Genomic DNA, 55,864 nt, shown 5'->3' on the forward strand with positions numbered 1-55,864 from the left:
CAATCTTCTCCTAGCAAGCCGGTGGTGGCGCCCAGGATAAGCATCCAAACGGCTCCGCCCCTCACTAAGGAGTAGGCACCGTAGATGGCGGCACCCAAGGCTGGATCTGCAAAAAGGAAAGCCCCAAGCGGGATGATGTACCAGAGCCAGAAACCGATTCGGCTGGTTGTCCCGACTCCCAAAGACACCCCATTGAGCAATGCCCAGGTAAGAGCACCTTTGTTGAGCCAGCGTTGCGGTGTCTCGCGGTCGAGTTGCGGCAGGCGAACCCTTATACCCAGCATCTCAAGGCTGCCAATAAAAACAGCGGCTAGGGCGAGCAGGCTGGCCACGGCTACCCGGACTTCGAAGGGCAGCAGGATCCCCGCCGCACCGAGCGCCGCACCACTCAGCATGCCAGCAAAGGACGCAGACACCGAAAAGAGGAGTGCCTTGGCGATCCAGCTTCGTCCTGCCTGATTCCGCTCCACGGCGGAACTCGCGATCCCGTAGATCGCGTTGGGGCCTCAGGGCAAGGTTTGCTGAAGAATACCCACGCAGGCGGCGGAGAACAAGACTAGCCAGAATATCCACGCTCCCGGTTGCGAGCCTCGCGCAAGCAGACCTGCCGTCGCACCGACAAGCACTAATGCCCAAAACCACAGAGGAATCATAGACGTCAGTCGTACGTTTCTTAACCTTTCAAGAAGCAAAACCATCTCCTCTGCCATGACCTTGTATATTGACGTCTGCTTACTTTAATTGCGCGACCCCGACGGGCGTGTTCCTGCTGGCACCAAGCTTTCTCTTGCTTTGGCCCTGGCCGCGGGAGTTTGCGGACAATTCAGTCGCGTGGACATTATGCAAGGGTTCCCGTTCGGCAGGTTCCAGTCGCAGCACTTGTAAATGCATCCACCTGCGTATGTTTGCCAGCATTGATAGTAAGTGCCGCCATGGTAACAACTGTAGCGTTTGGTGCATCCGCCGCCACATCCGCAACACCTGGAGCATGATGGATACCCATAACACGGATAAGGTGCCGCCTGCGCAACCTCGGGCAGCATCAGCGAGGCAACGCTCGCGAACAGCGCACCACCTGCAAGGCGAAGGAAGCGGCTGCGGCCGAAACGTATGGCTTCCTGCTCTTCCTCGTCGCCTTCGATCAGTCGCTTGAGTTCCTCGGGCATGGGTTACCTCCTCGAGATAGAGGGAAAGATCCGGCTGACGTTGGGTTCTTGCTCCTGCACGTCTTTTGCCAGAGCTACGAGGTCCGCTTTGCTATACAGATACGATTTCCCGACTACCCTCCCTTCATTGACCGCGACGGCGAAAGGTGTGCTCTGGATCTTTAGCGTCTCTGCAAGCCGGGTCGCTTCAGGGGCGCGCAGAACTCTTGTACCTGAGGGGAGAAGATCGACGAGAGCGTCCACGAGCGCCGCCCTCGAACCGGGCACCAAAGCCACGATCGGCAGCTCCGGGCGGCTCCTGCCGAGTTCGGCTGCCAGCTCCCGGCACGGCGTGCAGGTGGCGGACATCAGTACCAGAAAACCCTTCTGGCGCCGCAGCTCTGGCAGGATCGAGGCTACCTCATCGGGAACATCGCTGCCTACTTCCGGTCCGTCGTCGGCGAGGGAGAAGCCGTCCTCCGCCTGCTGCGGGACTGCATGGCCGACCCTGGAGAGTCGCAGCGTCAGCAGTGAGATCTGGCGTATCACCAGCATCAGGACCAGCGTCAGCGCCCCCAGCCAGATACAGGCGGCGGCGAGCGCAGCGATCTCAAGTCCACTCATGTATCTCCTCCCGTTTCCGGCACGTTGGGCTCCAGCACCTCTCGGTTCCACTTCCATAGATCCGGCACACGGCCCAGGAGAACGACTGTTCCGAGGATAGCTGCCGCCACCACGAGCTCGAGAACCGGAGCCGCTTCCGGTCCGCGGTAGGCGTCCACGGGTGCTGCTGTGGCAGCCAGTGTCGAGGCGAGCAAGGCGAGCAGACCCGTGCGGAGCAGGGTCCAGCGGGATAGCATCGAGTCTGTATCCCCGAAGCAGAAGCAGGCGAAGCGCTCCCCAGACCACAGGCTGCGGGCTATCAGGAGAGCGAAGACCCACAGCAGCGCGGCGACGACCGCGAGGGTGAAATGCGACGCGGGTCCACCCAGCGCCAGGGCCAACGCCAGGACCAGTTCCCCTGCGCCGAGGGCGAACCCCAGAGAAGGGCGGACCCGTCGGGCCACCTTGAAGTCCACCATGGCCATCGCGGCCAGGGCCGGTCGCCGGAGCTTCACCAGGCCGCTCCACACGAAGATGAGGGAGAGGAAAAGCGTTGCAATACTGTAACCGGGCTCTTCGCCCAGCGCACGTACGCCCTCCCCGATCAGCGAAACAGCTGCACCGAACCCACCCATGAGAAGAAGCCTAAGGTGAACCTGCGGTCACCACCAGACCCCAAAGTACCCAAAATCGAGTACGAAGGTACCCTATTCCGGGAGTGCGGCCGACGAGCTATTCGAGAGGCTGCATGATACCCCAGTAGTAGAGGGCAGCCTGGGTGTGGTTGCATAGGCCGAGCTTGCGGTACACGCTCCGGAGGCGGTTCTTGTCCGTCTGCTCCGAGAGACAGAGCTTGCGGCTTATGCGCCGGTTGCTCCACCCGTAAGCCGCGTAGCGCAGCACCGCCCGCTCAGACCGGGTGAGCGCCGTGCAAAGCCGTCCACTTAATGGGGAGGTTCGATCCATGAACCAGCGACCGGCCGTCGCCCGCCTGCTGCCGATTTTCTGTGAAAGCGAATATGCGGCTAAGCTGTCGTTCTCAGTAACTCGGGGGACGCCAATTCGCTGCATCTATCGTGCAGTAAGATTCCAAACGGTTGCCCAAACTTTCCAGAAGAGGTATCCCTCGGAAGGGATTTGAGAATACTGTATGTGACCAATTGTTCACCGGTTCTCCCTTGTGATGACCGACTTTCCAAACCCATTGGCCCCGGGAAGAGGTGCCTTCTTCCTGTTCGCTTAGGTTCTCGTTGGTTCGTGCGGAAGGATCTAAACACTCTGCAACACCGCGAAGATTCCAAATAGTTCCCAGTGCGTCTTGGTAACCATGGGCATATCCTAGGGCATACCCACCTACGACTACCAGGGCCACTGGCAATGCGATTTTGCTGCTTATGGCCAACTTTCCGTCCATTGCCAACCTCCTGAAATCCGTGACCTACGGAACCTTTCCCACCTGGGAGCTAACATCGACATTGTCTTCGCGGTCTAGGACAAACCTCCTCATCAAATAAAAAGGGCTTTGTGTATCTCACTAAAGATCTACCCTCCGCAACTGCCAGGCTCCAATCGCGAGTACAAGAGCCAAGGTTGCAGCAATTACTACGAATGAGACAGACCAGGGAGTGGCAGAAACCCCCCGGTAGTTACCAAAGTGGATTACATAGGTGAGCTGATACTCGGGGTCTAACGTTCCGACACCTCTGCGAAAGACGAGGGGCGCTACCAACGGCGTTCCCGCAAATGCCCATGCCAGTCCTGCTGCCAAAGGTGTGATCAGGTGTGGGTAGAGCGTGGAAACAACAACCACCACAGCCCCTATTGCCCAGAGCACAACCGCTGTGTATAGCACGACGAGCAGTAAGAACAGTGGCGCAGGCAGAGTTCCAAATCCAGGATGAATGGCACCCTCATTTCCCCAAGGAATCCGCGATGCTGGACTCCATTGCAAGGAGAGGGGCAGCCTGAAGGCACCCGCCAGAAGCGCTGAAAAAAAGGCTAGAACGGAGAAGAGAAGTGCGAGCGGTCCCAGGGCGCACACCTTTGCTACCCACCAGCCTGCTCGCGAGCGGGAGCGCAGTAACGTCATCGCAGCAGCCCCCGACGAACGATCACGCACGTAGAGATCACCGTTAACGAGCACGAAGCCCAGTACAAAGGCGAAGGCGATTGCGGAAGGATCGGTCATCATAGTCAAGGGTGCGTCCCAGAAGTTGGCGTGGCGAAGTGTCTGGGTGGTGTAGTCGTACGATGCATCTTCCGCTCCGAGCCAACCAGCTACGAAGAACACCGGCGGCACTACCAACCATCGCCAGCTTCCCACAGCTTGTAAGGCATTGAAGGCTACAAGTCGCAGTACTCCGGTTGTCATCACTTCCCTTCCACCAACTCCATGAACTCCTGTTCTAACGAGCGGCGGACCTTCCTGACCTCCTCGATATTCACCCCGGCTTCGACAAGCTCGCGCACCACCTGAGGAGTAGACTTCTCCGTAGCGAACTCTACCGAAAGCGGCGAATCCTCCACAGACTCGATGTGTACGGCCATCTCTCGAGCCCACTCTCGGAGTGGATCGAGATCTGTCTCCGAAGAGATGGTGAGCCTGAGCGCCAACTTCGTCACGCGTTTCTGATCCAGATGTTTTCTCACCTGGCCCTCCCGCACCAGGAGTACCCGGTCGCAGACCTGCTCGACCTCGGTAAGGAGGTGGCTGGCCAGAAAGATCGCCACCCCACTCCCGGCGAGACGCCGGATCAGAGAGCGCAGCTCGATAATCCCCTGCGGGTCGAGCCCGTTCGTGGGCTCGTCGAGGAGCAGAAGCTTTGGTTTTTCCATCAAAGCTTGCGCGAGCCCGAGCCGCTGGCGCATTCCTAGAGAGTATGCTCTTACCGGGCCGGTGGTCTGAGGGATCGAGTCCCACGACCCTGAGCGTCTCTTCTATGTCTGCTTCCGTGGCTACCTTGCGAATGTCCGCCAGGAGCTTGAGGTTCTTTTTGCCAGAGAGATAGGGGATGAAGTTCAGCGCTTCGGTAACAAGGCCCACTCCCTCCGGGCTCAGAGCCTCTTTCGCAAGGTTCTTGCCGAGCACTTCGATCTCACCCTCCGTTGGACGGCTGAGGCCCGAAAGGAGTTTGATCAGGGTCGTCTTTCCCGCCCCGTTGGGTCCGATAAAGCCCACTACCTCTCCCGGATATAACTCGAGATCCACACCAGAAAGTGCTCGGTGCCTACCGTACTTCTTCCCAACCCCGCGCAGCCTGACAGTGGGTGTTTCCGGGTGGTTTTCATCCTGTCTTCTACTTTGCGAACTCATGCGGAATCTCCTCTCATAAGTCCGTCCGGCGCACCCACAGCATCCCCCCTCCGAAGGCCAGTAACAAAGTGCAGCCGAGGACCGTCACCGCCCAGAGCAAGGGAGCGAGTTGTAAGCCTTTCCCTACCGCAAAGCTGCTGACGTAGGTGACGTGGTAGACGGGGTTAAAGAGTGCCGCTCCCCGCTCGTAGAAGAAAGGCTCTCTAAGGCCAGAACCGATAAGGACAAGAGCCAAACCCGCCGCGAGCGGTACCACCATGCGTGGATAAAGGGCGGAGACAGCCAACACCGTTGAGCCTACCGCCCACAACGCGAACGCGGTGTACAAGATTACGAGCAGGAAAAACAGCGGCATCGGTATATCTCCGAAGCGGGGATACAGAGCCGCTCGCTCCCCACCCCAGGGGATCTCTGCTGCGCCGCTGGTTCCAAGCGTAACGGGCAACCGCAGGGCACTTCCGAGCAGTGCAAAGAGATAAGCCAGACCTGAGTAGAGCAGTGCCGGTGAGGCGAGGGAGAGGATCTTGCCCGCCCACCAGGCAGCCCTGGAGCCTGATCTTAACAGAGTAAGATGAGCGGTGCCCTGGGAATGGTCACGCACGTAGAGATCGCCGATGACGAGCACGAAGCCCAGTACAAAGGCGAAGACTAAGGCCAACTTATTGGTCGGCAGAATCAAGGCTCCATCCCAGAAATTGGGTTGCCTTGTAGACCGGTTCAACACCGTCATGATGAAGTCAGCGTGATCAGCCCCGAGCCACCCTCCAACCATAAAAACTGGTGGCACCGCAAGCCACCGCCATGTGTAAAGGGAGCGATACGAGTCGAAAAAGGCAATGCCTAATACCCTGCTCGATACAGAATTCAAATCTCTTCCTTCTTTAGAAACAGCACCACTGCTGCCGTTACGCACGAGAAAGAGAATACGCACCAGTAAACTGGCTCAGTAAAAGACCAAGCCCATTGCGGCAGGCTATAAGTGTAGCTGCTCATGAGGTCGAGTTGAGTATATGGTCCCAGGAACAACAGTGCACCCCGGAACACAAAGATGCCACCTGCAAAGAGCACGAATGGTACCGCCGCGGCCACGTATTCGTTAGCCACGGCTGCCCCGAACACCAGTCCGCTCAACACTAGCGCTCCTGCTCCCAATGAGAACAACGCTGCGAGGACCACGTCGTTCGTGAAGGGGTGATTTGCCAACAGCCCCGGATAAGGTCCCATAGATCCCCGATTTGCGTACTCGGACGTCGCTGCCTCTCCCCACGGGAGGAAAAATGCCGCCACCGCAAAGGCGAGTGCACAGGAGAGGAAGGTTCCGAACATTGCTACCGAGAACATGCTCGCTGCCTTGGTCAGGAGATAGTACGTGCGGGAAATACCGCGGACGAGCACGAGAGGAGGATATCCCCGTCTCCGGTCCGCTGCTAAAGAGCCTGCGATCACTACTCCAACAAACACGGGAAGGACAAACAAAAGGTTATCCTGGATCGCATAGTAACTGAAGGCCCCGGGAATCTTCTGCTGAGAAGCAGCACCCAGTACCATGTTCGACCAGGCTATGGCAGCCAACACCAACACTCCAAGCCAGAAGGCCCATCGTCGCGCCATCCTCCCTACCTCTATCCGAAAAAGGCGGGCAATCAGCGTAAAAGAGGAGGTGAAGGACAATCTATTGTCCTTCATCTGTTCGAAGCCAGTAATAATACGCGTTTGGGCAACGTACTACTTGAGGTAGCTTCCTATAGCCTGCACCCGAACTGGAGCAGGGGAACTGGCCCTAACGTAAACATATTTGCGGAATCTGCCGCGGTTTTTGTACATCTCTTTCGTTTCGCCCGGATACAGGAATCTCGTGTAACCAAGCTTGTCTCCTGTGTGGACATCGTACGCTGTGAAATCTACCCGCTTATGGCCCGAGTAACTGAGATGAACGCGGAGGGTCCTTCCCCCATTAACAAAGAACTCTGGCCCGCACTCACCGGAACCAAAACGGGGAACAATGCAATCGAACCTTATACGGGTACGGTATTGAGCGGGAGAATAACTATAAGTAATGCTATTTCCTTGGACTGCTGGTGAAGTGCTGCTCCCGCGTGCAACACTGGACGATACTTTATTCACCTGCGCAAAAGACACTTGTGTAGCCACCACTGCTGGAAGAGCTACCACATAGCCGTGACTATCGTTATCAGCCTCAGGCTTGGTGCCACTGTTTCTCCTCATCTTCATAAACTGAACATGACTGCCTGAATAATAGAGAGAACCTGCGGTCACCACCAGACACCAAAGTACCCAATCCCGGGGATACGGCCTATGGCGGTGCAGGAGCTAATCAGGAGGCTGCATGATGCCCCAGTAGTAGAGGGCAGCCTGAGCGCGGTTGCACAGTCCGAGCTTGCGGTACACGCTCCGGAGGCGGTTCTTGTCCGTCTGCTCCGAGAGACAGAGCTTCCGGCTTATGCGCCGGTTGTTCCACCCGTACGCCGCGTAGCGCAGCACCACCCGCTCAGACCGGGTGAGCGCCGTCTTCGGTCCCGGGGTGAAGCTGTAGGTCTCGCCCCCGGATACCAGGCTCAACCCCCTCAGGAGGGCGTCGTCGAGGTCCTGCCTCAGGAAGAACTCGTCGGACAGCAGGACCTCGGGGCGAAGCTCCCGGAGGTCCTCCAGGTACTCCGGACAGGTGTTCCACGTCACCACGACTACCTTCAAGCCCGACCGGTCCAGCTCTTCGAGGGCGCGCACGGCGTGGGCCCGCGGCACATCGAGCAACAGCTTCATGCGGGCTTCGGGTCTCACCCGGAAGCCCCTTGCCGCAAGCTCGCGCTCGAAGGCGGTGCGGACGGAGGATGCGCCGCACAGGACGGAGAGGACGAGCCTCTCTCGCTCGCTTCTCCGCCGGGGCGAGAAATCCCGATGCATGGTGATGTGTGGCGAGGCTTCTGCCACGACGTTTCCTCTTTGTGCCTTTCCCTACCGCTCAACTCTCACCCTACCCTGAAGTGGGAAATGTTGCAAGTTCTGTCTTGCAGGCTGAAGAAGGGTCGGCGCAACAGACCGCCCATTATCCCCGAGTGTGGCGTGATACGCTTGGGCCATGGACCAGCTCGAATACAGGTTCTGCCCGAGGTGCGGGGGTGAGTTGGAGAGCCGCGTCTTGAAGGAGGGGGAACCTGAGCGGCTGGTGTGCTCCGGGTGCGGGTTCGTCTTCTACCTGGGTCCGAAGCTGGTCGCGGGGGCGATCTTCGAGGTGGACGGAGGGATACTCCTGATAAAGCGGGGCATAGAGCCGGGCTACGGGGGTTGGACGTTCCCCGGCGGTTACGTCGAGCGCGGCGAGGTTGCCGAGGAGGCGGCCCGGCGGGAGGTCGCCGAGGAGACCGGGATCGAGGTGGAGGTGGGACCGATCCTCGGGCTCTACTCCTACGAGGGGCAGCTCCCCGCGATCGCCGTCTTCGAGGGTCGGGCCACGGGTGGCAGGGCTCACCCCGGGGACGAGGTGCTCTCGGTCGAGAGCTTCGTCCCGGCGGAGATCCCGTGGGAAGAGCTCGCGTTTCCGAGTACGAAGGAGGCGCTCAGGGATTACCTAGGCGAGTAGTTCGGGAGGTTTCCACCCTTCGCCGAGAGCGTGGTGGGCGATGAAGCCGAGCACGGTCCGGTACCAGAGGCGTACGTCGTTCGGCTTGAGGATCCAGTGGTTCTCGTTCGGGAAATACAGAAAGGCTGCCGGAACGCCGTGACGTTTGAGATCGGTCCAGAGCGTGAGGGCCTCGCTCACCGGGACCCGATAGTCCCGCGCTCCGTGTATTACGAGCATCGGGGTAGTGATGCTCTTCACGTGGGCGCGGGGGTTGTTCTCGCGGTAGCGGGAGGGGTCTTCGTAAGGGTCGCCGAACTCCCGCTCCCAGAAGGTTCCGAGGTCGGTCGTGCCGTGGAAGGACTCGAGATCCCAGACGCTCGCGTGGGTGACGATGGCCCGGAAGTGGTCGGTGTGCCCGGCGACCCAGTTGGCCATGTACCCACCGAAGGATCCACCGAGGAGGACCGCCCTCTCGCCGTCTATCCCCTTGCGCGAGGCGGCGTCCTCCACCGCGGCCATCACGTCCTCGTAGACGACGCTCCCCCAGCGCCCCCAGCCGCGCTCTATGCTTGAGAGGCCGTACCCGACGCTCAGCGCGGGGTCTGGCAGGAGCACGGCCCACCCCTCCGAGGTGAAGACGTGTGGGTTCCACCTCCAGTGCCAGGTGTTCCATGAGTTGAGTGGGCCACCGTGCACGAAGACGGCGAGCGGGGCCGGGCCGCCCTCGGGGGATCCTTCTGGTAGGACGAGCCACGATGGGATGCGCCGACCGTCGCGCCGCACCTCGATCCGCTCCAGGCGCGAGGGGAGGCTCAGCTCCTCCAGCTCCGGGAAGCTCTTGAGCCTGCGTACCTCCCCGCTCTTCAGGTCCAGGGCGATCGGGTGCGGCGGCTCCAGGATACTCGAGCGCAGCGCGTAGAGGGTCTTCCCGTCCGGTGAGGGACAGAGGTCGCCGAAGGAGCCCTCATCGGTGAGACGCTCTACCTCGCCGGTCGCCACCTCGACCCGGTAGGCCGGGAGCCTGCCGTCGTCGTCCGCGGTGAAGTAGACGAAGCGGGAGTCGGGCGACCACACGGGGTCCTCCGGCCAGCGGTCGAATCCCGGGAGGAGGTCTCTGCCTTCGCCGGACTCCAGGTCGAAGAGAAAGAGCGTGTGGTCGCCGGGTGCATCGGGGGTCGAGCGGGCACTCCGGACGGCGACGACGTGTCGTCCGTCGGGGCTGCAGGCGGGTGATCCGTAGTCCGCGGCGTCATCGGCGAGGACGCGCTGCTTCCCGGAGCGGGTGTCCACGCAGACGAGCGTCATGTCACGCCGGAGCAACTCGTCTGTTTCGCGCCTGCGTCCCGTGACGAGCTTCGAGCCGTCCGGGGTGAGGTCGAAGGTCGCCAGATCTAGCGAGCGGCCCGGGGAGGGAACGAGGTCTTTTCCTTCGGATCTTTCCTTTTGGGGGTCTTCCAGCAGGCGCAGGTGGCGCTCCCTCGGGCCGAGGTCGTGATCCCAGAACCGGATCGGATAATCCGTGAAGAGTTGCGCCTCCACGCCCGCGTCCTTGCGGGCTTTCTCGCGGGCGGCGTCCTCCTCGAGGCCGGACGTGCCGGGGAACATCCCCGTGGCGAAGGCCACCGTTCCGCTCCCTCGCGCCACGGCGAAGCTCTCCAAGCCGCCGGGTGGGCCGGTGACGAGCCGGGCCTCGCCGCCCTCTGCGGGAAGGGCCCAGAGGGCGTTCCTCTCGCCGCGGGGGTCGTCCTCGTCTGCTTCGGGATCCCTGCGAGGCGAGAGGAAGACGAGCGAGCCGTCCGGAGCAAACCGCGCGCCGGACTCCCCCTCCCGGGAGCGGGTGAGGCGGCGCGGGGCGGATGCCCCCCGAGGGTCGAGCTCGTAGAGCGCGGAGAGCATCTTCTTTCCGTCGCGAGATGGGCGGGAGGCGGAGGTGACGAGCCGCTCGCCGTCCGGCGAGAGCGTGAGCCCGGCGAGGCGGGGCAGCTTCAGGAGTTCTTCTACGGTGAATCCGTCGTGGTCTGGCATGACACGATCTTAGCCCGGAGCGCGTCCGGTGTCCGGCGCTCCGCTGAGCGCGGCCTTTACGGCGGCCACGATCTCCTGCTCCCCGGCGAGCCTTCCGACCCCCGGTTCCTCCTCCTCGGAGGCCATCCTGCCCTCCTCCGGACCGACGAAAGAATGCCCCCAGCCCGCGAGCGTCGCCACGTTGCGCCGGGTGGCGGGGCTCTTCCACATCTCCGGGTTCATCGCCGGGGCCCAGAGCACCTTCTTCGCTCCGGCGAGGATGATGGCCGAGAGCAGGTCGTCACCGAGCCCTATAGCCGCCCGGGCGATGGCGTCTGCCGTGGCGGGGACGACGAGGACGAGATCTGCCCAACGAGCGAGGCGCACGTGCTCTATCCCGCCGGTCGCCTCCCACCAGCTCTCTTCGGTGTGGATCCTCCGCCCCGCCGCGACCGCGAGCGTCTCCTCCGGGATGAAGCGCAGCGCGCCCGGCGTGGCGACGACCTCGACCTCGAACCCCGCCTCGCGCAGCCGTCGGATCACGCCGGGGACCTTGTACGCCGCGATGCCGCCGGTGACGCCGACGAGGATGCGTTTTCCGACCCCTTCCACACGACCAGTATATACGGCTAATATACGTTCTGATGGAGATAAACCTGAGAGAGAAGGCCGCCATCGTCACCGGGGCTTCGAGCGGCATCGGGGAGGCGACCGCGCGGGAGTTCGCGGGGCGCGGGGCCCGCGTCGTGCTCTGCGCCCGCAACCGGGACCGGCTCAGGGCCGTCGTGCGCGAGATCCTCTCCACCGGAGGCGAGGTGGTCGCCGCTCCCTGCGACGTCACCGACGCCTCCTCGGTGCGGGAGGCCGTCGGTCTGGCGGTCGAGGAGTGGGGGAGGGTGGACGTATTGGTCAACAACGCCGGGGTCGGGCTCTCCGGGAGGGTCGCCGAGCTGCGCCCCGAAGATCTGCGCCGCGTGATGGACGTCAACGTGATCGGGGCGCTCAACTTCGTGCAGGCCGTCCTTCCCCACATGCCGGAAGGTGGGAGGATCATCAACGTCTCGTCGGTCATCGGCAGGAGGTCCATCCCCAACGTCGGGGGCTACTGCGCGAGCAAGGCCGCGCTCGGGGCGCTCTCCGACGCCCTGCGCGTCGAGGTCGCGAAGAGAAAGATAACCGTCACGACCGTCTACCCCGGCACCACGCGCACGCCGTTCAGGGAGAACTCCCTGCGCACCGGCGGGGAGAAGCGCGGCTGGCGTCCTCCCGGCGTCTCGCCCGAGCGGGTGGCGGAGAGGATAGCCCTGGCCGCGGAGAGAGGGGAGAGGGACGTGTACGTTACCCGGATGGACCGGCTCTTCGTCTTGGGGACCGGGCTCGCACCGGGCCTCGCCGACCGGGTGCTCGGGATGTGGGCGAGGTGAGGCGGGGATGAGCTTCGAGGACGTGGCCCTCTCGCGGTTGCGGGGTCAGCGCGAGGAGGCCGACCGGGCGCTCTCGCTCGTCCGCGAGACCGAGGAGGTGGCTCGCGGTTTCGCCGAGCGGCTCTTCGCCGGGCTCGAATACACCGCGGAGCTCGGCCGGAAGGCCGGCTTCGATATCACCGCCGAGAGCGAGCGCGGTATCTTCACCATGCACGCAGAGGCCGCCCCGGGCTCGGAGGCCGAAGTGGCCTTCGCGCTGGTGCGTGGTGCGGCCGCCGAAACCGACGAGGATCTCATGCACGAGGAGCTCTCCCGCTACAGCCTCGACCCCTCCGGCTACTCCGGGCGCATCCTCGGCTGGTCCGAGCAGATAGGGGAGGAGGCCTGCCAGACCTTCGCGGTCTACCGCGACGGGCTGTGGAAGACCAAAGGTATCTTCGTCGCCCGCGCCCGGGGCCGCACGGACGACCCGGACGAGGTGCTCAACGGGTTCTGCCTGCGTATCACCGGGCGCCTGATCGACCTGGCGGCGCTCACGGGCGGGGTGGGGCGCCGGTGGGCCGAGGACTCCTACACCCTGCTCGACCACCGACAGAGGAGCAAGCGACCACCGACCACGCTACGGCTGCCCCGACACGTGGAGCGCGCTCAGCGGTAGGCTTCAGCTACCACGCTCCCGCACGGAGCGGATGCGGTATCCACCGGGGACCGGCTCGAGGAGCCCCTCCTCGCTCAGCTCGCCGAGGGCCCGAAGTATCTCGCCGTCGCCCGCGCCTTTGAGCAGGTTGCGCAGATCCTGCCGGTTGATCTCACCGTGGCCGGCGAACGAGCAGAGCCCGGCGTATAGGACCCGGGCGGGAGGGGAGAGGGGGGAGGACCAGATCTCCGGCTCGTACCAGAAATCTCCCGCCCCCGCCGCGTTCTCCGGTCGCTCTCCCCGGCCGTCCGCGAGCAGGATGACCTCCGGCAGGTCCTCTCCGCTCAAAGCACCGTGCGCACCGTCTCTCCCACGGCCGGCGTGTGGATCTTGTGGTTCGGCGCCAGCCGGTAGGCCAGATCGCTTATCCGACGCCGGGAGCCGTGGATCAGGATGATCTGACGCGGGTTGAGCCGCTCGGTGATGCTGAGCAGCTCGTCCTGCGTGCAGTGGGCGGCGAAGCTCACCCGCTCGACCCGCCAGTTCTCCTGCTCTCCGGCCGCCCGGTGCGCGCCGTAGGACGAGGCCGCGTTGGACGGGAGGATGACGGCGTTCTTCGGGTCCTTCTGCAGTCTCCTGCGGTAGAAGGCCGAGGCCCCACCCTGCATGGTCACCGGAGAGGCGATGATGGCGCAGGGGTTGGACAGGATGCGTTCACGCGCCCTGTCGTCGTTGTCCACGGCCCGGATGTTGTCCGAGAAGAAGAGCTCCTTCGGGTCGGTCTGCTGCAGGTAGGGCTTCATGTAGCCCAGCTGCTCCGCGTAGAGTCGCTCTGAGATCGTCACGACCGACCCGTCGACGTAGATGAACACGTCCCTCTCAAGCCCGTACTCCTCGCCGTAGCGCTTCAGGCCGAGGATTATCTCCTGCGCCTGACCCAGCGCGTACGTCGGGATCAGGACGAGACCACCCCTCTCCTGGGTAGTCTCGTTGATCACGTGGACCATCTTCTTTATCGATTCGGAGAAGGGCTGGGGCTTCTGGTCGGCGAGCGTCGCCTCCATCACCAGCAGGTCTATATCGTGCACCTGCGGGAGCCGGGCCGAGGGGATCGAGAAGTGATCCTCCATACAGATGTCCCCCGTGTGGAATACCGTGGCCGAGCCCGACTCTAACAGGACGCTCGCCGCACCCAGGATGTGCCCGCTCTCCGTGAGCGTGACCCTGGCCCCCCCAACGTCGAACGGCTTGCCGAAGGGCATGGGCCTGAGCCGCTTCTTCACCTCGTGCAGCGGCGCACCTCCGGGGAGCCCCCCGCCCATCGCCGCGTGGTCATTGAGAGCACTCAGGATGAGCCGCGCCGACGGCGGTGTGCAGTAGATCGGCAGATCGGGCCTGTCGCGCACCAGCAGCGGCAGCGCCCCGCAGTGGTCCAGATGAGCGTGGGTTATCACCGCTGCGCTCAGGTTGTCGAGGTCGCTGAAGTCCGGGGCCATGGGGCCGTGCCCATCGGGCTTTATTCCGGCGTCGATCAGCACCCGGCTGCGCCCGAAATCGAGCAGGTGGCTGCTCCCGCCGACCTCCCCGGCGCCCCCGAGCGCCCTGAAGGAGAGCGTGGGCCTGCCGTTGCCCACCACCACGCGGTTGCCGGCGTTTCTCTCCCGGGGTTCTTGGGAAGGATCCGCTTCGTTCTCCTCCTCTGGATCTTGCCCGGCGGAGCCGTTCCTCCCGGAGGCCTCTCGCAGTTCTGAGTGGACCTGGAGTACCTTGCCCATGAACTCGAGCAGCCGGGCCGTGCGGCCCGCCGACTCGAGCGATTCCGGCATCGCTCCGACCTCGTTCTTCACCGCGCGTACCAGCAGTGCCCCGAAACCGGGATCCGTGAAGCGGGCGTTCTCCAGCGCGTCCCTTATCCGGTCGCGCTCTTCGCGGGTCTTCCCGAGCTCCTCGTAGAGCTCCTCCACCCGCCGGGCGGCCGTGGCGTAGGCGGAGCGCTCGCTCTCGAGCGATCGCTCGAGGTGCGCGTTACGCCGGTGGAGCTCCGAGAGGCGCTCCTTCATCTGGCTGTGCGCCTCGAGCGCGGCGGCCGCACGCTCTTCTGCCCTTCTGATCTGTGCTGCAGCATTCTCGCGCTCGGAGCGCAGCACCTCGACCTCCTGTCCGAGCGCGCTGGCCTGTTCCCGGGCCGTCCGGGAGATGAACTGCAGGCGCTCGTTCTCCTTCCTGAGTTCCCCGAGACGCTGTTCCAGCTCCTTTACACGGGCATCCTTGGAAGCCTCCTCCTCGGCCTTCTCGTTCTCTTCCTTCCAGGCGTCGATGAGCTCCTGTACCAGCTCCGGGTCGGGCTCGTTCTCCGCGCTCAGGGCCGCCAGCAGCAGCCCCTCGGTGGTGTGAGCCTGACGCAGCTCCGCGAGTCTCTCCCGGTCGAGGTTCTCTACCGCATCCGAGGTCTCGGGCGGTATCTGCTCGGAGATCGCGGTGCGGAAGGCGTCCCAGGCCGCCTCGTCGTGCATGACCCGGCGTGCGATGCTGCGCAGCATCTGCGTGCTGCCACCTGCCTTGCGCGTGAGGGCATCAGCCTGGATGCCACGGGGGAGCAGGATCTCGTCGAGCCCCGGGACGCTCTTGCAGAGGTTCGCCAGAGCCCTCCTGGTGTCCAGCCGTCCGAGCCTCCGTATGAGAAGCTCCTCCGGAAGCTCCTCGGGTGGGAGGTTGCGCCGGTTGCGAGCTTCTGTCTCCTCTTTGTCTGCAGGGTCAATTCCTCCTCGCGATATGGAATCTGACATACCAGCTCCCTCCAAATGTGCGATTTTCTTCTTTTTTCCTCATGTTTAAAATTCTATCATGGTGTTTTTGAGCTCCTTTGCGTGGGGCTTTCAATCCGCGGGCGCGTCGCTTAAACTCCCGGGTATGGGATCAGAGAAGGTGAAGGTCCGGGCCTACTCCCCGGGGAGGTTCCCGATCCTGGTGGTGCAGTTTCCTTCCGGGGAGCTCAGGACCCTCTACTTCGAGACCGGATACGACCCTGAATTCTCCAGGCACGTCGGCGAGCAGTGGCTGGTGGAGAACGCCATCGGCCGGCACAGCTTCGTGGGCCTTAACCCGCCGGATGAGATTTCGTTGGCCGGGCTCAAGGAGTACGTGGAGCGCAGAAGGGTACGGGACTAGCCTCCGGCGTTCTTTTTTGGCTGACCTTTCCTGGAGGGCGGGTTGCTCTTGGCGGCTCCGCCATCCCCGGCGGGTCCTTTCTTCTTGATCACGCCCGAGCCAGCGCCGGGTTTGGGGTTTGATCCAGACGGCTTTGTCGAGGGGTTGGAGCTCCCTGGGGAGCTGTGCTTGCCGCCCGAGCCACCCGGCTGGCTGGAGTGGTTCGCGCCACCCGTGCTCGCTCCTCCACCCGCGGGACCCGAGCTGTAGGAGAGCGTGACGTACGTGCCTTTAGTCACCTGGCTTCCGGCGGCCGGGTCGGTGGATACGACCGTACCGGCCGGCTTGCTGCTTGTCACCTCCACCAGTCTGTACCCGAGGCCCGCGCGGATGAGCGTGCTCTCCGCCTCACCGAGACTCTTGCCCACGACGTCCGGCACCGTGACCTTCGGGATTGGCTTCGGACCCGCACTCAAGGTTATGTCCACCGCTGTGCCAGGCCGCACCTGCGCCCCCGGTTTGGGGTTCTGGTTTATGACGCCCCCCTTTCCGATCTGGTCGTTGTAGTGGGAGACGACGCTGCCCAGCCTGAGCCCGTACTTCTCCAAAATGGCCTGCGCCTGATCCTGGCTGACGCCGTAGGGGATGTCCGGGACGGTGACCAGCTTGGGGCCGGTCCCGACCGTGATCCTGACCGTCGACCCGGCCGCAGCCTCTGATCCCCCGCCGGGATCCTGGGAGATCACCTTCCCGGACTGCCCCGGGGAGCTCTCGGCCTGCTTGACGGAGACCTTGAAGCCTGCATTTTGCAGGGTACCCTCCGCATCGGAGGCCGAGCTCCCCGTCACGTCCGGGACGCTCACGAGCTGGGTCCCTACCACGGTGAGCTTTATCTCGGAGCCTTTCTTAGCCTTTCCTCCCGACGGGTCCTGCCCTACGACCGTGTCGACGGGCTTTCGGCTCCTGACCTTCCCTGCCACGACGGCCCTCAAGCCGCTGTCTTTCGCTCTGGCCTTCGCCTCGTCGAGCTTCATGCCGGTTAGGTCCGGCACGGATACCATCCGCGGCCCGCTCGCCTGCGGCTGGTTGCCGAGCAGGCTGTACGCTATCCCGCCTATGATCGCCGCGATCAGGAGCAGGATGCCGGCCACCAGCGGCAACGCCCGCCGCCTCCGCTTCCGCTCGGCTCTGGACGGATATACGAGCGTGTCGCCCTGGCGCGTTCTCCGCTGCGGGCCTTCCAGCACCTGGGTCGTCGCGTTCTCGGGGATCTTGTCGTCGATCACCCGCTCGAGGTCTTCTATGAGCTCCGCGTCGCTTGTGTAGCGGTCTTTGGGATCCTTGGCGAGTAGCTTGACGACTATCGCGTTGATCCCTCCCGGTATCCTGGGATCGAGCTCCCGCGGGGGCCTGAGCGAGCCGTTTACGTGCTTCATCGCGATGCCGATCGGGGTGTCCGCGTCGTAAGGCAGTTCTCCGGTGAGCATCTCGTAAAAGACCACACCGAGCGAATAGAGGTCGCTCGCCGGGCCGACCGGCTCGCCCATCGCCTGCTCGGGCGAGATGTAGTGGGCGGTGCCCAGGATGAGGCCGGTCTTCGTCATCGTCGAGGAGGTCGCGGCCCGCGCGATGCCGAAGTCCGTGACCTTCAGGTCACCGTCGGCGGTGATCAAAATGTTGTGCGGCTTTATGTCCCTGTGTACCACGCCCCGTTTGTGCGCCGCCTCCAGGGCCTGCGCTATCTGCAGCGCTACCTTCGCGGCTGTCTTCGGGGGCAGTGGGCCCTTCTTCGCGATGCGGTCCTTGAGAGTTCCTCCGGGGAGATACTCCATCGCGATGTAGTAGGTGCCGTCGTCGGTGGCCCCCCGGTCGTAGATGGAGACGATGTTGGGATGGGAGAGCGCCGCTGCGCTCTGGGCTTCGCGCCGGAAGCGCTCAACGAACTCCTCGTCCTTGGCGTAGCGCTCGTTCATTATCTTCAGCGCCACGTCGCGGTCGAGAACGTTGTCGTGGGCGAGGTAGACATCTGCCATACCACCGCTGCCCAGAAGCCTCTTTATCCTGTAGCGGTTGTCTACGAGTTGCTGCATACCCGGCACATTATACAGATAACACGACTGGGGCTTGTTACTAGAGATGCTCTCTGAGAGCCTGCTGCATGACCTTCTGCGCCAGCGGTACGGCGTTCGTCTCGCTGTCGCCGCCGTTGTGGACGAGCACGGCGACTGCTATCTTCGGGTCGTTCGCCGGAGCGAAGGAGATGAACCAGGCATCGGGAGCTCCCGAGGGTGTCTCCGCCGTCCCGGTCTTGCCGGCGACGGTGACACCGGGTATCTTCGCCCCACCAGCGTCTCCGTCGGTTACCACCGACTGCATCATCTGGTTGAGGGTCTGGGCGGTCTGAGTGTCGAGCACTCTGTGATCCTCGGAGGGGTGCGTCCTCTCCAGGAGCACGCCCTCCGGGGAGCGCACCTCTTTTATGATCCTGGGCTTCATCATGACTCCGTCGTTGGCGATGGTCGCAGCGACCATCGCCATCTCGAAGGGGGTGGCCTGCACCTGAGCCTGCCCGAAGGCCGCGGTAGCCAGGTAGTTTCTGTCCCACTTCGACGGTGGGGGACCGACGCTGCTCGGCGTGATCTGCAGCGGCAGGTCGTTGTAGGAATCGCCGAAGCCGAAAGCTCTCGCTGTGTCATATAGAGCCTTAGCCCCGACGTACTCCACGGCAACCTTGGCGAAGATCACGTTTATCGAGAGGTCGAGCGCCTTCTGGAAGGTGACGTTGCCGTAGGAAGCCCCCTTGTAGTTGGTGACCGCGTAACCGCCCCCCATCGGGTAATAGTAGCCGGGGTCGTTGAAGACGTCGGTTGGCTTGACGCCCTTTTTGAGGGCCGCCGCCGCGGTTATCACCTTCATCGTCGAGCCCGGTGGGTACAGACCCTGAGTTGCTCGGTCGAGCAGCAGGTCGTCGGGGCTTTTCTGGATCTGCTTGAAGTTCTCGTCTATATTGTTCGGGTCGTAGGACGGGTAGGATGCCAGGGCGAGGATCTCGCCGGTCTTCGGGTTCAGGGCAACGATCGCCCCCTTGCCGCTGCTGCTGTTTTTGATCAGGTCGTAGGAGAGCCTCTGCAGCCTGGGGTCAAGCGTCAGCTCGACGTTGTCACCCGGCTGCGGGCCCCCGGAGAGCTGGTTGAGGAGCTCGTCGAGGGTCCTCGGCTCCGCATTGCCGGAGAGGTTGGAGTTCTCCGTGAGCTCTATGCCGGTTGCGCCGTATCTCTGGCTCCAGTAGCCGACCACATTCGAGTAGAGCGCCCCCTGTGGGTAGACCCGCTGGTAATCCTTGCCGTTCTTCACGCTCTTCGCAAGCACCGTCTGCCCGTCGCGGGCGAGGATGAGACCCCGGGGTGCCTGCAACTCGCGCTGGCTCTGCAGCCCGTTGTTCGGGTTGTCCGCGAGCGTCTGCTTGGCGTAGACCTGCCAGTAGGCCAGGACGCCGACCAGCGCCACGAAGCCGCAGCAGAAGACGTAGAAGATGCGCCTCAGATGCCTGTTCACCCGGCGTACTCCTCCTCCCCGACGTAGGCCCGCTTCTTTTCTGTTGCGTAGTCCTTCCCGGCCCGCTCGGAGATTACCAGGAGGAGCCCCGTGAGTATGAAGTTGCCCACGATCGAAGACCCCCCGTATGAGACGAACGGCAGGGTGACGCCCGTGAGCGGGATCGCCTTGGTCACCCCGCCGACTATGATCAGGGTCTGCAGCGCGAACATCGAGGTGAGACCGAAGGCCAGGAGCTTGGCTGCGGGATCGCTCGAGAGCATGGCTATCTTGATCCCGCGGTAGACGAAGGCGAGGAAGACCAGAAGCAGGGCGCTAGCCCCCAGCAGCCCGAGCTCGCTTGCGACTGAGGCGAAGATGAAGTCGGTCTGCACGTCGGGTATGGTCTGGGCGAACCCTTCTCCGAGCCCGGTTCCCGTTATCCCTCCGTCGGCGATGTTGAACAGGCTCTGGACCACCTGGTAGCAGCACTGGTCGTGGGCGTGGGGCCAGGGGTCGAGCCAGGCGATCACGCGCAGCTGGACGTGTCCGAAGAGATTGTAGGCCGCGTAAGCGCCGATGCCGAACAGGAGGGTGCCCAGAACCACATACGCCAGCCGCCCGGTGGCCACGTAGAGCATCAGGAGTGGCACCGCGAAGAACAGCAGGCTGTCGCCGAGGTCGTTCTCGACGACGAGCAGGAGCAACGAGGCCCCCCAGACCGCCGCCACCGGCCCGAAGTACTTGAGCGCCGGGATCTGCATCCCCAGGAAGCTGCGGCTCGTCGCCGCCATCACCTCCCGCTTGTCCGCCAGGTACCCGGCGTAGAAGATGATCAGCGCTATCTTGGCGAACTCGGAGGGCTGGATGTTGACCGGACCGAGGTGCAGCCACAGCCGCGCCCCGTTCACCTCGTAGCCGAGCGGTGTCGCCACCGAGGCCATGAACAATATCGCGACGAGCCCAATAAGGTACTTGTACTCGAGCAGACGTTCGTAGCCGCGGAAGAAGAGTATCACCAGGAGCATCGCGGCACTCCCGACCAGGATCCAGACCACCTGCGTGGTCGCGAGGTTCTCCACCCCGCGTACATCGTAAGTGAGGCGGAAGATCATCACAAGCCCCACCCCGGTGAGCAGCGTCACTATCGGGAGAAGCAGGGCGTCCGCGTGCGGGAGCAGCAGACGAACCAGCAGATAGAGCGCGAGCAGCACCCCTGCGTATGCAGCCCCGTAGGCGAGCGGCGGGCTGGTTATGCCCTTGACGAAGATCAGGGTGGCGAATCCCACGAAGGTGATCGCGAGCGCGAGTATCATGGGGATCGTGGCGCGGCGGGCCATCGGCTAGCTGCTCCTCAGACCGCTCAGGATGCGCCGTATCTCGTGCCGCGAGTACAGCCGGTGCTCCCTGATCTGAGCCCTGTAGGGTTTTTTGATCTCGCTCTCTTTCAGGGTGGTCTTCCTGAAGACCCTGCTCAGCTTCACCCCTCCCACTGTGTAGGGCAACCCCTGGTGCACCACGACCCTCCCCCCCTCGAAGCTCAGATAGTAGCGGCTGCTGGCCCAGATGTATCCCGGTGTGAGCAGCGCAGCCACGACGATGAGGGCGGCCACCCCGCGCACTGCGGCGGACACGATGCGGCGCACCCTCTGGCGGCGCCTCTTGCGCCTTCTGGCACGCAGGGCTCTGGCGCGCTTGGCCTCCAGCTCAGCCCGGCCCGGACCATTTCCACGCGTGCCTTCCGGAGGAGCCGTGACACCGAGCTCCGTAGTGTCCGTCAGCCGGGGCTCCTCCTTCTTGCGCACGTCGGCGACGATCACCGTCACGTTGTCCAGGCCGCCGGCTTCGAGGGCCTCGGAGATGAGGTTCCGGGAGGCGGCCTGGGGATCGCCCCTGGTCGTGGAGAGGATCTCGCGGATCCTCTCGTCCGGCACCATGTCCGAGAGGCCGTCGGAGCACAGCAGCAGCCGATCCCCGTCCTGAACCCGCACGGTGGTTACGTCGGCCTCTACCTCCTCTTCGGCCCCGAGAGCCCGGGTTATGAGGTTCTTGTGGGGGTGCTCTTCGGCCTCGTCCTGGGTGAGGTCACCGCTCTTTACCAGCTCGGCGACGAGGGAGTGGTCCTCGGTGAGCCGCGACAGTTCCACACCGCGTAACAGGTAGGCCCTCGAGTCGCCGACATGGACCACCTCGATCTCTGGCCCCCCCCTGCCGGAGAGACGCAGCGCGACGAGCGTGGTGCCCATGCCGGCCCGGCGGCTGTCCTCGCGGGCGGCGGTGAGGATGCGGCTGTTTGCCTCACGCACCGCCTCCGTGAAGGAGCGCTGCGGCTCCAGTTCCCTGAGAACGCCTATCGCGATGGAGCTGGCCACCTCACCCGCCTCGAAGCCTCCGATGCCGTCCGCGACCGCCAGCAGCGTAGGGTCGCGGCCCTCGCCAGCGAGCAGCGAGTCTTCGTTGTTCTGCCGGACCCTGCCGGTGTCGGTGGCGCCAGAGTGTTCCAGGAAGAACATGAGATGGAGGATAGCTTACTCCACGTACCTGAAGGTCGTCGAGCCTATCTGGATCGTATCACCCGAGCGCAGCGGTGTGGCCCCGACTATCTTGCGACCATTGATGAAGGTGCCGTTGGTGGAGCCGAGATCCTCGACGTAAAGCAGATCCGCGTGGTGGGTGATCCTGGCGTGGCGCGAGGAGACGTAGTCGTCGCTCTTCAGCGCGATGTCGCTCGAGGAGGAGCGCCCGATCGTCACCGTACCGTCCCCGATCTGGAAGCGGGTGTCGTGCTCGAAGATGTCCGAATCCTCGACGACCAGCTCCGGGATTCCCTTCGAGATGATTCTGTGCCTGTCCGGGCGCTTCTTCATCGGGTTCGAGGAACCGGGCATGAAGGCCTCATCCTCGGGGACGGCCCTCAGGTCCCCTATGCCTCGCCGCACCACGGCATATATGAACGCGAAGAGCAGCAAGAGGATGAGGGCCTTCGCCGCCAGAAGGGGGATCTGTAGGTCCAAGCTTAACGCCTCCCGCCGCGCCCGAAGTGGGTGGGGGATCCTCCGGAGGTCTCCGTGCGCCGGACGAAGCGCGCGGTGCTCTGGCCGAAGGTGAGCTCGTCCCCGTTGTCTATGCGCTCGCGGTCTATCGGAACCCCATCGAGCAGCGTCCCGTTGGTGGAGCCGAGATCCTCGATGACGAAGCCGTCTTCGAGCCGCGAAATGCGTGCGTGGTGGCGCGAAACGTTCGGGTCCGAGAGGACTATGTCGTTCCCGGCAGAGCGGCCTACCGTCCACGGGCCCTGACCTTCGAGCGGATATGCCTTGCCGTCGAGGACGAGCTGGACGACCTCGCGCGATAGCCCGAAGTTTCTCGCCTCCTCGGCTGAGATGGCCGCGGTGTCCTGGCCGGATTCTTCCTGGCGCATGTTCTCGGTGCGGAAGATCCTGGTCTTCCCCGAGGTGTCTTGTGGCGCACCCTTCTCGCGCGGTCTGTCGGTGGGGCCGGTCAGTTTCGCCGTTATGCCGAACTCTCCGTAGCTCAGCGAGTCCTCGACCACGAAGCGTATCTTCGGTGGGGTCATCAGATGGTAGTCGTGGTCGGCGGCGTGGGCGGAGACGTACTGGATGAGCTCCTCCCTCAGCGCCTCCTGGTAAGCCTCTATCGGTTCGGCGTCCTCTTTCGAGAGGTGGACGGTGAAATCGTTCGGGGCATAGGTGCGTGAGACGGAGACCATCCGCCCCTCGTCCATCTGCTTGGTGAGACCCTTCGCGATCTCTATCGGTTGGATCTGTCTCCGGAATGCCTTGCCGAACATCCCTTCCACCAGGGATTCCATGCGCTTTTCTATGGCCTTGAGAAAACCCAAGGAAAGCTACCTTCCCGCGCGGACGCCGAGATACCGTAACACAGCGTATATTATACCGGCGAGCCCCAGGGACGACATCGCCTTCGTCAGCGCTTCGGGCCCGAACGAGACCAGAAGAGCATACCCCAGCACCCCTCCAGCGACCGCGACCACAAGACCTGCCAACCACCACCCGAGACGCTCGGCCACCGCAACGACCGCCGCTATCGCTCCCCAAAGCACCACCAGGTAGAGGGGCTGGTGGTAACTGCTCTGCAGGACCGCCTGCCCGTAAGCTGCGGCCTGCTGCAGGCCGGTGCCAGGGGAGAGCTTCTGGAAGATGAGCCCCGTATAAGGGATGTTCCCGTCACCAAGAGTGAGCTCGTAGCAGACGAGCACCGCCCCCGCCGCCGCTCCGGAGGCTGCCGCCCCGACCGGACGCATCAGGGCGCCGAAAAAGAGCGGCAACCCGGCCCCGAGCCCGACCCAGGAGAGCGGGACCGACAGCACCGGGCCGAGCGGTAGCCGCCCGATGCCCTTACTCTTGCTCCCGGCTATGATCCATCCGAGCGCGGCGAGCGGAAGCACCCCCGCCAGGCCGGCCCCGATCTGCCCGCTCTTGAGCAGCGCGACCGCGAGCGCGAGCACGGCCACCAGGGCGGCCAGGCGCGGCAGGAGATACCCCAGGACGGCGAACCCGGCGGCGATGCCAAGGCTCTGAGCCCCGTTGAACAGGAGCCCGGCGGCGTAGTACCCGAGCCAGCCTGCCGCCAGGCTGTTCGCCCCCCGTAGCAGGTGCTCGGCGTACCTCTTCGGGATCTTCGCCGACCGGGTCCCGCCGAGCACCCTCTCGAAGAGGGGTGAGACCCTGCCACCGTGCAGGAGGGCGAGTGCCTCGCGGGCGCTCTGGGGTCTGTGGGTCGGGTTGGGTGAGGTCGTGCGGCTTATGAACTCCGAGAGGCGTTCGGGGGGCTCGTAGGGCTGGCGGGCGAGCAAGGTGCGTGCGGTGGCGCCGACGGCGTAGATGTCGGTGAGCACGCTCGGGTCCGCATCCCCGTTCATTATCTCGGGTGCCATGTACCCCGGCGTGCCGACCGCGTAGCCGACCCGCGTCAACCGGGTGTCTCCCGCCCGGTATGCGATGCCGAAGTCCGTGAGCTTGACCGTGCCTCGCCGGTCCACGAGCGCGTTCTGCGGCTTTATGTCCCGGTGGATGATGCCCTGGGCGTGGGCGTAAGAGAGCGCCTGGAGTATCTGCGAGAGGGCATCCTCTATCTCTTCTGGGGTGTAGCCCCTCGCTGCCTCGTCGAGCGGCATACCCTCGACGAACTCGGTGACCAGGTAGACCTCGGTCTCCCCGGCTATGACCTCTATGGTCTCGACGATGTTGGGGTGGTGGAGGCCCTCAGCGATCTGTCCCTCTCTCAGCGCCCGGGAGCGCTCCTGGGCGCTGTATATGGGGATGACCTTTATGGCGACCACCTCTCCCGCGCGAGCCCGGGCGCGCCAGACGGTGGCGAAGCCGCCGCGCCCCACCACCTCGTCGAGCACGTAGTGGCCCTGCCCTTCGATGACCCGTGCCTCGGCCATTGACCACGTATTGTATAGCTTTCGCCAGGGTGGGTTCCCCGTCCACCCGTGGTCTTCGAGCCCGGCTGCTGGTAAAATCTCCTCGCCCCGTGGCCGGGGCGACGGCGCGGGCGAGTGGCGGAATTGGTAGACGCGCTAGGTTCAGGGTCTAGTGTCCGAGAGGACGTGGGGGTTCGAGTCCCCCCTCGCCCACAGTCTACTCCGGGAGGGCAGCGTAGAGCGGGAGGCCTACAGGAGCCCCGTCCGACGAGGGAGGAAGTGGGGGCGCCGGCGGGGAGGCAGGGCTCTGCCGCCCTGGGCGTCCGTCTGTGTTTCCGCACTGCTGTTCCTCGTCGTCGCCGGAGTCATCCTGTTGGTGGTGCGCGGCTGCGTCGCGACGCAACAGGCCACCGGGATCAGGAAGTACGTAGCGACCTCTGACTCCATCCTCCTCGAATCCCAGCACCTCGGCAACGGGCGGCTGCAGCGGGCGCTGGAGGACGCCTCGGACGGGCGCGTCTCTTCCAGACATCGGGAGGATCTCCGGTGGTCGGCCGAACGCTCACGCGAGCTCTACGAGAGGACGCTTGCCTCCCAGAAGGTGCCCCGGCGCTTCGCGCAGGTCCACCACTACCTGCAGAGTGCCCTCGGCATCAGGGCGCGGGCTACCGGGAGGATCGCCAGGGCAGCATCAGGGAGTCGGGAGCGGTTGCGCAGTGCCCTGTCGAGCGGGCTGAGAGACTACAAGATGAGCGATGCCGTGATCTCTCACTACTACATGCCCGCGGTGAGGGAGGTGTTGCGCGAGGAGGGACAGATCAACGAGGACGACGCGATAATCTACCACCCGGCGCCCTTTGTGGATTACGGAGCGTCCGGTCTCGGGGGCGGGAGGAGAGAGGGAGCCGCACACGGGGTGAGGATCTCCGGCGTGAGCGTCGGCGGGCACCCGCTCTACCCCGGCGGCACCGTGATCCTCAAGGGGGCCGACCGGCCGGTCTTCAGGATCGAGGTGGCGAACGACGGAGGGATGGTAGAGGATGGCGTTCCGGTCGAGATCTCCGTTGCCGGCGGCGTCGAAAGCCAGGTCCGTACTGCGCGCATCCGGCGGATAGAACCCGGGAGGACGGAGACCGTCACGCTCGGCGGGTTCAAGCCCGGCGTGGTGGACGAGACCTCCCGCGTCAGGGTGGAGGTCGGGCCGGTAAGATACGAGCAGTACACCAGGGACAACACGCTATCTGGAAGGTTGACCTTCGGGATCTAGGAGGGATTTTGGTAACCGCCGTGGTGCTCGTCACGACCGAGGGAGAGAGGGTGCAGGAGGCCGCTCAGGCGATGCTTGAGATAGAGGGGGTGACCGAGGCCTATTCGGTGACCGGACCATATGACATCGTGGTCATGGTGCGCATCCCGGACTTCGAACGGCTGGCCGAGATAGTTCCGGAGAAGATAGCCCAGGTGCCGGGGGTGGCGCGCACCGAGACCATGGTCGCCTTCCGCACCTACTCCAACTACGACCTCGACCGGATGTGGTCGCTCGGGTTCGAGGAGGGCTAGCTCGGCTCCCCGGCCAGCGCAGGGCGGGTGCTCTCTATGAGGAAGGCCACGACCTCCAGAAAATCACCGCTCTCCCGGTAGATCCGCCGCTGGTGCTGGCTTCCGGTGCCGTTGTCGACGATCCAGAGCACGTCCTGAAGCTCGTCTTCGCACCCCAGGGAGGCGGCGTAGGGCCTCAGTTCCTCCACGAGTGAGCGGGCCATCTCTCCCGCCGGCACCGGTATCTTCCCCACCGGGTCGTAGAAGGTCGCATCCATACCGTACCGGGAAGCGCGCCACTTGTTCTCGAGCGTTATCTCCCGGTCGTAGGGGCCTCTCGGCTCCCCGTCGAGAGCGCGGGCGACGAGGCACTGGGTGATGGCGGTCAGGGCGGTGGCCGCCCTGAGGCTGGTCTGGGAGTCCAGGATGCGTAGCTCTATCGTCCCGAACTTCGGATGAGGACGCACGTCCCACCAGCAGAAGGTGTAGTCCTCGATCGCCCCGGAATCGACCATGCGATCCACATAATCCTCGAAAGCCGCGTAATCCTCGAACGCCGGCGGCAGCCCGGAGCGAGGGAAGGACTCGAATATCTTGATCCTGGTCGACTCGAACCCGGTGTCCATCCCCTGCCAGAAGGGAGAGTTGGCCGAGAGGGCCAGGAGGAGCGGGGCCTCTTCGGCGAGGCGGTTGTGAGCCTCTATCGCCGCCTCGGGACCCGGGACCGCCACGTGAACGTGCTGGCCGAAGATCACCTCCCGCTCGGCGATCCAGCGCAGCCGCTTCAGGACTTCCCGGTAGCGCTCCTGTTCGGTAACCTTCTGATCCCGGTAGCGGCTGAAGGGGTGGGTGCCGGCCGAGGCTATCGAGGCCCCGCAGGCCGCCGCCCACGAACCCACCCGGCTGCGCAGCTCCCGCAGCTTCTGGCCTATCTCTGAGGCCGAGGAGCACACCGGCGTCTTTATCTCCAGCACCGACTGGAAGAGTTCGTAGGAGACGTACTCGGAGAGTTCCTCAGGGAGGCGGCGCATGATCTCGTCCACCTTCGGGACCAGCTCTCCGGTGGAGCCGTCCACTATGTGCAACTCCTCTTCCAGGCCCAGCGTGTACTCTCTCTCGCCGGTGCTCTTGAACTCGAGGGGCATGGTCTCTCCTCCCATCCGATACTTCAGGGTCGCGAAGGGGGTGCGGGACGAGGGGGAAGTTGCAGACGCCGGATGCTCCGGCGAACCTCCGCCCGGTGCGGAGTTGCGAACATCTCTACCGGACCTCTTCTACATCAGCGTAACCAGCCTGGGAAGACATATTACCCGCTGCGGTCGAAAATAACCAGAGAGACGACCGCATTGCATCGTCGTTCCTGCGGCGGGGCTGACACGCTCAGTGACGGTCGAGCTTGCGGGCTATCTCCCGGGTCCCGATGAGGAAGCATATCGACCGTCCGTGCGGGCAGGTGGCCGGAAGCCTGCTCGTGAGCCACTCTCTTATGAGGTTCTCCATCTCCTTCTGAGAGAGCCCGTCGCCCATCCTGACCGCGGAGTGGCAGGCTATGGTGGCCAGTATGCGCTCCTCGCGGCGGGGACCGGGGTCGTCGCCGCCTATGACGGTCAGGGCTTCGAAGAGCGCTCCGGCCACTTCTCTTCCGGCCAGAATGGAGGGCGCGGAGCTGACGCGCACCGAGTGCGGCCCGAAGGGCTCCGCCCGGAACCCGTAGAGCGCGAGCTCCTCCAGGCTATCGGCCGCGTGCTCGGCCTCGGAGGGCGAGAGCTCCACCACCTCGGGCACCAGCAGATCCTGCACTTGCGGTGGGCCGTCCGGACCGGCCAGACGGTCCAGTATCGCCCTCTCGTGAGCCACGTGCTGGTCGACCACCCACAGGCCCGATGGGTCTTCCAGCAGGATGTAACACCGCGCGAGCTGGCCGATCACACGCGCCTCCTCCAGCGAGGGCAGCGCTCCGCGCTCCGGCACCTCCTCCGGAGGCGAACCTGATTCCTCCGCCGCCCGCGCTGCCCGGGAGGCTTCGCGCTGCAACTCCCGCAGGTCCGCCTCCGGATAGCTTCTCCGCTCTTCCGCAACCCGCAGGGGCCAGGCGCGCCGGGGTGTGGTCTCCTCCCGGCGCGCCTGGAACGTGAGGGGATGCTGCAGCGCAGGGGAGGAGGGGACTTCCGGCGGTCTCACCGTCGGGTGGGGGCGCCACTCGATCGCTAGCCTGACGGCGGCGGTCACCGCCTCGCGTGCCGCGCGCTCGTCCGAGAAGCGCACGATCTGCTTGGCGGGGTGGACGTTGACGTCCACCCTCTTCGGGTCCACCTCTATCAGCAGCGCCACCGGCGGATACCTGCCCGCCGGAACCGTCGCCCGGTAGGCGTCGTCGAGGCCCCTGTTGAGGTTCTCGGAGCGCACCCACCGGCCGTTCACCGAGACCGTCTGAGAGGCGTTGCGGCTGCTCGTGTGGACGCTGGGAAGCGCGGCGTACCCCTTTATCCTGAAGGCCCCTGACTCGTAGGAGACCTCCCTGAAGGCCCGCGCCCGGGCCACGCCGTGGATCTGGGCGAGCCGTTCCAGGAGGTCTTTCGCCGCAGGAAGCGAGAGGTGCTCTCGCCCCCCCTCCGAGAGCCTGAAGGCGACCTGCGGGTTGCAGATCGCCAGGTGCGTCACCACGTCCATTATGGTTGCCCGCTCGGATCGGATGCCCCTCAGAAAGGCCCGCCGCGCCGGGACGTTGTAGAAGAGACGCTCGACGATCACGGTGGTCCCCCTCGGATGGGAGGCTGCCGAGACTTCTGCCTCGGAGCCCCCCTCCACGCAGACCCTCGTGCCGCTTCTGGATGCGCCGTCCGAAGTCGTGAGCTCGAAGCGGCAGACGCTCGCGATCGAGGGTAGAGCTTCACCCCTGAAGCCCAGGGTGCTCACCGCCTCGAGGTCTTCGACGGAGCGGATCTTGGAGGTCGCGTGACGCAGCACCGAGAGCCTGGCGTCCTCCTCCGACATGCCTTCGCCGTCGTCTCGCACCAGGATGCGGGAGGTGCCGCCGTCTTCTATCTCCACCTCTATCCGGGAGGCGTGGGCGTCGAGCGAGTTCTCGATGAGCTCCTTGACGACCGAGGCCGGCCTCTCGACGACTTCTCCCGCGGCGACCTGCTGGGCTACGAGCGGGTCTAGTATCCGGATCGTCTTTCGCGCTGCCATGGCCTTCGGGCATTGTACAACCGGGGGCAGGTTTTCCAAACGCGGGGAGTGTAGAATCGCGGGTCATGCAGGAGAGAAGAGAGAAGATCGAGGCGGAAGGTATCGGACGGCAGATGCTGCCCCACGAAGATCTTCGCCGGCTCGTGGAGCTGTTGCGGGAGAGCGGGATCGGAGAGATAAGCGTCCGTCAGGGAGACCTGGAGGTGACCGTCAAGGCCAGGAGCGAGGGGCTTCCGGTCCAGGCTGCGCCGCCGCCCCCACCGGACGAACCCGAGAGGGCGAAGCCCCCCGCACACGAGGAGCCTCCGGCGGCTGAGGGCGACGGGCTGCACGCCGTGCGTTCGCCGGTCGTCGGCACTTTTTACCGGTCCCCGTCCCCAGACGACCCGCCGTACGTGGAGGTGGGGGATCGTGTCGAGGCCGGACAGACCCTCTGTATCATCGAGGCGATGAAGCTGATGAACGAGATCCCGGCCGACGTTTCCGGGGAGGTGGTCGAGGTGCTGGTCGAGAACGCCTCCGGGGTCGAGTACGACCAGCCGCTCTTCTACCTCCGACCGGAGGGGTAGTGATGATCGGCAAGGTCCTCATAGCCAACCGGGGCGAGATAGCGCTGCGGGTCATACGGGCCTGCAGGGAGCTGGGCGTCCGGAGCGTCGCAGTCTACTCGACCGCCGACGCCGATTCGCTGCACCGGATCCTGGCGGACGAATCCGTCTGCATAGGTCCTCCGCCGGCTTCCGAGAGCTACCTGAACATCCCGGCGATAATCTCCGCGGCGGAGGTCTCCGGGGCGCAGGCCATCCACCCAGGCTACGGCTTCCTCTCGGAGAACGCGCGTTTCGCCGAGATCTGCGAGCGCAGCGGCGTCAGGTTCATCGGTCCTTCCTCGAAGGCGATAGCGCGCATGGGGGACAAGTCTGCCGCGCGTGAGACGGCGGCTCGGGCCGGGGTCCCGGTGGTGCCGGGCAGCGAGGGCACCTGTTCCAGCGCGGAGGAGGTCATGCGGGTCGGGGCGGAGGTCGGGTATCCGCTGCTGATAAAGGCCGCCGCGGGCGGCGGGGGGAAGGGGATGCGCGTCGTGGAGAACGAGCGGGAGGCCAAGGCGGCCTTCGTGGCGGCGAGCCGGGAGGCGAAGGCGGCCTTCGGGGACGGCTCGGTCTACGTCGAGCGTTACCTGGAGCGGCTGCGGCACGTCGAGATACAGGTGCTCGCCGACGGCCGGGGGCGGGTGGCCGCCTTCCCGGAACGGGACTGCTCGATTCAGCGCCGCCACCAGAAGCTCCTGGAGGAGTCCCCGGCCCCGGATTTCCCCGAGGAGGTGCGCACCAGGATGATGGACGCGGCGGCCTCACTCGCTCTCTCGCTGGAGTACGAGGGGGCAGGGACGGTGGAATTCGTCTATTCGGGGGGCGAGTTCTACTTCATAGAGATGAACACCCGCCTGCAGGTGGAGCACCCGGTGACCGAGATGGTGGCCGGGGTGGATCTGGTCTCCGAGCAGATCCGGATAGCCTCCGGTGAGGGCATGAGCGTCCCCGAGAGGCCCACCGCCTCGGGATGCGCGATGGAGTTCAGGATCAACGCCGAAGACCCGCAGAAGAACTTCATCCCGCAGGCCGGTCAGGTCGAGTTCTACACGCCTCCCGGGGGGCCAGGCGTGCGGGTAGACTCGCACCTCTACCCTGGATACCGCGTCCCGCCACACTACGACTCACTGCTGGCGAAGCTCATCGTGCACGCCCCCGACCGGGACGGAGCGATCCGGCGCGGGGTACGCGCCCTGGACGAGTTCGCCGTGGCCGGGCTGGAGACCACCCTGCCGCTGCACCTCGCCATACTGGAGGACAAGGGGTTCAGGAAAGGCGAAGTCTATACGGGCTTTCTCGCCGAACGCCGCCTGTCCGTCGAGGATGGCGTGCTGAGGCTCACCGCCCTTACCGCGTAGCCGCCGCCGGCGGGCGGTGCTAACCTTTTGGGGTGGTTTTGGGTCCCGAAAGGAGAACGTAGTGGCTGAGTCGGCCACCGCGCACAGATCTGAGGAGAGCCTCATGCTCGGCGGGATGGCACGCTGGGATGGGATCGATTTTTTCGGGGCGCGTTATATGAGCACGGCCTACCGCAAGCGAAGCGGCGAGATCTTCGTCCGCGTGGACCCGGTGAGCGTCTGGAGGCCCGAGAACCTCACGGTGAGGCGTATCTCGGGCTGGCCGATAATCCGTTCTTTTTTCTTCTGGGGACAGCTCCTGGTGCAGGTGGGCGGTTCGGTGTGGACCCTCGCCTACTTCGTCGGTTCGATCGCCGCGCTGTGGCTTATTGTACGCGTGCTGGAGCTGGGCAGCGGCCTGGGGTCTCTCGGTGGGTTTCTGGGCTTCCTCGCTGATTTCCCGATGCTGCCGCTCTTGGTGCTGTTCTTCGCGGCGATGAAGCTCACCGCCACGGGCCGCTACCACGGCGCCGAGCACAAGGCCGTCGCCGCCTACGAGAAGTACGGCGAGGTGACCATGGAGAAGGCCCGGGCGAGCAGCCGCATCCACCCCCGGTGCGGCACGAACATCCTCATCTACATCGTGATAGCTGCCGCGCTCGAGCCGATCGTCCCATGGTGGTGGTATTCGATCGCCCAGTTTATCCTCATCTCCGAGCTGTGGTTCACCTTCGGGCGGAGCCGCCCCTCAATAGCAGTTGGCAACCTTCTGCAGCGCTACTTCACCACCTCGGAGCCCACCAGCCGGGAGCTGGAGGTCGCCGTCGCCTCGATAAACCGCCTGCTTGAGGCTGAGGGCGGAGATCCCTCGGTGGAGATAGGCACCCGCGTGAGGATACCGGCCCGCTACTGAGCCTGCAGAGGACGCCGTTGCCGAATCGTTGCGGGGGCGCACGGATTCTTAGCGGTTATGAAACCTTTTCGTAAAATCACCTCCTGCACAATCAGGGTGTCCGAGACCGGCGGGCGATTAATGGTGTCGGAGGGGGGGAGAGGAGAGAGGAGTGAGAAGGTTGCTGGTCCTGGCGTCCCTCGCCGCCCTGGCGGTGCTGCTGGCCGCCGTTCCCGCCCAGGCCAGGATGCGACCCCAGGTGGGGTGCGCCCCGACGGGCTGCTGGCCGGTTTATTCTTACGGGGATCAGGACACCGACGTGTACGCGATACAGTACTTCCTGCGAGACCGCGGCTTTGCGAGCTTCACGCCGACCGGCTACTACGGTGCGCTGACCACACAGGCAGTGGAGAGATTCCAGAAGGCCGGGAGCATCCCGGTGAGCGGGGTGGTCGGCGCGAAGACCTGGCCTGAGCTGGTGGTGCCGGTCAGGTACGGGCAGACCAACGACGCTGTGAGGGCACTGCAGACCGAACTGCAGCAGCAGTACGGCTACAACATACCCGTCACGGGGTATTACGGTAACATCACCAGATCCGATGTGATGAACTTCCAGAAGACCCACGGGTTGCGCGTCACGGGCAGCGCGAACCGCGCCACCTGGCACGTTTTGATCAGCGCCCGCTGATCTTTCCGGGACGACGGCCCGCCGGTGGACCTGGGGCGGGGCCCTCTGAGGGCCCCGCCCCTACTGTCCCCGGGCGGCTAGTTCGCCTGACGGGTCGGGCGGATCAAGACCTCGTTCACGCTCACCCGGGGCGGCTGGGTCGCGGCGTAGGCTATGGCTGCTGCTATGTCCTCCGCCTGCAGGGGCTCTATGGTACCGAATCTGCGGCGTTGCTCGGCCAGCGCATCCTCGTCTGTTATATGGCTCGCGAGCTCGGTCTCCACGGCGCCCGGCTCTATCACCGTGATGCGGATGTCATCCTCCAGGAGCTCCTGCCGCAGGCCTTCGGAGATGGCGTTCACAGCCCACTTGGTGCCGGAGTAGATCGCGCCCGTCGGGCGCACCTTGCGCCCGGCGACGCTGGAGATGTTTATGATGTGCCCCGAGCCCTGCTCTTTCATTATCGGGAGGGCGGCGTTCGTGGCGTAGAGCAACCCCATCACGTTCACCTCGAACATCTGGCGCCACTGATCGGTGAGGCCCTTGTCCACGCGGGAGAGGAGCATCACCCCGGCGTTGTTGACGAGGATGTCGACCCTTCCGAACTCCTCCTTCGCGCGCAGGATCATCCTTTGCGTCTGCTCCTCGTCGGTGACGTCGCAGGGAACGGCGATCGCTCTTCCTCCCGCCTCCTCTATCCGCCCGATCAGGGAGGAGAGCCGCTCCTTGCGGCGGGCGGCGGCGACGACGGCCGCCCCCTCGCGCGAGAGCGCCTCGGCGGTCGCCTCTCCTATGCCGCTGGATGCTCCGGTCACCACGGCCACCTTTCCCTCAAGACGGGACATATACGGGCTCCTTTCCCTCCTTCAGCGTTCCAGTACCCAGGTATCCTTCATCCTGCCGCCGCTGGAGATGTTGACCACGTGTCTGCCCGGCGCAGCCACGCGGGTGAGCGAGCCCGGGACCACCTCGACGGTCTCCGGGTCGGGTGCGAGTGCGATGACTCGATAGTCGGCGTAGGAGTCGCGCAGCAGGATTCCCTCTCCATCGGTCTCGCAGACGAGGTGGGTGGAGAAGTCTATGACCTCCTGGGCGATGTACTCGACCGGGTTCGCCTCGACCTTCCGGCGGAAGTTCTCCACCTTCTCCCTGCTCTCCTCCGGTCCGATCATGACCTCCTTGCCGCCGTAGCCGCCGCGGCTTTTGATGACGAGCTCGCCGAAGCGTTCCATCACGTATCGGTAGTCCGCCTCGACGGCGAGCGAGAGGGTCGGAGGGTTGTCGATCAGGGGCTCCTCGCCCAGGTAGTGCCGGACCATCTCCGGCACGAAGACGTAGACTCCCTTGTCGTCTATGATCTCGGAGTTCGGTGCGAAGAGGACGTGCACCCTACCCTGCAGGTGGCACTCGAGCAGCCCCGGAACCTCCGCGTAGAGTCTGTCCTCGTCCACCCGCTCGTAGACGACGTCTATCCTGCGGCCGGAGGAGCGGTGCACCAGGTAGCCCTCTCCATCCAACACGAGGTCTTTCGGTTCGGCGAGGATGGCGCCCATCTCGCTGGCGTAGATGTGGTGGTCGAGGTAGAACTGGTCGGCGGGACCTCCCGAGACGACCGCGAGCGTCGCCTCGTCGCCTTTCCGGGAGGCCGCGCGCAGGGAATGTCCGAGTCGCTCGAGACATCCGTCGAGCGGCCTCACCCCGAGCTCGCTGTAAGACTCTGGGAAGACCACCCCGGAGGTCATCCTGCGCCGGCGGGTCATCGGGGCGAGACCGACGGGCATCTTGGCGTTCTCCTCTATGACGAAGAACTCCGGGTCTTCGGGGTCTCCCGTCGCCACTATGTCGAAGGCGATCTGACGCACCGGCACCGGGCCGAAGCGGTTCGGGGTGGAGACATCGTAGAGGGTGCTCGTCTTCAGCACCTCCTCGGGAACGACCTCCTCTCTTCCCTGCTCGAGGCGCCTGAGGAATTCGTTTATCGCCCGGAGGCGCTGGGTCAGGCCTCGTTCGAGCTTCTCCCAGTTTCCGGACGTGACGACCCGGGGGATCCACTCGGTCGGGTGCGTCTTGTCCTCTCCGGTGAGGCCGAACGAGCGCTGCTCCGCGAGCAGGAGTTCGTGCGCCCGGCGTCGGCGTTCTTCCCAGCCCGCAGCCCCCATCTTCTCCAGCTCGTCGAGCACGGGGCGGTAGATCGGTCTCGGGGTACCGTCGGGCAGGAAGACCTCGTTGGGACCGGCCAGAGAGCGTACGAATCTCACAGAAGAGGGATTATAGCGGCTTGCTCGCCCGGGCGTACTACGGCGAGAGACCGGGGGGGATCCCCCCCGGTCTCTCGGGATGGGCCGTCCTGCCGGGCTCAGCCGGCCCCGGCGGTGAAGTAGACCCTGTCCGGGGATCCCACGCCGGTCACATCGTCCCAGCCCTTCTTCGTCTTGAGGCTCGAGTCGTCGTCGAAGGTCCGGACGCTGTAGACGATGCCGCCCTGCGCATCCACGCCGTTGGCGTAGTCCGGCCGGACGTTTGCAGCACCGTCGTGGGCCGGGGTTACATCACGAAACGCCTTGCTGTTGGACCGGGCGAGGTCGTAGATCCTGGGGTTCGCGAAGCCGAGCCTGCCGCCCTGGGCCTGGCTGGCGAGTGCCTCCATCCCGGCCATGAGCGGCGAGGCGAGGCTGGTCCCGCCTATGCGGTACTCATCGTAGTAGACCCCGTCCGGGAACTTCTGGGTCTCGCCCACGAGCATGCCCGTCGTGGGGTCGGCGTCCAGCGCCACGTCCGGCACCGCCCGGCCGGCCGGGGATCCCGCGGGCACCACGCCCTGCTGGTAGTCCGGTCGGTTGAACAGCGAGCTGAACCCGCCGCCCGCTCCGTAGATGAACCCCTGGGGGACCCAGGATTTTCCGGAGTCGGAGAGGACGTACTTGTCCGTCCCCCAGCCGGCCTCCCAGCGGTAGTTGTTGCCGGCCCCGACGGCGAGCGAGGTGCCCCCGACGGCGGTCACGTACGGGTCGGAGGCCGGGTAGTCGGTCTGCAGCAGGCCGCTGGCCGCCACGTCGTCCCCATCGTCACCGGAGGAGAAGAAGAAACCTATCCCCTGGGCGGCCGCCTGCTCGAAGATGGTCTCGTAGGCGCGTATCGCGCCGGAGGTCTCGTTGGAGGAGAAATCGCCCCAGGAGTTCGACACGATGGAGGCCTTGTTGTCATCTACCACCCGGGCCAGCGTGTCAAGGAAGTCGGTGTCGGTGCAGCTCCTGGAGGCGTAGTAGAGCACCTTCGACCCCGTGGCCATCCCATGCACCGCCTCCACGTCGAGGGTCTCCTCCCCGTACCACCCGGAAGGATCGCACAGCTTCTGGTTGCGGAAACCCTGCCCGGGGAGAACCTGCCTGAACTGCCCCTGCGAGAACCGGCCGTCCCCGTGTCTCGTCGCGTAGCGGTTCGCATCCTGCAGGATCGTCGGCGCGGCGTAGGCGTCGGTGATGGCTACGGTCGCGCCCGCTCCGGTGAGCCCGCTGGCCGTCACTCCGTAGGCCCCGCGCAGCTGGGAGGGGACGTAGCCGCAGACTGCGTACGGCCGGTAGCTGCCCTCGAACTTCGGTAGCGGGCTCTTGTAGTCGGCCTGGTAACGCGCCGTGAGCTGACCGTAGTAGAGCGAGCACGGACGGGCGTTGCGGAAGCCCGCCGGCGGCTGTGCCCGGCCGCTCTGCAGCGGTTTTACGGTGTGCGGCGGGGACTGCAGCCCGACCACGCCGAGGACCTTCTCCGAGAGCCCCGCAGGTACGGAGAGGTTGCCCGCCGGGGCGAGCACCGTGCGCCCGCCGCGGCGGAAGAGCCCCATCCTCACGCCGAAAGCCCTCTCGGCCTGCGCCACGGTGCCGCGCACCGCCACATAGCGGTTGCCCGCGCCGACCCCGCTGACACGCAGCCCGGCTCCAGAGAGCCAGCGACGGACCACCCGCACGTCGGACGCCGTCGGCGCGAAACGGGCCCGGTACTGGGCAGGGGTTATGAAGTGCCGGTAGCTGCCGCTCGTGGGATTCGAGACCGCACGTACCAGCGCGTCGAGGTCCGCCTTGTGACGCGGCCGCAGGTAGACCCGGGCACTCACGTGGCGGGATGTCGGGGCGGGGCGCGCCGCAGATGGCTTGGCCCAAGCGGGCGAGCTTCCGCCCAGCGTTACCCGATCTCTGTTCTGGGCCAGGGCCTGACCCGCCAGCACCATGCCGGCCAGCACGAAGGCGAGGGCGGTGGCCAGAAGGCCCCGCCTCCCGTAGTTTCTCATCGCATTGTTCTCCTTTCCCTCAAAAGGACGCATGCCTTTCCCCGATGATGGATGCAAGAGGACGGCCCTGCCCGCTACTCTCCGAGTGAGGCACCCATCATCCAGCCGGGCATTATACAGGCCGCCGCACCCCCGTGCCTTTCTCTGGTTTTCGTGGCCGCTGGTCGCTTTCGGGGGTGTGGTTCGATCGCCGGGGCCGGTATACTGAACGGGCGTGGAGAGGATCCGGCTCACACCACCGGGAGAGAAGGGGGCCCGCGGAGAGCGTGCCCGGCTCTACGTGCGCTGGATGCCCCACCTGGGGGCCGAGGCGGTCGCTCTCTACGAGCTCCTGCGCATCCTGCCGGAGGTAGGTATGGATGAGCTGGATATCGAAGAACTCGCGGAACTCCTCGGCACGACGCCCCAGAAGGTGCAACGGGCGCTCGGGAGGCTCGTAAAGGCGGGTTTCGTGACGGAACGTGACGGATGGCTGGAGGTGGCAGAACATCCCCCCTCCAGCCGCCCCGAGCCGGATGCGGGGGATGGTGTAGAGGTCGTGCGCGCGGAGCCGGAGGGGATAACGCCGGACGACTACTTCCGGTACATGGGCACCCTGCCCGCCCCGCACATCCTGGAGTTCCTCAACGGCTACTGCGAGCGGGACGGAATCGAGCCGGACGCTGTGCGCGAGGCGCTCAGGATCGCCAGCGAGCGGGACGCCCGCCGCGTCGGCTATGTGAGAAGCATCCTGGAGCGGTGGGTCGAGCGTGGGGTGAAGACCCTTGAAGACGTCAGGCGCTTCGAGCAGGACCGCAGGCTCAGGCTCGTCGGAGAGGGGGTGAGCGGTGGAGCGGATCGACAGGCTGCTGCCCGACGCCGGGAGGGCTATGAGTGGCTCTTCGGCGAGGAAGAATAGGGAGAAGAAGGCCCTCAGGCTCGACGACAACGTCTGCCCCCACTGCGGGAGGGAGCTCGAGGTGGAGTGGGTCGAGTTTCCCCCCGCCCTGAAACGCAAGTACGGCAAAGACGGGGAGTGGTACTACCATCCCTGCACTCCCGAGTGCGAGGCCAAGAACGAGCGGCGCGAGTGGGAGATGATGCGGCGTGAGGCGCGCATCGAGGCGCTGAAGGAGCGCAGCGGGCTCTCTAAGCGGATGCGGGGCTACACCTTCGCGAGCTTCAAGCCTTACGTCAGCCCCAGTGCGACGCGGGCGGCGGAGAAGGTGGAGAGCTACCTCAAGAACTGGGAGGAGAACCGCGAGGCCGGGCGGGGGCTGTACTTCTGCGGTGGGGTTGGGACCGGCAAGACCCATCTGGCGGTGGCGGTGATGAACGAGCTGATGGAACGGCGCAGGGTGCCCTCGCTCTTCGTCACGGTCCCGGAGCTGCTCGACAATTTGCGCGGCGCCTACAACGAGCCGGGGCGCAACCTCGACGAATGGATGGAATCGGTGAAGAACGCAGAACTTCTCGTGCTCGACGACCTGGGTTCCGAGCGTCCCACCGAGTGGGTACAGGAGCGGATCTTCGTGGTCGTCAACCACCGCTACCGGGAGGCCCTGCCGACGATCTTCACCTCCAACATCGGACCCAAGGATCTCGCCGCGCAGCTCGGAGAGAGGACGGCGAGCCGGATCATCGCGATGTGCGAGTGGATCTCGCTCGAAGGAGAAGACTACAGGGAGCTGGAGGCCCGCAGGAGGCTATGAGGGAAGAGTTCATGATCACGAGGGGCGGCAGGCAGTACGTGCTGTTTGCCGGGCTTCTGGACGAGGCCCACTCGCTGGGCCTCAAGAGCATCGACACCGAGCTTCTGCAGGTGCCGGACGAGAGCAACGGGCAGGTGGCGGTGGTCAAGGCCACGGTCGAGATGGAGGACGGGCGCACCTTCAGCGGGCTCGGCGACGCCTCGCCCGAGAACGTCTCGCGCAACATCGCCTCGCACCTGATCCGGATGGCCGAGACCCGCGCGAAGGCCCGCGCCCTGCGCGACGCGGTGAATGTGGGGGCCACAGCCCTCGAGGAGCTCACCGACGGGGACGATGCTCCCCCGGCTCCGGCTCAGCAGGAAGAGCGGCGCCCGCGCCCCTCCAGGGCGCACCTCAGAGACGCCACCGCGGCCCAGCGGTCCCGGGAGAACGGGGAACCCCCGGCGCGTGACTCCTCCCAGAAGGCGCGGCCGAGCCAGGTGAACCTGCTCAGGACGCTCGCCGAGGAACTGCGGGGGGAGAACGGGGTGGCGAGGCTGGAGAGCAGGATCGGCAAGCCCCTGACAGAGCTCACCCGCGCCGAGGCGGACGAATGGATCGACCGGCTCACCCCTCCGGAGGACAGGGGGTAAAGCCTTCACCTCCTCGCTCCGATAACCATCCTGCAGGACGGATGGTATGCGGGGGACGCGTGGAGAAGAGTATGCCGGGGGGAGGCGTGAGCGGATCACGTCTCTGGCACTCGGCATGCTCCTCGCGCTGGCCCTCTGCTCCGGCTGCGCCGCACCGCGGGCGGCGCTCGGGGAGCATCCGCCTCCCGCGGGGGCGCTCGTGGTGAGCTTCATAGACGTCGGGCAGGGGGATGCCATCCTGGTGCAGTCCGGCGGCAGGAACTACCTCGTCGACGGCGGGAGGCCCGAGGCGGGTCCGGAGGTGGTCGATTTCCTGCGGAGAAGCGGCGTGAAGAGGCTCGACGGTCTCGTCGCCACCCATCCTGACGCCGACCACGTCGGCGGGCTTCCGCAGGTTCTCGACGCCTTCGACGTCTCCACCGTCTACCTCTCCGGGGATACCAGCGCGACGACAACCTTCACCGCCTTCCTGCGCGGGGTGAAGGAAGAAGGAGCGAGGGTCGTCGAGAGCCGGGCCGGGATGCACTTCGACTGGGGCGGCACCCCGGTCACCGTCGTGGGCCCGCCACCCGACTCCGAGGGCGGTCTCTTCCCCGAGGACAACGACAACTCCGTCGCGCTGCTCATCAGTCGGGGTGCCGCACGCATCCTGCTTGCCGGGGACGCCGGGGCCGAGGAGGAACGCTACATGAGCCTCGGGCCCTACGCCGGGCCGCTCACGATCCTCAAGGTCGACCACCACGGCTCAAGCTACAGCACGACCCCGCTCTTCCTCAGCCGCTTCCGACCCAGGGTGGCGGTAATCTCCGTCGGGGCGGACAACCCCTACGGGCATCCCACCTACCAGACCCTAAGACGCCTCAAGGTCGCGGGAGCGAAGATCTTCCGCACCGACGAGGACGGGGACGTAGTCGCCACGATAAAAGACGACGAGCTGGAGGTGGCCGTGAGTAGACCTTGAGAAGCGGGAGCCGTCCTTTAGACTGGAGACAGAGGTAGCGAAACGAGAAAGGATGCGAAGTTGGTCAGCTTCAACAGGGTGATACTCGCCGGAAACCTCACCCGCGACCCGGAGCTCAGGTTCACCCAGTCCGGGGTGCCCGTCTGTGGTTTCGGCCTCGCCGTGAACCGCGTCTACTCCAAGAACGAGGAGGTCGACTTCTTCGACGTCTCCGCCTGGCGCGACCTCGGCGAGCGGGTGGCGAACTACGTGAAGAAGGGCGACCCGGTCCTGGTCGAGGGGCGGCTGCAGTACCGCACCTGGGAGGCCCAGGACGGGACCAAGAGGAGCAAGGTCGACGTGGTCGCCGACAACGTCCAGTTCCTCGGCCGCGGCGGAGGCGACTCGGGCGGCGAGCGGGGAGGCCGCACGGCGGACGACGTGCCCGAGATGAGCGAGGAAGACCTCGACGACATCCCGTTCTGAGTCCTCTGGAACCTGGCGGAGGCATCTGAGGGGAGACGTTCGCGTCTCCCCTCTCCTGTCGGGTGTGAGATGCTTTCCAGAAGCTCTTTTGCCGGGCTCCCTGCAGGGGTATAAAGTCTCATGAGGGTCCGGAATGGATCCAGGAGCGGATTCGAGCGTTTTCGGAGGTTTTTCGAGGGTATGAACGAGCGGCTTGACAGGATGCGGAAGATCGGGCAGGCCCCCTGGGTGGATGAGATCTCGCGCGAGGACACCCAAAGAGGAGGGCTTAAAAAGCTCGTCGAACAGGGAATAGTAGGGGTGACCTCCAACCCCACCATCTTCCAGCAGGCGATCTCGAACTCCGAGCTCTACGACGAGCAGCTCGCCGAGCTCGCCAGAGAGCTCGACGACCCGAAGGAGATCTTCTTCCGGGTCGCCCAGCGGGACATCCAGGACGCCTGCGACATCCTCGCCCCGGTCTACGAGGAGACGGACCACCTCGACGGCTTCGTCTCTCTGGAGGTCTCCCCCGACCTCGCCTACGACACCGAAGGGACCATCGAAGAGGCCCAGAGGCTGCACGACATGGTCGACCGGCCCAACCTGTTCATCAAGATCCCCGCGACCAGGGAGGGCCTTCCGGCGATAGAGGAGATGATCTCGCGCGGCGTCCCGATAAACGTCACCCTGATCTTCTCGATCGAGCGCTACCGGGAGGTGACCCGCGCCTACATCGACGGCCTGAAGAGGTTCGTCGAGGGTGGTGGCGACCCCTCGACGGTCGCTTCCGTCGCGAGCTTCTTCGTCTCCCGGGTGGACACCGAGACCGACAGGAGGCTCGATGAGGTCGGGCGTCCGGACCTCAAGGGCCGGCTCGCGGTGGACAACGCCAGGCTCGTCTACCAGGAGTTCAAGGAGATCTTCGGGTCGGACGAGTGGAGGGAGCTCGAGGCGCGAGGAGCGAGGAAGCAGCGGCCGCTTTGGGCCTCGACCTCGACCAAGAACCCCGAGTACTCCGACGTCAAGTACGTCGAGGAGCTCGTCGGCCCCGACACCGTGAACACCATGCCGAAGAAGACCATCGAGGCCGTCATGGACCACGCCGAGATCCGGCCGACCATCGAGGAAGGCGTCGAGGAGGCGCGCGCCCTCTTCACCGAGCTCGAGAAGGCCGGGGTGGACTACGACGACGTGACGGCCACGCTCGAGAGAGAGGGCGTCCAGAAGTTCTCGGACTCCTTCGAGGAGCTCATCGAGGTCATAGAGCAGAAGAGCGGGGAGCTCTCGCGCCGGTAGCGCGGGGTTCGGTCCGGGACACCAAAAAGAGAGGAGAGCACAGGGGACATGGAGCTGGGGATCTACGGGCTCGGGAGGATGGGCGCCAACATGGTGCGGCGCCTCGTCGACAAGGGAGATCACCGGGTGGTGGCCGGGAACCGTTCGCCCGGCAAGGTCGACGAGGCCGTCGAGCACGGGGCCGAAGGGGCGTACTCGGTCGAGGAGTTCGTGCAGAAGCTTTCGCCGCCTCGGGTTCTGTGGTCGATGCTCCCGGCCGGGGATGTGACCGAAGAGATGCTCCACCGCTTCGCCGAGCTCGCCGACGAGGGCGATATCATCGTCGATGGGGCCAACTCCTACTTCCGAGATTCGGTGAGGCGGGCGAAGGAGATCGAGGCGAAGGGCCTGCGTTTCCTCGACGCCGGCATCTCCGGCGGCATCTGGGGGTACGAGGTCGGCTACTGCACGATGGTCGGCGGCGACCGGAGCGCCTTCGAGCACGTCGAGCCCGCGCTCAAGACGCTCGCCCCGCCCGACGGCTACGCCTACCTCGGGGAGGCCGGCGCCGGGCACTTCGCCAAGATGGTCCACAACGGGGTCGAGTACGGCATGATGCAGGCCTACGCCGAGGGGTTCGAGATCCTCAAGAGCAGCCGCTACGACTACGACCTGAGGGCCATCTCGCACCTGTGGAACCAGGGGAGCGTCGTGCGCAGCTGGCTCCTGGAGCTGGCGGAGGACGCCTTCTCCAAGGACGCGGATCTCGAGAAGATAGCCGGTTACGTCGAGGACTCCGGTGAGGGGCGCTGGACGGTCTTCGAGGCGATACACGAGGACGTGCCCGCCCCGATCATCACCGGCGCGCTCTTCGCCCGGTTCGCCTCGCGGCAGGACGACTCCTTCGCCGCGAAGGTGCTCGCGGCCCTGCGCAACGAGTTCGGCGGGCACGCGGTGAAGGAGGCCGGGACCCGCGGCGGGGAAGGGTAGGAGCAGGAGGATGGCCCTGACGACCCGCGAGAGCCGGCCTCAGGAAGTCCTGAGGGACGAGACGCGCCTGCCGCAGACCCCTGAGCCCGGCGTGATCGTCATCTTCGGCGCCTCGGGGGACCTCACATCGCGCAAGCTCGTCCCCGCCCTCTACGACCTCGCCGCGGCCAGGCGGCTCCCGATGGAGTTCGCGGTGGTCGGCATCTCCCGCACGACGATGAGCCACGAGGAGTTCCGCGCGCGGCTGCGCAGGGCGCTCGAAGAGCAGCGGCCCGGCCGGGTGAGCGAGGAGGTGTGGGAGTCCTTCTCCGAGGGGATCTTCTACCTGCCCGGAGACTCGAAGAAGCCCGAGACCTACCGGGAGCTAAAGGACTTCCTTGAAAAGCTCGACCGCGAGCGGGGGACGGGAGGCAACCGGGCGTACTACATGGCATCCTCCCCTTCGCTCTTCCCCGCGATAGTCGAGCACCTCGGGGAGGCCGGGATGAGCCGGGAGGAGGACGGCGGCTACGCCCGCCTCGTCGTCGAGAAGCCCTTCGGGAGGGACCTCGAGAGCGCCCGGGCGCTCAACGCGGACATCCAGCGCTACTTCAGGGAAGATCAGATCTACCGCATAGACCACTACCTGGGCAAGGAGACGGTCCAGAACATCCTGGCTTTGCGCTTCGCCAACGGCATCTTCGAGCCGGTCTGGAACCAGCACTACGTCGATCATGTCCAGATCACCGTCGCCGAGGACATCGGCATCGAAGGCAGGGGGGCCTTCTACGAGGAGGCGGGTGCTCTCCGGGACATCGTGCAGAACCACCTGATGCAGGTTCTTTGCCTGACGGCGATGGAGCCGCCGGTGGCCTTCGATGCCACCCCGGTGCGCGAGGAGAAGGTGAAGGTCTTGAAGGCCGTGAGGCCGATCCGCCGCGAGGAGGTCGGGGAGGTCGCCGTCCGGGGGCAGTACGATCGCGGCTGGATCTTCGGTGAGGAGGTGCCGGGCTACCGCGAGGAGGAGGGGGTCGCACCGGATTCGGAGACCGAGACCTACGTCGCGCTCAAGCTCTTCATAGACAACTGGCGGTGGGCCGGGGTGCCGTTCTACGTGCGGGCCGGGAAACGACTGCCGAAGAAGGTGACGGAGATAGCGATCCAGTTCCACAGGACCCCGCACACCCCGTTCTCCGGCAGCGACACCCGCCAGCTCGAGCCCAACCTCCTGGTCATCCGCATCCAGCCCGAGGAGGGCGTCTCGCTCAAGATCGGGGCGAAGGTCCCCGGGACGGGCTTCGAGGTACGCTCGGTGAACATGGACCTGCTCTACGGGACCGCGTTCATGACCGAGGTGCCCGACGCATACCAGCGACTGCTCCTGGATTTGATGCTCGGCGACCCGACGCTCTTCATCCGGGCCGACGAGGCCGAGGGAGCCTGGAGCATCCTGCAACCGGTTCTGGAGGCCTGGTCGGAGGGCGAAGTCTCCCGTTATCCGGCCGGGAGCTGGGGGCCCAAAGAGGCCGAAGAGCTCCTGGCCCGCGACGGGCGGCGCTGGAGGCGGCCGTGACCGAGACGCGCGCCTCGGACGCCTCCGGCCGGATGAGCGTCGGCGCCATAGAGCACGAGCTCGCCCGGCTCAGGATGAACGACGACGGGACCATCGGCCTGAGGGCGAGCGTGCTGAACCTCGTCGTGGTGACCTCGGAGGAGGCGGCCCCCGCGGTGACGGAGCTCGTCTCCGGGCTCTCGGGGCGTTTCCCGTGCCGGGCGATAGTCTTCATCTCCGAGCCGGAGGCGCCCCACGACGACTTCGACGTGGGGCTGGCTGCCTTCTGCAGCACGCGCGGGGGCGGGCAGGTGTGCGCCGAGCAGATCACGATCCACGCCTGTGGGGCCCCGGCGCGGCACCTGGAGAGCCTCGCCGAGCCGCTCCTCATCCCGGACCTTCCGGTCTTCCTCTTCTATCCGGATGAATTCGACCCGGACGCCGGGGAGTTCGAGAGCATGGTCTCGCTCGCGGACCGGCTCATCGTCGACTCCGGGCGGGCGTCCGACCCGGAGGGTTTCCTGCGCCGGCTTTCGCTGTTAGCGGAGGATCCCGGCGTTCCCGACCTCGGGGATCTCGAATGGGTGGCGCTCTCGCCCTGGCGGGCTCTTCTCGCGGACATGTTCTCTCCTCCAGAGAGGGCCGGAATGCTGGAGGGGATAGAGCGTGTCCGGATAATCCACGACGGCGGGGGCGAGGGCAGGGCGCGTGCGCTGCTCTTCGCCGGTTGGCTCGCCGCCTCGCTCGGATGGAAGCCCGAGGAGGGAGGTTCGTTCTCCGGGCCCGGGGGCGGGATCGAAGTCCTCTTCGAGGAGGGGGATGGAGCACCGCTGCGCCGGGTCGAGGTCTCCGTCCGGGATCTCGTCTTCCGGGTCAGCCGGTGCCGGGATGCGGCGGAGTTCCGGGCCGAGGTCGAACGTGGGGGAGAGATACTGGCCGGGCGGACGGTGCATCTGGGCTACTCCAGCGTGGAGGAGATCCTCGGCGAGGAGCTCCAGCACCGGGGCGACGACCGCAACCTGCTGGACGCCCTCAAGGTCGTGGGAAGGATGGTGGAGCGGTGAAGGTCTCGGTCTTCGAGGACCCGCACCGGCTCGCCGGGGCTGCGGCCGAGGAGTTCGCCCGCCGGGCGCGGGAGGCCGTGGAGCGGACGGGCTCTTTCACGGTGGCTCTCGCCGGTGGCTCGACCCCGCGGGAGACCTACCGCCGGCTCGCGGAGGAGTACGCCACGATGGTCGAGTGGAGCCGGGTGCACTTCTTCTTCGGCGACGAGCGCGGCGTTCCCCCGGGCAGCGAAGATTCCAACTACCGCATGGCGAGCGAGGCGCTGCTCTCGCGGGTTCCGGCCGGGGGCGTGCACCGCATCCGCGGGGAGAGGCCGCCCGAGGAGGCCGCCGCCCTGTACGAGGCCGAGCTGCACCGCTTCTTCGGGGTGAGAAGGAGGCCGCCCGAGATGGATCTCATCCTGCTCGGCCTCGGGGACGATGGACACACGGCGAGCCTCTTCCCGAAGACGCCCGCGCTGCGGGAGCGCCGCAGGTGGGTGGTGGCCAACCCGGTGGAGAAGCTCTCTACCACCAGGATCACGCTGACCCTCCCCGTCATAAACGCCGCCCGGGCTGTGATGTTCCTCGTCGCCGGGGAGGGCAAGGCGAAGGCGCTGAAGATGGTGCTCGAGGAGAACGCCGATCCGGCGGAGTATCCGGCCAGGCTGGTGAGGCCCTCAGGAGATCTCACCTGGATGGTCGATCGGGCGGCAGCCTCTCTCCTGGAGAGGGTGGGTCGTGGGTGAGACGTGCGGGCTGCTCGATATGGGGAGGGTGAAGCGGGCCTCACATCCCCCTCCGGGATGGTTGTTGAGAGAGATCTCGCCCCCCTGCCTCTCTATTAGCATCCGAGAGATATAGAGCCCAAGCCCGGAGGATTTCCCTCCTCTCGGGCTTTCAGCGCTGTAGAACCTTTCGAAGACGTGTGGCAGGTGACGGGGGTCGACGCCGGGTCCCGTATCCCTGACCGAGACCTCCAACTCGTGCTCGTGATGTGCGACCTCGACCTTTATGTCCCCTCCGGGGGGTGTGAAGCGCAGGGCGTTTTCAAAGAGGTTGTCTAGCACCTCCTCTAACCGGTATAGATCCAGGCAGATTTCCCCTCCGGGGGGCGTCCCGTAGATCTCGAGAGAGAGCGCTATTCCCTGCTCCGAGGCCCGCAGACGGTACTCTCTTTCCTTGCGCTCCATCTCCCGTGTAAGGGAGATGGGGCGCGGTTCGAGCTTGAGAGAGCCCTGCTCCAGCTCGGTGAGCAGGAGGATGTCGTTCAGGAGGTAGGATATCTTCCGGCTTGCCCCCTCCAGTACCGGCAGGTAGCGCTCCAGCCTCTGCGCGCGCCGACTTCCACTCACCCGGGAGAGCCCCTCTACGTGGCCCAGGATCACGGTGGCCGGGGTGCGCAGATCGTGTGAGAGGACGGCCAGCGTATCCTCTATCTGCTGTCTCTGACGCCACTCCCGCTCCAGAGAATCCCGAAGCTCACTGCGCAGCCTGTCTACGGCCCGGCAGAGGTCTCCCAACTCGTCGTCTCCATCGTAGCTGATCTCGAAGTCCAGATCCCTGTTGCGGATCTTCTCGGTGGCGTCCATCAGTTCCGTGATGGGGGTGCCCAGTTTTCTAGTAGCCCGGCGAGCGAAGAATACCGTCGATGCCGCGAGCAGTGCTGCCGGAAGTAACGCTGCGAGCAGCATAAGCAGGAGCAGGCCGACCTCCTTCGCTGGTCTCAGGGCCGGGTTTAGGATCGAAGAGTACCTCACCAGGATATAACCCCCGACGCGTCCGCCGTAGACCAGCGGCACGATATCCTGGATGTGCCGCTGATCTGGTGTGGCGCGTGAGGTGTTCAGAAGAGAGGCGAGCTGCTTCACTTTGGGGAGAGGTTGAAAGGTGGATTTGTCTCCTCCTACCGGCTTCCCGTAGGAATCGAGGATCACGTAGTCCATACCGTCGGCCCGGTGGGCGAGCTCCCTGAGCGAGACGGGGTCTCCAGAGAGTAATTTCGCCGCGTGCCTGGCGGCATAGTGCTCCAGACCCCGGGCCGGCTTATCGATCTTCGGGGTGCCCTGCACCTCGTGATAGATCAGGAACAGAATCGCGCTCACAGCGATGATCGAGGAGAGGGCGGTGGTGAACACCACCCCGGTGAGCCCCTTTATAAACAGGCGTTGGATGCCGGATCCGTTCCTCACTGGGGGCCCGGGTTCCATCTGTAGCCCACCCCCCAGACCGTCTCTATGTAGCTGGTTTCTGGGGCTGCCTCCGCGAGCTTCTTGCGGACGCGCTTCACGTGCTCGGTGACAGTCTCCAGACTTCCCATGGAGTCCATCTCCCAGACTCTATCGTAGATCTGTTCGCGCGAGAACACCTGTCTGGGGTGGAGCGCCAGAAACCGCACGAGGTCGAACTCCCTGCGTGTTAGCGGCACCCGCTTCCCCAGGTAGCGGACTTCGCGCCTGATCATGTCTATGGAAAGGCCGCCGAAGGCTACGGCAGGCGCCCCCTCCCTGCGCGAGAGGAGCCTCCTCTCCCTCCTCAGGTGGGCCTCCACGCGGGCGATGAGCTCCCGGGTCCCGAAAGGTTTGACTACATAGTCATCGGCGCCCATCCCGAATCCAAGCACCTTGTCGGTCTCGCTCTGGCGGGCCGTGAGCAGGATTATGGGGATCTCCATCTCCTCCCGCAAGGCCCGACAGACTGTATACCCGTCGACCTTCGGCATCATTATGTCCAGCAGGACCAAATCTGGGCTGCTCCGACGGGCTTCTTCGATCGCCTCCTCGCCGTCGAAGGCGGGGATTACCCGGTAGCCTTCGTCCTCCAGCACGTCGCGCACGAACCCGACCACGTCCCGCTCGTCGTCCACCACCAGGATGGTGCCTTTCCGTGCGTTCATGACCACCAGTGTAGCCTACCTGCGCGTCTTCACTTTGCTTCTGAATGGGAGAACCAGAGCAGGCTCGCCGCGGCTAACGCTGCTGCGAGCGTGAGGGAGGATGCGCAGGTGTGGGTCAGGATGCCGCCCGCGGGAAACCCGGCCTGCTGCGGGGTCTCAGGGCCGAAGTAGGAGATCGCCAGCGAAACGGCCCGGGCAGGCCAGGCCCAGGGAACGTATCTCCACGGGCCGCCCGGTCCCCCTCCGAGGGGCGTCCCTCCGATGAGTGAGGCAATCAGAACACCCGCGATGCCCAACGCCGCGGCTGCGCCCGCTCCCCAGGCCTCCGCCACCCAGACCTCGAGAAAGAGGAGGGGGAGTGCGCACAACCATGAGATGAAACCGGACGCCAGCAACGTTTCCCACGGGACCTTCCCATCCGCTTTCAACACCAGGCCGCAGGCTCCAGTTAGCATGCCGATCAGCAGCGAACTTGTAAGGGTGCAGGATGAGAGCAGTACGAGTCGTCCTCCCAGGAGTTCGGCGGGATGGACTGGACGGGTCCGCAAAGAGATCCAACGTCCCGCGCCCTCCTCTAAGGAGGATGTGATCCCGGCCAGCAGCGCCGCGCCGGCGGGGATGAAGACCATGGTCCACACTTCGAATACCGTTCGCAACAGGCCGTCCCACGAGGCATCCCCTTCGGAGACGTACCAGGAGCAGAGCAGGGCCAGCCCGGCGGGGGACCCCACGACCAGCGGCAGTACCGGGGTGCGGCGGTACTTCAGCGCTTCGGATGAGAGCGACCCGGGCACTACTTCACCTCCCGGCGGGAGAACCAGGCGCACCCGAACCCTGCCAGCATGAGGCCCACAGTGATGGAGACCGCGATGACGGGAATGATCAGCCCGGGATCTGAGAGCGCGCTGCCCGGCTTCAGCGGAAGGCCATTCGCGTGTGTCTCCGCAACCGGGATGTCAGCGCGGATGGGCCAGGCCCATGGAATATAGATCCATCGGGAGCCTTCCGCCATCAGCACCCCGGCTATCATGCCCAAAACGCCCAACACCACCGAAGACCACATCCCCGCCATCTCCGAGACCAGCAACCCGATCGACATCAGGGGAAGCGAGCACGCGCAGGGCAGGAGCGGCACCATCACCGCCCGGGATACCGGCACCGGATCCGGCGCGAGCAGGAGGCCGACGGTGAGGGTGGAGGCGGCCATGACCACAGCCGCGAGGAGATTCCAGAGTTCCACCACGGCCAGCTTCGAGGCGTACATCATCCACGGCTGTACCGGCCTGGATCGCAGGGCGATCCAGGAACCGGCGCCCCTCTCCATCCTGCTCGCCAGCGCTGGCAGGAGCGCCGATTCCAGAGGTACCCACACCGTGGTCCACCAGGTGAATACCACGGCCAGGAGCAGCGGCCAGCTCAGAGGTCTCGTCCCGAGCGAAATCTGCGCCAGGGCGTAGAGCACGCCCACCAGCGCGGGGCCCACTACCAGGATCCGTCGTACGAGCGTCCGGCGGTATTTCAGAACCTCAGAGCGCGCGGCTTTCAGCAGCGGGTTCATGCCTCCTCCCCCACGAGCCTCATGAACGCTGACTCGATGTCCTCCCCCGGGCCGGCCAGTCCTTCCGGCGTTCCCTGGTAGAGCAGGCGGCCGTCGGAGATCACCCCGATCACATCGGCCGTCCTGGCTACCTCGGAGAGGATGTGGCTCGAGAGCATGACGGTGACGTTCTGCGCGCTGAATTCCCGGATGGTCTCCCGCAGCCACCTTATGCCGTGGGGGTCGAGGCCGTTGGCCGGCTCATCAAGGATCAGGAGCTCCGGGCTGCCCAGCAGGGCACCGGCTATCCCCAGCCGTTGCTTCATCCCCATCGAATACTCCCGGACCTTCCGATCCGCAGCCTCCGACAGGCCCACCAGCTCCAGCACCTCCCTTATCCTGCGCTCGTGCAGCCCGAGCAGCCTGGTATGGACCTCCAGGTTCTCGCGCCCGGTGAGATGGCCGTACGGGGTCGGGCCCTCGATCATGGCGCCGATCCTGCCCAGTTGTTCGCGCCGCCACCGTGCCCCGAAGAGCAGGATCTCACCCTGAGTGGGGCGGAGCAGCCCGACGAGCAGCTTGAGGAGCGTCGTCTTCCCCGCGCCGTTGGGTCCGAGCAGGCCGTAGACCGTGCCTTCCTCCACGCGCAGCCCAATATCTTCTAGCGCCGCGTGTTTTCCGAAGTGTTTGCTCAGATGCATGGTCTGGACAGCATATCCACCCATCTGTTGGAGTCCTCCCGGCTTGCCTGCGTTTCACAGAGGGAGCGTATACGGCGTTCCTAAACCGGGCATAAACCGGAGGGCTCCAAAACAAAACATTTTCCAAACTCTTTCCCGTGGCGTGCCGGATGGGGGGGCGATGTCGGCGAGGAGACTTAACGCGGCCGGCTGCTGAAGGGGATCGTCCCGTGCGGCTTGTCCGAGATCCAATCGACGAAACGCCGCACCTGCGGGTGGGCGGCGAGCGCCTCGACGGTGTTGTAATCGCTCTCGAGCTCTTTCTCCGAGAAGACGGTGTGCACGTGACGGTGGCAGGGACCGCACAGCGGGACGGTGCGCTCCAGTTCCTCCCTGCGGTACGCCCTGCCGCCGCGCTTCCTCTTGCGCAACCTCCTGTGCCGGGAGCGGGGGATCAGGTGATGTCGCGTTATCCTCTCTACCTCCCGCCCGCAGAGGGCGCAGCGTCCTCCGCGCGTATCAGGAGACGGCGTCCGGGTCATCCTGGGTGGATGGAGGAGGTTGCAGGGTACCTTTCCTCACCAGCTCCACGGCGACCTCCTGGGGGTAGAGGCGACCGCTCTTTGGGTTTCTCCAGACGATGGGGCCCTCGCCGTCTTCGACCGGCTCCCAGCCTGCCTCCTCGAGCTGCCGGCGCTGTATGACGCTCTCGGTCTCCAAGTGGTTTGCCTCGCCTCCTTCCGGGCTATTCGTGCTTCCGGGTAAGGGAGTATCGCACCCTCTTCGCGGACCATCGGTGAGCGAGACGACAGGTTCCGGCACGATCACCGCAGCCCGAGTATCTTGCGGTACCGCTCGACCATGAGATCCCGACCTTTCAGAAGCCTGGTGGTGCGCCTCCCCACGACGAGACCACCCGCGACCGGGAATTGCGTCACGCCGTCGTCGGGTCCGACGGGTACGATCACGGGGGGATTCTGGTTCGGGGTGTAGGCCTTGAGCGCCTTCTTGCGTCCGCCCTCGGTGGCCCGGATGTTTCTGGCGGCCACCTCGGCGTGTTTCTGCGCCAGATAGGCTGTTTTCGGTTCCTCGAGGTTCGTTATGTCTCCGATCGCGAATGCGTTGTCGTACCCCGTCACCCTGAGGTAGCGGTCCACCCGTACGCGACCGGCCTCGTCGAGCGGGAACCTCCCGCGCAGAAACGATGTGTTGGGCCTCACGCCGAAGCAGATGAACCCCATCACCCCGGAGAGCGGGTGCGGGCGGAGGAGAGAGGCCTCTATTGTGGTGCCCTTGTCTGTTACGAAGGTCGTCTCGGGGTCGTTCTCATCCTCGGGCATGACGGCCTCCTCGAGGATGACCCGGACCCCTTTGGCCTCGAGTTTCTCGAGCAGCTTCCCGCCGAGCGAAGGGTTGAACCAGCCTCCCATGAGCGCCCCGTGGCTGTGTACGAGCGCGACGCCCTTCTTCGGGTAGCAGCTCTTTATCTCCCCAGCGAGCTCTATGCCGACGGGCCCGCCGCCGAAGAGCAGGGCTCCGTCGGCCTCCTCGAGCTGACTGCCGGCCCACCTTATCGCCGCGATGGAGGGTGCTTTCTCGTCGAAGGGCGTCTTGGCGGGGAAGGGGTAGCTCGATCCGCTGGCCAGAACGAGGTAGTCGTAGGCGATCCTGCGCCCGTCTCCCAGCACGACCGTGCCTGGCTCGACGTCCTGTGCCTCCCCGCGCACCACGCTGCCGCGTGAGAGCAGGTTGTCGTAGGGCATGAAGAGCTCTTCGAGGAACCCGTGGTCGACCAACCCCCGCAGGGCGCCGATGTTGTGGAAGAAGGTGTCCTTCTTCTCCACGAGGACGACCTCGAAGTCTCTGTCGAGCAGCTTGGCGGCGGTTACGCCGCCGTAACCGCCGCCGACTATCACGACCCTCGAAGGGCTCACCGGGAACGCTCCTCCCCCTGGCTATTGTCAGCTACGTTCCGTCTGATCTCCTCCGTCCTCACCACCTGCCTCGATCCGGGCCTGCGCCGCGTCGCGCAGCGCGAAGGAGCCGTGCAGGATCAGGGTGAGCCCGGAGAAGAAGACCAGTCCGGCTCCGATCCACATGCTGTTGGTCGTAGCCTCGGTCCAGTGGGCGCCGATCTTCTGGTAGCCGATCGCGAACGGGGCGAAGAACAGCCACAGGCCTACGAAGAAGGTGAGCAGCGTGGTGGCCCGGGCTATCAGCAGACTCCTCGTGCTGCGGTCCCTCATGCGTTATCAGAGCTCCTTCCGTATTGCTCCTGCTGGTGGTAGGGAGTGTCGTTGTTGGGCCTGTTTTCGCGCTCCTCCTGCTGGTGCTGGCGCTGCATGTCCTTGAGCATCTCGTTCAGGAGGGGTACTATCGCCTGCTCGATGGAGGCGTTGCCGGCGTAGGCGGCCTGTTCCTGCGGCTGAGGCTCCGGGGCGGCCTCCTCCTTGCGCTCGCGCCGCTCGAGGATGCCGCGCGCGATCATCTCCTCCCTCAGGCTGAGGCCGTAAGCTGCGAATCCGATCAGTGAGACCAGCGCCAGGCCTGTCCCGACCCAGAAATCGTTCACCGTGGCGTCGGCCCAGGAGGCCCCGGAGGGCTGATACCCCTGGGCGAAGGGGGCAAGGATCAGCCAGAGTCCGCCCAAAAATCCCAGAACGGCACCAACCATTCCCACGATTTGTTTTGTCATGTTACATACCTCCTGTTAGCACTCTCGGGAAGGACCTTGATCCGGGACGCGTGCCCTCGCCTACACGCCCGTCTTCCCCTCGGCCTCTTTCCTTGAGGCCAGGGCGCTGACGAGCAGGGTCCTTGCGAGGGGTTTGAGTACCTCCTCATTCGCCTTCGCCGCCCTTTCGTGTTCGCTCAGGGACCCGTTCGAACGTACCAGGCGCGCCGCGGCGCGGGAGAGAGCGGGGGAGTCTCCGTCGGCGCTCTCCAGGCGCTTGCTGATGAGGTAGAGCGCCATCCCGTAGAGCAGAAGCCTGCCACGCTCGTCGTCGGGCTGCGCGAGCCCGGGGTGCTGGCCGCCGTCGCGATCCATGTCGGCGAAGGCGACCGTGCGCAGCGGCAGCTCCTTCACGAACAGTGCGGCCAGGAGCGCCACCCCAATTATCGGCAGGCCGGTAACGAAGACCGGATGCAGCGAGGCCGCCATCCCCTGCTGAATGCCGTGGACGATCGGGGCGGGCAGCCTCGAGAGCGCATTACCCCCGAGCACGTCACCAAGCGCCGAGCTGCCGTTCGTGAGCTTGGAGGCACCGGGCCCATGCAGTGCCTGCGGCGGCAGGTGCTTGGGGATCTCGGTCTTCATCCGGCTGGTCATGATCGTGCCCATGATCGCGATGCCGATCGTGGCGCCGACCGAACGGGTGAACTGGGAGGCTGCGGTGGCCACCCCGAGATCCTCGCGGGTCACGGCGTTCTGGACGATGAGGGTGAAGGTCTGCATCACAGCGCCGAGCCCGAGACCGACGACCACCATCGCCAGGCGCATGTCGTTCTGGGTCGAGTTATAGCCCAGACGAGAGAGCAGAAGATACCCGAGCCCCATCACGATTATCCCGGCGATGACGAAGATCTTGTAGCGTCCGGTCCGGGTGATGAGCCGCCCGACGACGACGCTCACCGGTATCGCGGCGATCATGAGCGGGATCGTAATCGTGCCGGAGTTGGTCGCATCCACCCCGAGGACGCCCTGGGCGAAGACGGGGATGTAGTAGATCGCCCCGAACATTCCCATCGCGATCGCGATGTTGGAGATGTTCGAGAGGGTGAAGACGGAGTTCTTCCAGAGCCTGAGCGGAAGCACCGGCTCCTTCGCCCGCGTCTCGTTGAAGATGAAGATCGCCAGCAGGACCGCACCGACGGCGTAGGTGCCGATGATGTGCGCCGAGCCCCAAGGATACTGGGTTCCACCCTGAGTGGTGGCGAGCAACACGGCGGTGAGCCCGGCGGCGAGCGTCACGAAGCCCACGTAGTCCACGTCGTGCTTCTTGGCGGTGTGCGGGAAGTGGAAGAAACGCACGATGAAGGCGAGCGCGACGATGCCGATGGGCAGGTTGATGTAGAACAGCCACCGCCAGGAGAAGTGGTCGGTGATCCAACCGCCCGCCAGCGGGCCGAGGATCGAGGCGGCTCCGAAGACCGCTCCGAGGTAGCCGGTGTACTTCCCGCGCTCCCGGGGGCTTATGATGTCCCCGATTATCGTCTGCGAGAGCGGCAGAAGCATCCCCATCCCGAGACCCTGCACGGCCCGCGATCCGACAAGCCACCAGAAGTCCTGCGAGGCGCCCGCCGCACTCGAGCCGATCATGAATGTCACGAGCCCGGCGATGTAGAAGCCGCGCCGGCCGTACATGTCCGAGAGCTTGCCGACTATCGGGACGGTGACCGCCGAGGCGAGCAGCGCCGAGGTCGCAACCCAGCTGTAGTGGGCTGTCCCGCCGAGATCAGAGACTATGATCGGCAGCGCCGGAGAGACTATCGTCTGCGCCGCAGCCGCGGCGAGCATGCCGAGCGCCACCCCGATGAAGATTATGTTCTTGTGGCTCACCCCGTTCTTGCCGCCACCCCGGGATTTCGCCACCCTGCTCGTCATCGCCGCCAACTTGTCCTACCTCCGTCCTTCATCGCACCAACCCCTTTACTTCTTCCACTCTTTCTCAGTCTTTGAAACCTTCGGCGAGCGCGTAGAGCGAATCCCTCAGATGCTCGAGAGCGCCCTCGTCGAGAACTTCGCTGACACGGCGCTCGAACCGCTCGCGCTGCCCGGGGAGCGACGCGAGGAGCGACCTCCCCTTCCCGGTAAGGTAGACCCTCACAACCCGGTTGTCCTCCGGGTCGCGCTGGCGCCTGACGAGCCCCTCTTCCTCCATCG

The 55,864-nt window shown here is 65.2% G+C and carries 57 protein-coding genes, 1 tRNA gene and 1 pseudogene (2 of these 59 only partly in view); 21 read left to right on the forward strand and 38 right to left on the reverse strand.

The window, feature by feature from the left end; all coding sequences use genetic code 11:
* The 10 genes and pseudogenes from PJB24_RS08745 to PJB24_RS08785 form a co-directional block, all read right to left on the reverse strand.
* Positions 1 to 470: the 5' portion of a hypothetical protein gene (locus PJB24_RS08745; protein ID WP_273844895.1), read on the reverse strand. It extends 100 nt beyond the left edge of the window; the window shows 470 of its 570 coding nt (coding positions 1-470); its start codon is at positions 468 to 470; its stop codon lies off the left edge, out of view.
* Between the two features lie 699 nt (positions 471 to 1,169).
* Complete coding sequence (locus tag PJB24_RS08750) at positions 1,170 to 1,769, reverse strand: hypothetical protein (RefSeq protein WP_273844897.1); 600 nt, start codon at positions 1,767 to 1,769, stop codon at positions 1,170 to 1,172.
* A complete protein-coding gene (locus PJB24_RS08755; protein WP_273844898.1) occupies positions 1,766 to 2,383 on the reverse strand; it encodes a MauE/DoxX family redox-associated membrane protein in 618 nt (205 codons plus the stop codon). The genes PJB24_RS08750 and PJB24_RS08755 overlap by 4 nt, the downstream gene beginning before the upstream one ends.
* A gap of 97 nt (positions 2,384 to 2,480) precedes the next feature.
* Complete coding sequence (locus PJB24_RS08760; protein WP_337959014.1) at positions 2,481 to 2,819, reverse strand: response regulator transcription factor; 339 nt, start codon at positions 2,817 to 2,819, stop codon at positions 2,481 to 2,483.
* Positions 2,820 to 3,282: 463 nt separating this feature from the next.
* Positions 3,283 to 4,119, reverse strand: coding sequence for a hypothetical protein (locus PJB24_RS08765; RefSeq protein ID WP_273844902.1), 837 nt, complete (start codon positions 4,117 to 4,119; stop codon positions 3,283 to 3,285).
* Complete coding sequence (locus PJB24_RS08770) at positions 4,119 to 4,616, reverse strand: ATP-binding cassette domain-containing protein (protein WP_420541919.1); 498 nt, start codon at positions 4,614 to 4,616, stop codon at positions 4,119 to 4,121. Before PJB24_RS08770 ends, PJB24_RS08765 begins: the two co-directional genes overlap by 1 nt.
* 85 nt (positions 4,617 to 4,701) lie before the next feature.
* A pseudogene (locus PJB24_RS15905) lies at positions 4,702 to 5,061 on the reverse strand (ATP-binding cassette domain-containing protein); the annotation flags it as partial.
* Between the two features lie 13 nt (positions 5,062 to 5,074).
* Positions 5,075 to 5,740, reverse strand: coding sequence for a hypothetical protein (locus tag PJB24_RS08775; RefSeq protein WP_273844904.1), 666 nt, complete (start codon positions 5,738 to 5,740; stop codon positions 5,075 to 5,077).
* A 185-nt stretch (positions 5,741 to 5,925) separates the two neighbouring features.
* Complete coding sequence (locus tag PJB24_RS08780) at positions 5,926 to 6,732, reverse strand: hypothetical protein (RefSeq protein WP_273844906.1); 807 nt, start codon at positions 6,730 to 6,732, stop codon at positions 5,926 to 5,928.
* Between the two features lie 660 nt (positions 6,733 to 7,392).
* Positions 7,393 to 8,010 (reverse strand): response regulator transcription factor, encoded by a 618-nt coding sequence (locus PJB24_RS08785; RefSeq protein WP_273844908.1) that lies wholly within the window; start codon positions 8,008 to 8,010, stop codon positions 7,393 to 7,395.
* A 148-nt stretch (positions 8,011 to 8,158) separates the two neighbouring features.
* Here PJB24_RS08785 and PJB24_RS08790 point away from each other — a divergent pair, with 148 nt between their 5' ends.
* On the forward strand, positions 8,159 to 8,659 hold the full coding sequence (locus tag PJB24_RS08790) for an NUDIX hydrolase (RefSeq protein WP_273844910.1): 501 nt from the start codon (positions 8,159 to 8,161) through the stop codon (positions 8,657 to 8,659).
* Here the strand turns inward: PJB24_RS08790 and PJB24_RS08795 are convergent.
* Together PJB24_RS08795 and PJB24_RS08800 are read right to left on the reverse strand one after the other, a co-directional pair.
* Positions 8,648 to 10,666, reverse strand: a complete 2,019-nt coding sequence (locus PJB24_RS08795; RefSeq protein ID WP_273844912.1) for a S9 family peptidase — start codon at positions 10,664 to 10,666, stop codon at positions 8,648 to 8,650. The genes PJB24_RS08790 and PJB24_RS08795 overlap by 12 nt on opposite strands.
* Positions 10,667 to 10,675: 9 nt before the next feature.
* Positions 10,676 to 11,257, reverse strand: a complete 582-nt coding sequence (locus PJB24_RS08800; protein WP_273844913.1) for a flavoprotein — start codon at positions 11,255 to 11,257, stop codon at positions 10,676 to 10,678.
* A 32-nt stretch (positions 11,258 to 11,289) separates the two neighbouring features.
* Here PJB24_RS08800 and PJB24_RS08805 point away from each other — a divergent pair, with 32 nt between their 5' ends.
* Positions 11,290 to 12,069, forward strand: a complete 780-nt coding sequence (locus PJB24_RS08805) for an SDR family NAD(P)-dependent oxidoreductase (RefSeq protein ID WP_273844914.1) — start codon at positions 11,290 to 11,292, stop codon at positions 12,067 to 12,069.
* Positions 12,070 to 12,076: 7 nt separating this feature from the next.
* A complete protein-coding gene (locus PJB24_RS08810; RefSeq protein WP_273844916.1) occupies positions 12,077 to 12,727 on the forward strand; it encodes a hypothetical protein in 651 nt (216 codons plus the stop codon).
* 3 nt (positions 12,728 to 12,730) lie between these two features.
* Here the strand turns inward: PJB24_RS08810 and PJB24_RS08815 are convergent, their stop codons facing one another.
* A complete protein-coding gene (locus tag PJB24_RS08815; protein WP_273844918.1) occupies positions 12,731 to 13,054 on the reverse strand; it encodes a hypothetical protein in 324 nt (107 codons plus the stop codon).
* Positions 13,051 to 15,492 carry an MBL fold metallo-hydrolase gene (locus tag PJB24_RS08820; RefSeq protein WP_273844920.1) on the reverse strand — a complete coding sequence of 814 codons (2,442 nt, stop codon included), beginning with the start codon at positions 15,490 to 15,492 and terminating at the stop codon, positions 13,051 to 13,053. The genes PJB24_RS08815 and PJB24_RS08820 overlap by 4 nt, the downstream gene beginning before the upstream one ends.
* 124 nt (positions 15,493 to 15,616) lie before the next feature.
* Between PJB24_RS08820 and PJB24_RS08825 the strand changes: the two genes are divergently transcribed.
* Entirely contained in the window at positions 15,617 to 15,874 is a 258-nt protein-coding gene (locus PJB24_RS08825) for a hypothetical protein (RefSeq protein ID WP_273844921.1), read from the forward strand.
* Here the strand turns inward: PJB24_RS08825 and pknB are convergent.
* Genes pknB through PJB24_RS08860 form a run of 7 tightly spaced genes read right to left on the reverse strand, consistent with a single transcriptional unit; the run spans position 15,871 to position 24,818 of the window.
* Positions 15,871 to 17,943 (reverse strand): Stk1 family PASTA domain-containing Ser/Thr kinase, encoded by a 2,073-nt coding sequence (gene pknB, locus PJB24_RS08830; RefSeq protein WP_273844923.1) that lies wholly within the window; start codon positions 17,941 to 17,943, stop codon positions 15,871 to 15,873. The genes PJB24_RS08825 and pknB overlap by 4 nt on opposite strands.
* A 40-nt stretch (positions 17,944 to 17,983) precedes the next feature.
* The gene (locus tag PJB24_RS08835) at positions 17,984 to 19,408 is read right to left on the reverse strand and encodes a peptidoglycan D,D-transpeptidase FtsI family protein (RefSeq protein ID WP_273844924.1); all 1,425 of its coding nucleotides are present in this window, start codon (positions 19,406 to 19,408) and stop codon (positions 17,984 to 17,986) included.
* Positions 19,405 to 20,727, reverse strand: a complete 1,323-nt coding sequence (locus PJB24_RS08840; protein WP_273844925.1) for an FtsW/RodA/SpoVE family cell cycle protein — start codon at positions 20,725 to 20,727, stop codon at positions 19,405 to 19,407. The genes PJB24_RS08835 and PJB24_RS08840 overlap by 4 nt, the downstream gene beginning before the upstream one ends.
* A gap of 3 nt (positions 20,728 to 20,730) precedes the next feature.
* Positions 20,731 to 21,900: a Stp1/IreP family PP2C-type Ser/Thr phosphatase gene (locus tag PJB24_RS08845; RefSeq protein ID WP_273844927.1), complete on the reverse strand. Its 1,170-nt coding sequence runs from the start codon at positions 21,898 to 21,900 to the stop codon at positions 20,731 to 20,733.
* A gap of 15 nt (positions 21,901 to 21,915) precedes the next feature.
* Entirely contained in the window at positions 21,916 to 22,401 is a 486-nt protein-coding gene (locus PJB24_RS08850) for an FHA domain-containing protein (protein ID WP_273844929.1), read from the reverse strand.
* Positions 22,402 to 22,403: 2 nt separating this feature from the next.
* Entirely contained in the window at positions 22,404 to 23,249 is an 846-nt protein-coding gene (locus PJB24_RS08855) for an FhaA domain-containing protein (protein WP_273844932.1), read from the reverse strand.
* A 6-nt stretch (positions 23,250 to 23,255) separates the two neighbouring features.
* Complete coding sequence (locus PJB24_RS08860) at positions 23,256 to 24,818, reverse strand: serine/threonine-protein kinase (RefSeq protein ID WP_273844935.1); 1,563 nt, start codon at positions 24,816 to 24,818, stop codon at positions 23,256 to 23,258.
* A gap of 108 nt (positions 24,819 to 24,926) precedes the next feature.
* On the opposite strand from PJB24_RS08860, the gene PJB24_RS08865 reads away from it, so the two are divergent.
* The 3 genes from PJB24_RS08865 to PJB24_RS08875 all read left to right on the forward strand — a co-directional run bounded on the left by PJB24_RS08865 (position 24,927) and on the right by PJB24_RS08875 (position 26,357).
* Positions 24,927 to 25,010 (forward strand) — tRNA-Leu (locus PJB24_RS08865).
* Positions 24,970 to 26,064 carry a hypothetical protein gene (locus tag PJB24_RS08870; protein WP_273844937.1) on the forward strand — a complete coding sequence of 365 codons (1,095 nt, stop codon included), beginning with the start codon at positions 24,970 to 24,972 and terminating at the stop codon, positions 26,062 to 26,064. Before PJB24_RS08865 ends, PJB24_RS08870 begins: the two co-directional genes overlap by 41 nt.
* Before the next feature lie 8 nt (positions 26,065 to 26,072).
* A complete protein-coding gene (locus PJB24_RS08875; protein ID WP_273844939.1) occupies positions 26,073 to 26,357 on the forward strand; it encodes an Lrp/AsnC family transcriptional regulator in 285 nt (94 codons plus the stop codon).
* Here PJB24_RS08875 and PJB24_RS08880 read toward each other — a convergent pair.
* The gene (locus PJB24_RS08880; protein ID WP_273844940.1) at positions 26,354 to 27,481 is read right to left on the reverse strand and encodes a glutamate--cysteine ligase; all 1,128 of its coding nucleotides are present in this window, start codon (positions 27,479 to 27,481) and stop codon (positions 26,354 to 26,356) included. The two genes, PJB24_RS08875 and PJB24_RS08880, sit on opposite strands and share 4 nt — an antisense overlap.
* A gap of 235 nt (positions 27,482 to 27,716) precedes the next feature.
* On the reverse strand, positions 27,717 to 29,528 hold the full coding sequence (gene mutL, locus PJB24_RS08885) for a DNA mismatch repair endonuclease MutL (RefSeq protein WP_273844942.1): 1,812 nt from the start codon (positions 29,526 to 29,528) through the stop codon (positions 27,717 to 27,719).
* A gap of 65 nt (positions 29,529 to 29,593) precedes the next feature.
* Here mutL and accB point away from each other — a divergent pair, with 65 nt between their 5' ends.
* From accB to PJB24_RS08905, 4 genes are all read left to right on the forward strand, one after another.
* Complete coding sequence (gene accB / locus PJB24_RS08890) at positions 29,594 to 30,097, forward strand: acetyl-CoA carboxylase biotin carboxyl carrier protein (protein WP_273844944.1); 504 nt, start codon at positions 29,594 to 29,596, stop codon at positions 30,095 to 30,097.
* A gap of 2 nt (positions 30,098 to 30,099) precedes the next feature.
* A complete protein-coding gene (gene accC / locus PJB24_RS08895; protein WP_273844947.1) occupies positions 30,100 to 31,476 on the forward strand; it encodes an acetyl-CoA carboxylase biotin carboxylase subunit in 1,377 nt (458 codons plus the stop codon).
* Positions 31,477 to 31,537: 61 nt separating this feature from the next.
* Positions 31,538 to 32,368, forward strand: coding sequence for a DUF1385 domain-containing protein (locus PJB24_RS08900; protein ID WP_273844949.1), 831 nt, complete (start codon positions 31,538 to 31,540; stop codon positions 32,366 to 32,368).
* A gap of 151 nt (positions 32,369 to 32,519) precedes the next feature.
* Entirely contained in the window at positions 32,520 to 33,035 is a 516-nt protein-coding gene (locus PJB24_RS08905) for a peptidoglycan-binding domain-containing protein (RefSeq protein WP_273844951.1), read from the forward strand.
* A gap of 77 nt (positions 33,036 to 33,112) precedes the next feature.
* Here the strand turns inward: PJB24_RS08905 and PJB24_RS08910 are convergent, their stop codons facing one another.
* From PJB24_RS08910 to PJB24_RS08920, 3 genes are all read right to left on the reverse strand, one after another.
* Complete coding sequence (locus PJB24_RS08910; protein WP_273844953.1) at positions 33,113 to 33,859, reverse strand: SDR family NAD(P)-dependent oxidoreductase; 747 nt, start codon at positions 33,857 to 33,859, stop codon at positions 33,113 to 33,115.
* A 21-nt stretch (positions 33,860 to 33,880) separates the two neighbouring features.
* On the reverse strand, positions 33,881 to 35,272 hold the full coding sequence (locus tag PJB24_RS08915) for a circularly permuted type 2 ATP-grasp protein (RefSeq protein ID WP_273844957.1): 1,392 nt from the start codon (positions 35,270 to 35,272) through the stop codon (positions 33,881 to 33,883).
* A gap of 98 nt (positions 35,273 to 35,370) precedes the next feature.
* Positions 35,371 to 37,296: a S53 family peptidase gene (locus PJB24_RS08920; RefSeq protein ID WP_273844959.1), complete on the reverse strand. Its 1,926-nt coding sequence runs from the start codon at positions 37,294 to 37,296 to the stop codon at positions 35,371 to 35,373.
* 214 nt (positions 37,297 to 37,510) lie between these two features.
* Here PJB24_RS08920 and PJB24_RS08925 point away from each other — a divergent pair, with 214 nt between their 5' ends.
* The 10 genes from PJB24_RS08925 to pgl all read left to right on the forward strand — a co-directional run bounded on the left by PJB24_RS08925 (position 37,511) and on the right by pgl (position 46,615).
* Positions 37,511 to 38,194: a DnaD domain-containing protein gene (locus PJB24_RS08925; protein ID WP_273844961.1), complete on the forward strand. Its 684-nt coding sequence runs from the start codon at positions 37,511 to 37,513 to the stop codon at positions 38,192 to 38,194.
* Positions 38,124 to 38,987, forward strand: coding sequence for an ATP-binding protein (locus tag PJB24_RS08930; protein WP_273844963.1), 864 nt, complete (start codon positions 38,124 to 38,126; stop codon positions 38,985 to 38,987). Before PJB24_RS08925 ends, PJB24_RS08930 begins: the two co-directional genes overlap by 71 nt.
* Entirely contained in the window at positions 38,984 to 39,619 is a 636-nt protein-coding gene (locus PJB24_RS08935; RefSeq protein WP_273844966.1) for a hypothetical protein, read from the forward strand. The genes PJB24_RS08930 and PJB24_RS08935 overlap by 4 nt, the downstream gene beginning before the upstream one ends.
* Positions 39,620 to 39,665: 46 nt before the next feature.
* Positions 39,666 to 40,580: a ComEC/Rec2 family competence protein gene (locus PJB24_RS08940; RefSeq protein ID WP_273844968.1), complete on the forward strand. Its 915-nt coding sequence runs from the start codon at positions 39,666 to 39,668 to the stop codon at positions 40,578 to 40,580.
* A 60-nt stretch (positions 40,581 to 40,640) separates the two neighbouring features.
* A complete protein-coding gene (locus PJB24_RS08945; protein ID WP_273844970.1) occupies positions 40,641 to 41,045 on the forward strand; it encodes a single-stranded DNA-binding protein in 405 nt (134 codons plus the stop codon).
* Between the two features lie 180 nt (positions 41,046 to 41,225).
* Positions 41,226 to 42,323, forward strand: coding sequence for a transaldolase (tal, locus tag PJB24_RS08950; protein ID WP_273844971.1), 1,098 nt, complete (start codon positions 41,226 to 41,228; stop codon positions 42,321 to 42,323).
* Between the two features lie 48 nt (positions 42,324 to 42,371).
* Complete coding sequence (gnd, locus tag PJB24_RS08955) at positions 42,372 to 43,292, forward strand: phosphogluconate dehydrogenase (NAD(+)-dependent, decarboxylating) (protein ID WP_273844974.1); 921 nt, start codon at positions 42,372 to 42,374, stop codon at positions 43,290 to 43,292.
* A gap of 10 nt (positions 43,293 to 43,302) precedes the next feature.
* Entirely contained in the window at positions 43,303 to 44,844 is a 1,542-nt protein-coding gene (gene zwf, locus PJB24_RS08960) for a glucose-6-phosphate dehydrogenase (RefSeq protein ID WP_273844977.1), read from the forward strand.
* Positions 44,841 to 45,887: a glucose-6-phosphate dehydrogenase assembly protein OpcA gene (locus PJB24_RS08965; protein WP_273844980.1), complete on the forward strand. Its 1,047-nt coding sequence runs from the start codon at positions 44,841 to 44,843 to the stop codon at positions 45,885 to 45,887. The genes zwf and PJB24_RS08965 overlap by 4 nt, the downstream gene beginning before the upstream one ends.
* Entirely contained in the window at positions 45,884 to 46,615 is a 732-nt protein-coding gene (gene pgl / locus PJB24_RS08970; RefSeq protein WP_273844983.1) for a 6-phosphogluconolactonase, read from the forward strand. Before PJB24_RS08965 ends, pgl begins: the two co-directional genes overlap by 4 nt.
* Here the strand turns inward: pgl and PJB24_RS08975 are convergent.
* The 12 genes from PJB24_RS08975 to PJB24_RS09030 all read right to left on the reverse strand — a co-directional run.
* The gene (locus PJB24_RS08975) at positions 46,547 to 48,058 is read right to left on the reverse strand and encodes a HAMP domain-containing sensor histidine kinase (protein ID WP_273844985.1); all 1,512 of its coding nucleotides are present in this window, start codon (positions 48,056 to 48,058) and stop codon (positions 46,547 to 46,549) included. The genes pgl and PJB24_RS08975 overlap by 69 nt on opposite strands.
* Complete coding sequence (locus PJB24_RS08980; protein WP_273844986.1) at positions 48,055 to 48,762, reverse strand: response regulator transcription factor; 708 nt, start codon at positions 48,760 to 48,762, stop codon at positions 48,055 to 48,057. Before PJB24_RS08980 ends, PJB24_RS08975 begins: the two co-directional genes overlap by 4 nt.
* 29 nt (positions 48,763 to 48,791) lie before the next feature.
* Positions 48,792 to 49,556, reverse strand: a complete 765-nt coding sequence (locus PJB24_RS08985; RefSeq protein WP_273844989.1) for an ABC transporter permease — start codon at positions 49,554 to 49,556, stop codon at positions 48,792 to 48,794.
* On the reverse strand, positions 49,556 to 50,320 hold the full coding sequence (locus PJB24_RS08990; RefSeq protein ID WP_273844991.1) for a lantibiotic immunity ABC transporter MutE/EpiE family permease subunit: 765 nt from the start codon (positions 50,318 to 50,320) through the stop codon (positions 49,556 to 49,558). The genes PJB24_RS08985 and PJB24_RS08990 overlap by 1 nt, the downstream gene beginning before the upstream one ends.
* Entirely contained in the window at positions 50,317 to 51,024 is a 708-nt protein-coding gene (locus PJB24_RS08995) for an ABC transporter ATP-binding protein (RefSeq protein WP_273844993.1), read from the reverse strand. Before PJB24_RS08995 ends, PJB24_RS08990 begins: the two co-directional genes overlap by 4 nt.
* Before the next feature lie 152 nt (positions 51,025 to 51,176).
* The gene (locus PJB24_RS09000; RefSeq protein WP_273844995.1) at positions 51,177 to 51,410 is read right to left on the reverse strand and encodes a hypothetical protein; all 234 of its coding nucleotides are present in this window, start codon (positions 51,408 to 51,410) and stop codon (positions 51,177 to 51,179) included.
* 88 nt (positions 51,411 to 51,498) lie between these two features.
* Positions 51,499 to 51,699, reverse strand: a complete 201-nt coding sequence (locus PJB24_RS09005; RefSeq protein WP_273844997.1) for a hypothetical protein — start codon at positions 51,697 to 51,699, stop codon at positions 51,499 to 51,501.
* A 104-nt stretch (positions 51,700 to 51,803) separates the two neighbouring features.
* Positions 51,804 to 52,913 carry an NAD(P)/FAD-dependent oxidoreductase gene (locus PJB24_RS09010; RefSeq protein WP_273844998.1) on the reverse strand — a complete coding sequence of 370 codons (1,110 nt, stop codon included), beginning with the start codon at positions 52,911 to 52,913 and terminating at the stop codon, positions 51,804 to 51,806.
* Between the two features lie 27 nt (positions 52,914 to 52,940).
* A complete protein-coding gene (locus PJB24_RS09015) occupies positions 52,941 to 53,225 on the reverse strand; it encodes a hypothetical protein (RefSeq protein WP_273845000.1) in 285 nt (94 codons plus the stop codon).
* On the reverse strand, positions 53,222 to 53,674 hold the full coding sequence (locus PJB24_RS09020; protein ID WP_273845002.1) for a protein kinase family protein: 453 nt from the start codon (positions 53,672 to 53,674) through the stop codon (positions 53,222 to 53,224). The genes PJB24_RS09015 and PJB24_RS09020 overlap by 4 nt, the downstream gene beginning before the upstream one ends.
* Before the next feature lie 60 nt (positions 53,675 to 53,734).
* Positions 53,735 to 55,585 carry an MDR family MFS transporter gene (locus PJB24_RS09025; RefSeq protein ID WP_273845067.1) on the reverse strand — a complete coding sequence of 617 codons (1,851 nt, stop codon included), beginning with the start codon at positions 55,583 to 55,585 and terminating at the stop codon, positions 53,735 to 53,737.
* 64 nt (positions 55,586 to 55,649) lie between these two features.
* Positions 55,650 to 55,864, reverse strand: partial view of a MarR family winged helix-turn-helix transcriptional regulator gene (locus PJB24_RS09030; RefSeq protein WP_273845004.1) — the end only. It continues 244 nt past the right edge of the window; the window shows 215 of its 459 coding nt (coding positions 245-459); its start codon lies beyond the right edge, outside the window; its stop codon occupies positions 55,650 to 55,652.

Origin of the sequence: Rubrobacter calidifluminis (genome assembly GCF_028617075.1) — a bacterium.
Taxonomy (GTDB): Bacteria; Actinomycetota; Rubrobacteria; order Rubrobacterales; family Rubrobacteraceae; genus Rubrobacter_E; species Rubrobacter_E calidifluminis.

Excerpts from the sequence above, each read along its gene's own strand:
- PJB24_RS08750 (WP_273844897.1), bottom strand. The coding sequence starts at position 1,769 with ATGAGTGGACTTGAGATCGCTGCGCTCGCCGCCGCCTGTATCTGGCTG.
- PJB24_RS08755 (WP_273844898.1), bottom strand. The coding sequence starts at position 2,383 with ATGGGTGGGTTCGGTGCAGCTGTTTCGCTGATCGGGGAGGGCGTACGT.
- PJB24_RS08760 (WP_337959014.1), bottom strand. The coding sequence starts at position 2,819 with ATGCAGCGAATTGGCGTCCCCCGAGTTACTGAGAACGACAGCTTAGCC.
- PJB24_RS08765 (WP_273844902.1), bottom strand. The coding sequence starts at position 4,119 with ATGACAACCGGAGTACTGCGACTTGTAGCCTTCAATGCCTTACAAGCT.
- PJB24_RS08770 (WP_420541919.1), bottom strand. The coding sequence starts at position 4,616 with ATGCGCCAGCGGCTCGGGCTCGCGCAAGCTTTGATGGAAAAACCAAAG.
- PJB24_RS08790 (WP_273844910.1), top strand. The coding sequence starts at position 8,159 with ATGGACCAGCTCGAATACAGGTTCTGCCCGAGGTGCGGGGGTGAGTTG.
- PJB24_RS08795 (WP_273844912.1), bottom strand. The coding sequence starts at position 10,666 with ATGCCAGACCACGACGGATTCACCGTAGAAGAACTCCTGAAGCTGCCC.
- PJB24_RS08805 (WP_273844914.1), top strand. The coding sequence starts at position 11,290 with ATGGAGATAAACCTGAGAGAGAAGGCCGCCATCGTCACCGGGGCTTCG.
- PJB24_RS08810 (WP_273844916.1), top strand. The coding sequence starts at position 12,077 with ATGAGCTTCGAGGACGTGGCCCTCTCGCGGTTGCGGGGTCAGCGCGAG.
- PJB24_RS08820 (WP_273844920.1), bottom strand. The coding sequence starts at position 15,492 with ATGTCAGATTCCATATCGCGAGGAGGAATTGACCCTGCAGACAAAGAG.
- PJB24_RS08825 (WP_273844921.1), top strand. The coding sequence starts at position 15,617 with ATGGGATCAGAGAAGGTGAAGGTCCGGGCCTACTCCCCGGGGAGGTTC.
- pknB (WP_273844923.1), bottom strand. The coding sequence starts at position 17,943 with ATGCAGCAACTCGTAGACAACCGCTACAGGATAAAGAGGCTTCTGGGC.
- PJB24_RS08840 (WP_273844925.1), bottom strand. The coding sequence starts at position 20,727 with ATGGCCCGCCGCGCCACGATCCCCATGATACTCGCGCTCGCGATCACC.
- PJB24_RS08845 (WP_273844927.1), bottom strand. The coding sequence starts at position 21,900 with ATGTTCTTCCTGGAACACTCTGGCGCCACCGACACCGGCAGGGTCCGG.
- PJB24_RS08860 (WP_273844935.1), bottom strand. The coding sequence starts at position 24,818 with ATGGCCGAGGCACGGGTCATCGAAGGGCAGGGCCACTACGTGCTCGAC.
- PJB24_RS08880 (WP_273844940.1), bottom strand. The coding sequence starts at position 27,481 with ATGCCCCTCGAGTTCAAGAGCACCGGCGAGAGAGAGTACACGCTGGGC.
- mutL (WP_273844942.1), bottom strand. The coding sequence starts at position 29,528 with ATGGCAGCGCGAAAGACGATCCGGATACTAGACCCGCTCGTAGCCCAG.
- accB (WP_273844944.1), top strand. The coding sequence starts at position 29,594 with ATGCAGGAGAGAAGAGAGAAGATCGAGGCGGAAGGTATCGGACGGCAG.
- accC (WP_273844947.1), top strand. The coding sequence starts at position 30,100 with ATGATCGGCAAGGTCCTCATAGCCAACCGGGGCGAGATAGCGCTGCGG.
- PJB24_RS08910 (WP_273844953.1), bottom strand. The coding sequence starts at position 33,859 with ATGTCCCGTCTTGAGGGAAAGGTGGCCGTGGTGACCGGAGCATCCAGC.
- PJB24_RS08920 (WP_273844959.1), bottom strand. The coding sequence starts at position 37,296 with ATGAGAAACTACGGGAGGCGGGGCCTTCTGGCCACCGCCCTCGCCTTC.
- PJB24_RS08935 (WP_273844966.1), top strand. The coding sequence starts at position 38,984 with ATGAGGGAAGAGTTCATGATCACGAGGGGCGGCAGGCAGTACGTGCTG.
- PJB24_RS08940 (WP_273844968.1), top strand. The coding sequence starts at position 39,666 with ATGCGGGGGACGCGTGGAGAAGAGTATGCCGGGGGGAGGCGTGAGCGG.
- tal (WP_273844971.1), top strand. The coding sequence starts at position 41,226 with ATGAACGAGCGGCTTGACAGGATGCGGAAGATCGGGCAGGCCCCCTGG.
- gnd (WP_273844974.1), top strand. The coding sequence starts at position 42,372 with ATGGAGCTGGGGATCTACGGGCTCGGGAGGATGGGCGCCAACATGGTG.
- zwf (WP_273844977.1), top strand. The coding sequence starts at position 43,303 with ATGGCCCTGACGACCCGCGAGAGCCGGCCTCAGGAAGTCCTGAGGGAC.
- PJB24_RS08980 (WP_273844986.1), bottom strand. The coding sequence starts at position 48,762 with ATGAACGCACGGAAAGGCACCATCCTGGTGGTGGACGACGAGCGGGAC.
- PJB24_RS08990 (WP_273844991.1), bottom strand. The coding sequence starts at position 50,320 with ATGAACCCGCTGCTGAAAGCCGCGCGCTCTGAGGTTCTGAAATACCGC.
- PJB24_RS08995 (WP_273844993.1), bottom strand. The coding sequence starts at position 51,024 with ATGGGTGGATATGCTGTCCAGACCATGCATCTGAGCAAACACTTCGGA.
- PJB24_RS09015 (WP_273845000.1), bottom strand. The coding sequence starts at position 53,225 with ATGAGGGACCGCAGCACGAGGAGTCTGCTGATAGCCCGGGCCACCACG.
- PJB24_RS09020 (WP_273845002.1), bottom strand. The coding sequence starts at position 53,674 with ATGACAAAACAAATCGTGGGAATGGTTGGTGCCGTTCTGGGATTTTTG.
- PJB24_RS09025 (WP_273845067.1), bottom strand. The coding sequence starts at position 55,585 with ATGACGAGCAGGGTGGCGAAATCCCGGGGTGGCGGCAAGAACGGGGTG.